Genomic DNA, 57,671 nt, shown 5'->3' with positions numbered 1-57,671 from the left:
CTTTCAATGATAGTACTGATGCCGCATTTTTTTGCTGCATATAAAATAGCAGGGTGGATCGGCTCTTCACCTTTCACTGGGGTGGCGAGCACCACTGTTTTTGCGCCGCTTAGTTGCGCGCATACACCTTGCATTAATACGGAAGAGGGCAAAGGTGCGCTGCCGCCCGGTACGTAAATTCCGACAGCATCGATGGCTTGATACTTTAGTTCACATACAACGCCAGGCTGTGTTTCAAGTTGTTTAGGTTCTGGTAACTGCAACTCGTGAAATGCACGTACGTTGTTGTATGCTTGATCAATGGCACTTTTAAGTTCATTACTGAGTTGAAACTCACTCTGTGTGATTTCATCTTCAGGCACTCGTAATCTGTTAGATTGGCGGTTATCAAATTGCTTAGCCATTTCCAACAGTGCTTGATCGCCTTTTTGACGAACGCTGTTAATGATGTTTTCGACTGCAGCTTGCACCCCCGCACCTGCACTAACGGCAGGGCGAGTGAGTATTGCTTGCTGTGCTTGTTGGTCAAGTTGATCCCAAACTAGCATAACTTACTCCATCATTTTTTCGATTGGCATGACAAGGATAGAGTTCGCACCTAACGCTTTTAACTCTTCCATGGTTTCCCAGAACAATGTTTCGCTGCTTACCATGTGTAGGGCAACATAATCTTCACTGCCTGCAAGTGATAACAGCGTTGGTTGGCCAGTGCCAGGTAGCAGTTCGCACACTTCTTCTAGTTTTGCTTTTGGTGCGTGCAGCATGATGTACTTGCTTTCTTTGGCTTGGCGAACGCCTTTTAAACGGGGTAGTAATTTGTTGATCAATGACAGTTTACTGTCATCATTTAGGTTGGCATTTTGGATTAAGCATGCGTTTGACTCTAAGATGGTATCACCCTGCATTAAACCGTTTGCTTCCAACGTTGCGCCTGTTGAAACTAAGTCGCAAATTGCATCAGCAAGACCGGCGCGCGGCGCAACTTCTACTGAACCTGTTAACATAACCACGCTGGCGTCGATGTTTTCTTTGGCAAGATATTGCTTAAGAATTTCAGGGTAGGTGGTGGCAATGCGTTTGCCGTTAAACCAATCTTTCGACTGCTCGCCTAACTCTTGTGGCCAAGCAAGCGCCAGCCTGCAATAACCGAAGTCAAGCTTTGACAGTTTTTTAACCGCGCTGGATTGGCCTGCGCGTTCTCGCTCGGCTTGTGTTTCGACCAGTACGTTTTCACCAACAATACCTAAATCACATACGCCGTCCATCACTAAGCCCGGAATATCGTCATCTCGAACACGAAGTACATCGATGGGCATATTTGTTGAGTGCGCGATTAGACGTTGTTCACGTAAGTTCAACTTAACGCCTAGTTGTTTTAACAAGGATTGGCAGTCTTTTGACAATCTGCCTGATTTTTGGATTGCGATACGTAAGCGATTAGATGTATTCATAATTTATTTCCTAATATTCAAAAACGAAAAACCCCGAGGGAACCTCAGGGCGAAATAAATTTAAATACGTTGAATGATTCGCCGGAGGTTCCTTTTAGGAATAACCCACCAGCGAAATACCTGACAGGCTATCCCGATGTATGATGGTGATGATGTACTGCTGTCAGATTTAAAAACATGTTCTTACCTAATTGTAAAATTTTCTGTAATTCGATTAACTTTTTATAGATAATCATGAAATTGCCAAAGCATGCAAGTACTTTTTGAAAATAAATAAAGAATACAATATAGCTGCCGATAATAAGTATGTAGGTCAGTGGTTTATTTCTTGGGAGGATAAGCTTATGGATGTTTTTAAACCTTACATGGCGCCTATCGTTCGATTAAAAGTTGCGCACAATGGGCCGTTTAAAATTGTTGGTGTGCTCGATAACAAAGCGGAAAAGATCAAAGGTAAATCTCAAACTAATAGTGTAGACAGTGAATTAAAACATCAGCGGGAGCTGCCTCCAGATGAGGACGATGAAAATAGTCACAGCTCAGATGATGAAAAACATCTGGATACTTGGGCTTAGTTTAGCCATGAAGGCTGGGTAAAACGTATTTAATTTAATAGAAAAATAACGGCAGAGTTTGTTGGGCACCTTGCTCTCGCTTTGATTTAAAATTAGAATTGCCTGAGTTATTAAGTCAGGTAATATTTTTCTTTGTCCATAGAACAGTACTTCTCAGCGACCGGCCCACTTGCTAATCATTTTAGTGGATACCAACCAAGACAACCTCAAATTGAAATGGCTGTTGCGATTGACGATATAGTCAAAAACGGTGGCCAATGCGTGGTAGAGGCTGGTACCGGTACTGGTAAAACATTCGCGTACCTTGTTCCTGCACTAATAAATACCAAAAAAATTGTCATTTCAACTGGATCTAAGGCCCTTCAAGAGCAGCTCTATCACAGAGATTTACCTAATCTCTTAAAGGCGCTGGGCAAAGGGCGAAAAACAGCACTGCTCAAAGGTCGAGCTAACTATTTGTGTACTTATCGCCTAAATCAGCATGTTGCTCATGTCCCAACAGACGACCCAGACGTCATGCATCAACTTGCAATGGTTGCCAAGTTTGCAACAGAAACGCAAAGTGGTGATCTTGCAGATTGCGTTGGTATAGAGGAAGATGCCAAAGTCTTACCTTATGTCAGTTCCACCGCAGATAACTGTTTAGGGAAAGAGTGCCCAGACTTTGCTGAGTGTTATATACGTAAAGCGCGCCTAAAAGCCATGGAAGCCGATTTGGTGGTGATAAACCATCATTTATTCTTTGCTGATATGGCGGTTAAGGATTCTGGCTTTGCTGAATTAATGCCAACCGCAGATACCTATGTTTTTGATGAAGCGCATCAGGTTAATGAGATTGCGAGCGATTACTTTGGTGAGTCAATCAGTACTAAGCAACTCAATGATTTAGTGAATGACATTCGTGTTATTTATCTGAGTGATATGCCAGATATGCTGCAATTGGGTAAAACGCTCAATAAGTTAACCACTAGTATTGCCGATCTAAGACTGGTGTTTGGCGGTGATGGTGCGCGCGGAGATTGGCGAGAAGCGCTGCAAGACAAAGTGATCTGCGAGGCGCTGCATCGGGTAATTGGTAATTTAGACTTTTTGTATAAAGTACTCAAACTGTGCCTTGATCGTAGTGACAAAATCGAACATCCCTTTGAACGCGTATTGGCCTTCAAAGGGCAAATGGAACGAGCGTTTGATGTTACTCAAACGGGTTATAGTTACTGGTTTGAAACCACGCGTCGATTTGTAACCATTCACATCACACCACTGGATGTATCAAACCGTTTTCAGGAATTAGTTAAAAAAACAGAGGCTGGTTTTGTCTTTACCTCAGCGACGCTGTCGGTTGATAACAAACTTGACCACTTTAATGCAAGTCTTGGTTTAAAACCGGATTTTCACAAAATCGTAGACAGTCCTTTTGATTATCAAAAGCAAGCATTATTGTGTTTACCTCGGTATTTACCTGAGACCAAAGATGAACTTATGCCGCACTCCTTGGTTAAAATAGCAAAGTCGGTTATTAACGCAGCCGAGGGTCGCACATTTTTACTTTTTACCAGTTATCGAGTGATGCATCTGGTTTATGAGGGGATCAGCACGGCGACTGAGTACCCCGTTTTTATGCAAGGGCAGTCGTCAAAGCGCATTATACTTGAGCAATTTATTCGCCATGGTAACGCTGTTTTGCTTGGCACTGCATCGTTTTGGGAAGGGGTAGATGTTAGGGGGGACGCTTTAAGCTGTGTTGTTATCGACAAACTGCCTTTCACATCGCCAGACGATCCACTATTACAAGCTAAAATGAAAGACGCAGAGCTCAGTGGCAAAGAGCCTTTTGAGGATATTCAATTACCACAGGCTGTCATTGCACTAAAGCAAGGAGTAGGGCGCTTGATCCGAGATAGATCTGATAAAGGCGTGCTTATTATTTGCGATAATCGCTTAGTTACGAGAAAATACGGCGAAACGTTTATTAAAAGTCTTCCACCGATGACGCGTACGCGAGATTTGGAGAAGGCATTGAATTTTTTAGAGAACATCGATAAACATGAAACATAATTTGCTAGCAATAGATGCTTCTACAGAAGCCTTGAGTCTTGCCCTTCACTTTAAAGGTAAAACGTTTACTCATTTTGAAGTGTGTCCACAGCAACACAGTCAGAAAATTCTACCGCTTGTAGATGCGTTATTATCTGAAGCAAATTGCACACTTAAAGATTTAGATGGTATTGCATATGGTCGCGGACCAGGCAGTTTTACTGGCGTTCGAATTGGCGTGGCTGTCGCTCAAGGTCTAGCGTATTCGGCAGGTTTGAAATTACATGGTGTATCAACTTTGCAAGCCATGGCGCAAGAAGCATTACAAACACAGGGCTGTGACGAAGTTATCAGTGCCATAGATGCACGTATGGGTGAAATTTACCTTGGTCATTTTGGTAAAGATGAGCAGGGTAATGCCATTGCAAAACAAGAAGAGATTGTCGTTAAGCCTGATGCTCTGCATGATAGCTTCAATGGTGTGAACGGTGTAGGTACTGGTTGGCAAACTTATGCAGATGATGCACAACGTCTGAATGTATCTGTGATAGATTCAATATCTTTACCCAATGCGCTATATATGTTGGCAATTGGCGATATTGCTTTTAGCAATGGTGATACGGTTATGGCCCAAGATGCTCAGCCGCATTATGTCAGGGATACGGTAACTTGGAAGAAGTTGCCAGGTCGTGAATAAGGCACTATCCTTAAATTAGGCACAAATATTGGGCGCGATACATGCGGATTAATCAAGTAGTTCAAAATCAGGACACTTATCAGTTTAACTCCAAGGTGGTTAAAGCTCAGGAGAATGCGCGCCCGAATGACAACGTCAGCCCAGTCAGTGACATTAAGTTCAGTCCTCAAGGTGTCAAGTTGGCGGAGCAGTTTCAGCAAGACAAACGCTCGGTCATCTATGATCAACCTTCCTTCAATTCCAGCAAAGCAGTTCAGTCATATTCGGCCGTGCAAAATGAAACTAGACGCTCAGAAATACAAGCGCTCATAGGTGTTGATTTATACGCTTGATCAGGTTGAATTATTTTCAGTAAAAAATTGCAATAACCGATTGTAATCTAAATTTATTGGGGTAATGTAAAAAGAAAAACAGAGTTGTGACAAGAACGTTGCTTAATAAATTTAACCAATATGCATTTAAAATTTCCTCTAACACAGTGATACTTTCGCTGCGAGAGGGCTATATTGCGTTAATTCCATTTTTCATCGTGGCGTCGTTAATCACACTCATCAATCAGTGGCTCAATATATCCATGAAAGGGGTTGAGCATCAATTTTTAGAAGACTTTAACGTTTTGGTTTGGGGGATATTTCCAGTACTGACTTTAATGTCTTTTAGTTATTACCTGTCAAAAAATCTGAAAGTGCACTCTATTGCCAGCCCCATATTAGTATTTACTTGTTTTACGGCAACGACAGGGTACATCACCATATCTGATGGTGATTTGGCCATTAATCATCGTATGGGCGCTTTATACTCTTTGCTTATGCCCGTTGTGTGTTGCTATTTTCTGTCTTATTTAGAACGCTTAAGAGTGTTCCGTTTGGTCGGCGTAAGCTCGATTAGTTTGTTTTTACGCAAACATTTAAATTTAATTTTACCTTACCTGATTGTTACTAGTGTTGTGCTGCTTCTATTTCCTTACATCGATATGGCGGCTGACGCCACCGTAGAACTTTTGAGGTCTCTTAATCCTCATTGGAACGTATTTGAAAAGCTATCAATGCAGCTGATCATTTCTCATTTGCTTTGGTTTATAGGTGTTCATGGTGATAACACTTATCAATTGCTCGTATCAAGTGAGCTAACTGGCTATTATGTTTTGCCTGATTTAATTAGTTATAACTTTTTTACTGGGTTCGTGATTTTAGGCGGAACAGGGTGTTTGTGGGGGTTGATTGTAGCTGCGATGTTCTTGAAAAAAGGTCAACATGAAAAACGTATTGCAGCTATCTCTTCTCCTTTGGCATTGTTTAACATCAGTGAGGTGATGATTTACGCACTTCCTATCGTATTTAACCCTTATATTCTTTTACCGTTTTTACTTTGTCCACTAGTTAACGCATCTATTGCTTATTTTGCGTTTTATAGTGGTTTTGTATCGGTCGAGTATGCCGACGAAATTCCCTGGTTTACCCCAATCTTTATAAACGGTTGGTTACTTACAGAGAGTATGAAAGGCATAGTACTACAGGTGGGCTTGGTACTGATTAATGCGCTGATTTATTTCCCTTTTTTAAAGGCAAATAGAGACAATAACTTATCGGGCAAAGCACTGGATGTACTGATGAAGCGCTACACTGCTGGGCGTTTAATTGAAGAGGGAGCTGAAGGCTCATTTAGTGAAACGCAAAGAAAAGAGCAAATCAGTGCGCATAGCTTAAAAGAAGTAACAGAGGCCCTGAATCAAGGTGCATTGACGTTATTCTATCAACCTAAAATTAATCCATATAATAAGCATGTTGTTGGTTTTGAAGCGCTACTAAGGCTGACAAACAAAGATGGCACTGTCTCTGGCCCGTGGTTTTTAGAAACACTCGATCAGCATAACTTGTTGCACATCATCGATAACTACGTTATCGACCAATTAGAGATAGACTTAGAACAGTTCGCCAAGCACGGCCTAAAACCGAAAATTAGCTTTAACATCTCACCACAAAACCTGCTCACCGGTGGGTATCGACGAATTATAAAGGCATTTGCTAAGTTTCCAGGGCAGGTTGAAGTTGAGTTACTAGAGTCCAGTTATATTGAAGACTTTAATAAAACAGTCACCATTGTAGATGCACTCAAAAAGAATAAAATTGCTTGCGCAATGGATGACTTTGGGACGGGTTATTCTTGCCTGTCCGTGTTATCCAAGTTAAATATTGAAACCATCAAGTTAGACCGTAGTTTGTTGCCAGAACAATTGAATAGTAAATCGATTTCGTTATATACCAATTTATCTGAGATGATCTCAAAATTAGGTTTTAAGCTGGTGGCTGAAGGCGTTGAAACTACCGATGAAGAAAAGGTCGTAAAACAGTCTCATATTGAGTGCGTGCAAGGCTTTTTATACTTTAAAGCTATGCCAGTGGAAGAGGCTATTTATTTGTATATGACCAAAGGTGATTCCGTCGGCACTGACAATACAACAAAAGATAAAGGCGAGCCAGTTGAGGAGTAACTTATAACGCTCATTTATGCTTTAAACTATAGTTAAGTTACTGTTATAGATAATAGTGAAGCAGTGTGTACACAAGTCAATAACATGATCAATATGTTAAATACGCAAAGAGTAAAGTCGCAACAATCAACAAGTGCATATGATGGCGATGTAAAGTGGAAGCCAATTAAATCCATTTGGTTCCTAACTCATTTGGCTCTGGCTTTATTTATTGCGCCTTTTGTTATCTCTTTTTCTTCGTTATTTATATTCTTTGTTCTTACAGTAATTACATTATGCTTTGGCCATTCTCTTGGTATGCACCGGTTGCTTATTCACCGTGCATACGAGTGCCCTAAATGGATGGAGTATTTATTTGTATATTTAGGCGTGTTAGTTGGCATGGCGGGTCCCATAGGTATGATGATCCAACACGACCTAAGAGATTGGGCCCAAAGACAAAATAAATGCCATGACTATTTATTGCATGGGTCAAATCTTGTCAAAGATGGTTGGTGGCAACTTAATTGCGATCTTGTCCTAAATAACCCTCCTAAATTAGAAATCGAAGATTTTGTTTCTCAAGATAAATTTTATCAATTCATTGAGAAAACTTGGATGTTTCAGCAATTAACTTTAGCTATCCCTTTATACATGATAGGTGGTTTTTCATGGCTAATATGGGGTGTTTCCGTACGAGTAGTCATCTCTGTTGGAGGGCATTGGTTAATCGGGTATTTTGCGCATAACCAAGGAGAGAAAACATGGGTAGTTGAAGGAGCGGCTGTACAAGGGCACAACATCAGAATCGCAGGGTTCTTGTCTATGGGAGAAGCTTGGCATAACAATCACCATGCTTACCCGGGATCTGCTATGTTAGGGCTTTATAAAGATGAGCCTGATCCTGGCTGGTGGGTGTTAAACGCGTTACATAACCTTGGCATCGTTAAAAATATTAAGTTGCCCAAACAACTTCCAGTTCGCAATGAATTGGTTAATGTATCGCAAAATATGGACAGCCGGATTGAACGGACTCCAGAAGATTGCAAAGTTGCACCGTTTTTCCGAAAAGACACTTAAGCAACTTGGTCGCTAGGTGAACGAATAGGGCCACAGAATACTGCTTTCCTCGAAGCACAGAATGTACATCAAATACACTGTCAAATCGCTGTGTGGTTTGAAGACTCGTCTGATATTAAATTTCAATGGATGTGCTAACTGGTATCATGATATGAATGTTTTTGATGTTCTGTGCTAGAGCTTTTATTCCATTTTACATGTTCAATTTACTAGTCTTGAAACTTTGTAATATTACATAAAGTTAATTGTTATATAACTTAATTTTAACGACAATGGGTGGACCTTGTACTGTAGTCCTTTTGGACGAGGTATTGAAACTCGCGAAAGGGTATGAGGCTAGACGACCCCTAAAATTGATTACATATATTGTGGTCAAGTTTAACTAGCGATAAAAAAATATAGAACATTCTAAAGGAGAGTTTCATGATTAAATTAGCTTCAATATCACTAGCAATTGCTTCATTGATGTCACTGAGTGCACAGGCTGCCTCTATCACGACGGTTGAAGTAGAGGCTGCACAAAAAGGCTGGGGTGAAGGGATCGTAAAAATAGGGCAAGCGGAAGACCCAAAAAAAGCAGCGATTAAGCATTTGGAGCAATTTTATGCGTTTAATGATGGTCAGGTATTGTTTAAGCCGACTTTGGCATCAGTTGATCAATTTAGAGGTACTCAAAAAGAAGCTTTATCCTATTTTGTAGGCCAAGATTTAGCTGAAGATAAAGGGTTTGCTTTAGCTCCTTACGTTAAGGTTCGCTGGGAAAATGAAGGGATCATCACAGATGGTAACTCAGCTATGTCGATGGGTAATTACTACTTTACGAAGAAAAACGGTGAAGAAATCAAAGTAGAGTATTCATTTGGTTACATCAAAGACAAAGAAGGTAATGTCAAAATTAACCTCCACCACTCTTCATTACCATTTAAGCTGTAACTGCCCTTAAATGACGTTGTCCAATACCTGCGCTACGCAGGTATTGTGTTAAGCCTGTTGCCACACGCCCTTCACACTTATACTGATTGCCTTGTTATCATCTTCATTTCATAAAATGGTTATATTTGAGTCAGTACACAGATGACCTCGAGGAATGCAATAAGTTACTAAACTTCGCGTGATTATCTGTCATAAATTGAAAGAGTTTATAGTTTTTACCTTCTAATTTTAGCCGGGCGTTTGGCATAAAGTAACGTTAAAAATCACACTGAAAGAAAGTTTTATGCGACTAATTATATTTGCTTTGTTTTATTTTTCGTTTCTATTGCAAGCGTCGGAAGGAGTGGCAAATCAGCCTGTATCTAAAGTAGTCACTACTGAGCACCATGAATGGGGGTATCTCAACCCGTTAAGAGGAAAGTTGAGCCCTGGAGCGGTTAACTTATGGGGAGATAGAACAAAAAATAGCGCCACGGGTATGCTAGTACGCTTCAAGAAAGGGTTTGAATCGCCGCCACATATACACAATATCACCTATCGAGGAGTGGTGATTGATGGCCTCTTGCACAATGATGACCCAAGTGCTGAAAAAATGTGGATGCCTAGAGGGTCGTTTTGGACACAACCTGCAGGGGAATCCCATATAACAGCTGCAAACGGCAGTACTAATCTGATTTATCTTGAAATTGATTCAGGTCCATACTTGGTAAAACCAATGGAGCAAGCATTTGATAATGGCGAAAGACCGCTGAACCTGCATAAAAACAATATGGTATGGCTTGACCAAAAAACGTTGAAGTATCTGAACGCACCAAATGTGAAAGCAATACAGTTGTGGGGTGATGACAACGCAGTGATAGGTCAAATGATAAAGCTGCCTGGGCAATTTAGCGGTGTGATTGCGAGCAAATCAAGTGAATTTCGAGCCGTACTTATTTCTGGTAAAGTGAGCTATCGTTCTAGTGAGCAAAGCGGTATTAAATTAGATCCAGGTAGTTATTTTGAATCCACAGCTGAATTTGACCATCTCGTCAAGAACCTGGGTAATGAAGACGTCATTTTGTATATTCGCACGGACGAGCAATTTGAGATCAGATAACTTGATGTGCGTCATGTTATTGTCATCCTAGTATCAGGTACTTGTCGCTATGGGGTCAGCCTATTGTCAGGTAATAAGGGGCTGATTTTAATCAACAGTATGAATTACATGGCAACTTTAGGTATCTGGACTTTGTATAGTGGGCTTTGCTTTGTTAAAGCTGAATATCTTTTATGATTATGTGTCACAAAAGAAATTACTCAATGGCACTGACAACAAATAATGTGAGTGTGCTGATAATCTGGTATTTTTATGCAAACAGGGCAAATATTGCTTTATCGGAGTTGTGGTTTTGATTTGCCAAATACTGAGTCTAACTCAGATCTGACAAATCAATTTCTTATCTACTTAGTTATTATTTGTTTTTTACTTCAAACAATAAGATTTGGCTTAGCTGTTTGCCATGAATATTGAAGTTATTATCAGACACCATGAGCAGGCTTGGGTTTCCATTAGAAAGCTGAGGACCAAATGTCATGCCTTCTAAATTATCGATATGTTTTGAGCCCAATTGATTTTTGATTGACTCCATATTTAATACCAAGGTTTTTTTTGCGGCTTGATAATGGCCTGTTTTTAAAGATGCTAGCTGCGATGTGTCGGTTGCATCTTTGGTATCGATGAGGAAAATACTGACGCTATTTCCGCCATCTGGAATGCCTGCTGTGTAAGAGCGTTCCATAGTCAGGAATTGATGCTCATCGATTTGTAAAATTTCGACAAGCCCTGTTGTGCGAAATGCATCAGCTTTTGCTTCAAGTCGATTAACCATAGGCTCTAAGTAGTAAGCAAACTGCTTTTGCATTTGCTTTGAAGCAAAATCAAAATAAGAAATACGGAGCATACTGCCATGTTTGATCGTTGCTTTTTTACCATCTTGTTTAAGCGGACCTTCCATAGATACCCATATCCCTTTTCCAGAAGGTGCAATTGTTAGCCCTTCAAATACGGCATTATGTCTAGGACCAGATGACTTATTGATATCAAACATGCTTGGTAGTTCAAACTGAGTCAATCCAGCGTCGGTTTGCACAAACACAGCTGGTGCTTTGTTGTATTTTATACTGCCCTCACTACTCCACGCGATACCGCCATTATTGGGTAGTGCTCTCAGGCTTTCAGGATCTGCAACAACGGATGGGTTATTTTTATCAATGAGTTTGACAGACTTTTCAACCTTTACACTTTTAAACTTGTTGTCACTGATTTGAATACTTGCAGTAAAGTACCTTGGTTTGTCAGCATCATCCGCTATCATCAAATACTTACCATTGGCATATTCAATACTAGATAAGCCACCCACAGTGTCGCCATCGACCTTTAAGTCCGCAGGTACAATGAACTCATCTAAGTAAGAAAGCTCAATCGTGTTTGAGTAAGTAAAAAAGGGGGCTAACAAGGCCAAGAATAAATAATTGCGCATAATGTTTTATCAACAAATGAAATAGAACCGAGGAATATACGCGGGTAACGTTAAGTTTGCATCACAAAACGAATAAAAAATTAGTTAATTTAAACTTTTTATGGTGAGTTAGGTGTATTTTCGTGGATTGTGTGCAAAGCGTTGATGGTTTGCAAATGCACCCATTACATGCTGCTGAGTAAACACGGGTTAATTCTGGACATCAGGTTTTATTAAAAATGTTTTGTGGAAAGATTTCAGCCCTTTGGCGGAAAATGAAATGGCGCGACTATCTAAGTCTCTTTGAGCCCATTGCTTTTCGAATATGAAATCCAATATCCACTTTCCTAAACTGCCAGCTAAGTGGTTTCTTCTTTCACTCCAATCTAGGCAGGATTTACATATAGGTCGATTCGCTTTTTCAAGGGCTTTTACATCAACGCCTAAGCTAGTAAAGTGCTTTTTACCCTTTTCAGTGAGTACAGACTGCTCCCCCATATCTTGAAGCATGCCCTCAGATACTAATGCGTCATAAAGCTTAACGCCTAACTCACCAGCTAAGTGGTCGTAACATACTCTTGCAAATTGCAGCCTTGGATCACTTGGGCCTGTGGCTGTTTGTGGTTTGGATAGGGAGGTGATAACCAATAGCTGCTCAAGCATCACAGCAATGTGTTGCCCTTTTAATTGAAAATACTTATGGCGCCCTTGCTTTCGAACTTGCAATAGCTCGCCGTCGACTAATTTACCCAAGTGACTACTGGCTGTTTGCGCAGTGATCTCTGCTTCAATTGATAGTTCGGTTGCAGTCAAAGCTTTTCCACCCATTAGGGCCATTAACATTTTTGAGCGAGCAGGATCTGCAATTAACCCAGCGACAAGAGAGATATTTGGTTCCATAACTTCTTAATAGTTCGATGTGCATCGAAGCATAACATTTTCAAAGCGTTAGACTGCCTTAAAACAATAAAGGAAGCAAATCTAATGTATATGACCTGTTTTATAGAATACGAAATCGACCCAAGTAAATTAGCGCAGTTTAATCAATACTCGAAAAATTGGAGTGAGATTATTCCTAGGTTAGGGGGCGAGTTGATTGGCTACTTTATGCCTTATGAAGGGGACAATAAGCGAGCTTATGGTCTAATTGCATTTGCCAGTCTTGCTGAATACGAGGCATACCGCCAGAGATTAAGGGCTGATGAACAAGCTCAAGCAAACTTTGAATTTGCGCTGCGAGAAAGTTTTATTTTACACGAAAGGCGCTACTTTCTCAGTGGGGTTGAGAGCACTTTAAAGCAAATTGGAGCCATGTAAGATGATTGCAGTTATATTTGAAGTCAATCTCAAACCAGAAGGAAAAGAGGCCTATTTTGATATTGCGGCTGAGCTTAAAAACTTGCTTGTTAAGCAAGCAGGTTTTATTTCAATTGAGCGCTTTGTCAATGTTTCTGACTCGGACCGCTATTTATCTTTATCATTTTGGGATAATAAAGAGGCGGTTTTAGGCTGGCGAGACCAATTTGAACACAAATGTGCTCAAGATATAGGCAAATCTGAGCTGTTTTTGGATTTTAGATTACGTGTTGCTAATGTCATCAGAGATTATGATATGAATAATATGAAGGCTTCAAATGCGGTCTAAAATGCAGAACACGGCGTGCAATTTGGCACTGATTAAGTATTTAACGGAGTATTTTTATACCGGCTCAGAATTATTGAATCGCAGTAATGTGTCAGAGTCTGAGTTCACTCAGCTACAAACGCGTTCTATCATGCCAAAAGCGTCTTACAAACTTGATATGTCACTGACGTGTCATTCTTATTTTGGCAGCCATGATAGCCAACAGCTTGTATATTTTTATCCCAAAGCATACACAGACTGGCTAAAAAAGTGCGTTAGATATGATACACAGCAAGAAGCATTAACTGAATTTTCTCGGTTGTTCTATCAAGCAAAAGACACATTATCAGAAGATATATTTTGGTTGGATGACAATAAAATCATGACAGCATTTGATGAATTTATTGCGCAGCAGTGGCCGCACTTTTTAGCAGGCACCTATGGTGTGTGTACGAAAAGGGGATTACCGTTTGATATTTTAAGTAAAGAGCTGGCGGTGACAACCATCCGTTTTTTACTGGATAAAACATCTTTATCTGTAACAGAACAAGCACATTTGTCGCGAGCAGTAAGTTGTTTAAAAAAGGTGGGGAGCCAATTTGCGCCGCACGAGCGTGCTTTGTCTCAACAGCATCAATTGTTAGCGCGGTTAGAAAGTTTATCTCGTTAGGTTCATGAATAAAACATAGAGCCACACAAAGTGGCTCTATGTTTTTCGTTAAAAAGACTGAGTTAAGACTTTATCTAATTAAATGCCATTTGGTTTGTCTACCTGCCAAATACCAAACTTGTTTACCATCAAACACTGCGTCTTGTTCTAGTTTGACTTGGATCCATTGGTTATCCCATTCTGGCAATTGCACTTTAATGTTGCCTTCAATTGCGTAAACTGTATTTGGATATAGTTTCCAGTCACCTTGAATTGGTGTCGGGCCTTGGTTATCCCACATGCCTATTGTTGGGCCCGGAGCGTGGCCTACAAAACCGAGAGGGTGCGTGTAAGTACTACTGATAATATTCGCAGCTTGGCTATCTTTGATGGTCTCGGCCAAAATTTGATTGCCTGTTAGCCCCATTTTAAAGTTATCTGTGAGAATATCTTGCCAGCGATTGCCTACCGACATCGCATTTTTCAGTCCATTTGGTACATCTGTTTCATTGAGTTTTAAAACGTAGCCCATCTCTTGCGTGTCAGTACATTGGTTTAAGTAGCATATGCCAACATCAGTATGAATAATGTCTCCGGGTAAAATCACGCGATTGTATTTGCCCATAAACACTTCATCTTTGGAAGGGTTATCACCACGGCGCTGAATATTCACATAAGGTTGGAACCAAGGTCGTAACTGCAACTCCTCAAAACGCTCACGAAGATACCACTCAACATCTGTTGTTGTGGTGACACCTGGGGTGATCACTTTATTTGAGAATGCTTCTGCTATGACGCGTCTTGCAATGGTAACAGCCTGTGGGTAGACGTTAAGCTCTTTTTCACTTCGTGTTTCTAGCCACCTAATTACTAGGTTTTCTGCACTGACCAAGCGTTTTTCATATTTTCTAGGTAAGTACTTTTTCAGTTGATTATGCAGGCCAACACTCAAACCATCAGCGAGTGCCCAATCTTCGCTGATGTTTATACCAATACGTTTTGGGTCTTTCTCTGCAATCACTTCTGCTAAACGCTGCCATTGCTCTTCTTTACTGCCGCCTTGCCAGACTGTAGGGTATAGATCCCCAATTGGATAGCGGCTAACACTGAATCGTTCAACGCTGCCATCTGGCTTTTTAAAGAACACCAGTAATGTTGTGCGCCTTGCAGCAAAAGTAGGTTGTGGCACGAGTGTATAAAACAGTTTATCCTCTCCATACTCACGATTAATGACGAGCCACATGTCTAAATCGGCTTCATCCATGAGCTTTGGTAGTAGATTGTCTAGCCTGTCTGTGACCATTTTATTAATAGGCTCTACGCGTTCTTTAAAGCTTAATACATCTGGTAGTGCTTTAATTTCGCGCCCTTGAGAAAAATCTTGTGCTGCTAGAGATGTGCTCAGGCTTAATAGGGCCCCACATAATCCAAAAATCTTGTACATAATGATCCCACTGTTTATTTACTTGTTATAGAACTTAAAGGTCTGCATTGAGCTAGCTTTTCTAAAAGCTCGAGTATTTATTGTTAGTAAGGGCTTAAAATAGTATGGCAATGCGTATTTAACAGCAACCGAAATGCTATGAATGACACATAAGTACATCTGGCATAGTCAAGGGTGAAATACCGGAGCGAATAACATACGTGAGTTTGATTGTAATACGTGGTCATTGTTCGAAAAATTAAAATAGGTTGGCTTATGTGTAGTTTTGTATTTTCTAATCATTGAGAAGGGGGTTTTGATATACCAATAGCATAGTAATAAAATATTGATTTAATTTTTTATGTTTTATTTTTGCTGATAGCTTTTTATTGATTTCGAATACAGTAAAGTTGAGCCGACTCAATCAGTGAGTCGGCCCAATATTTATTTAACGTAGTACAGTAAAGTGTTTTGTTCCGCACCACTGTATACGCCGCTGTTATATGGCCAGAGGTCAAACTTAACATTATGCTGATATAACGAAGCGCCATTGCGCGTGTAACCATCACCGCGGCTTGTTGGCTTTGTGCTTAAGCTGATAAATGAGTAATCAAGACCTGATAGGCTACATCCAGTTCCTTCGTGTTGCCATAGTACAGCTGTATCGTAGGGGACTTTGGGCTGGCTTAAATCGGTATTTTGTTGCAAAGAAACACAGTTAGCGTTGGTTAATTTGGCTTTACTGATCTGTGAAACCTGACTGTATTCATCTACAAACATCATACCTGAAGTCATTTGCTTTTGAATCGCTTGCCATTGTGCTGCTGGTAACACGCCATTGGTTGTTTCTGTTACCGGAGAAGTCACAACCAGTTCATTTAGTCCATCCGCATGGTTTGCTACGAGTGTCCAGCCTCCCCCATTAAGTGTCATTTCACAATGAGCATAGAATGCAGGCTCACCGCCATTACCATCAGGGTCTATTTGATAAATCCCTGTAGTTGCATTTGGTGTTTGCTGTTTTATTGAAGCACATGTGGTGCCTTCGATCGGTGTTGGGTCTTCAGGTTCTATGACAGTATCATGTGTTACAAAGCCGCCGTAGTATTCTAACTCACCAATTACGCGGTAGGAGCTGCCATGCGTAGAGTGAATTTTTAGTCTGACGTACTTCCCGATAGCAGGCTCTATTAAAGTTACAAGCTGGTTGAGACCCGTTGGGATTGTAAGAGTCTCGTGGTCGCTAAAGTGTACATTATCTTGCGAAACTTGCAGGGTAACTTCTTTTGGACCCATAGTTTTAGCGGTTTCATAAAGCATAACTCTAAAAGAAGTGATGTACGCATTACGCTCAAATGCGACTTGTAGCCAGTGTTCTTGATTAACTGTAGAGAGCCATACCCCACGCCTGATACGCTTTTGAGAGTCAATGTTTACTTTTACACCGTTGTTAAAGCCATCAAATGCGCCTGCAGGACTGTCTTTTGAATAAGAGTTACTTGCGGTGTAAGAGGCTTCAGTTAGCCCATTGCTGCCAAGCAACGCAATGTTACCATATTGCCCAGTGGCTTCTCCTGGATCTATAGCAAATTGACTTCCAGTATCTAGACGAAGGGCCATTGTATCTTTGCCATAGTGTGTAATGTCCTGAGCAAATAGCTTATTCTTAACGGTTAGGATATTTATAATCTCAAGTAAATGGTCGGTTTCGGTGTCACGTGACTGCTCCTCTTGTACGAGCAGCTTTCCATTGACGGTTTGAAATCCTTCTTGGTTAATGGCTTGGTGCGTCAACTCATAAGCTTCATTATTGTGCGTGATCCCTGCATTGGTAGGGCTATAAACGGCAAGGTAGCCAATCGACTCTTCAGCATGATTATTTCCCGCCTCTTGCTCATTGAGTGCAACACCGAAGGTTAGCGCTGATGTGCTTGAAACACGCAATGAATAGGCATCTGCGTCATTTTGTGTTTGACCACTGAGTAAAATATGCGGCGTATGGGCAAAGCTTTCGTTAAAAAATTGATGCGTGGAACCGCTTGTCATGGTGAACTCACCAACTTCCCAAAAACTGCCATCTTGAAGCTGGTGACGCCCTTTTTCCGCAACCAAAAAGGCCACACGTTCTTCACCATGCAGGCCATCTAAATACGGCCACTCTTTAAATTGAACATCGAAACTTGAATCGGTCACATTTGAAATTGATACAACACCCGCTTGTGGATCGTTAAGAGTGGGGATAGAAGCAAATACAACCGGATCATTAAATCCATTGATAGGTACAGTGATTTTTTGGTCCGATATTTTGATATCTTCGATGAGAGTAAAGGGTTGAGCGTAAGCAGCAGTGGCAAAAGCCAAAGAACAAATACCAAGAAGTTTAAACATAGCCGTCCTTATTAATTATCTTGAGAGGTTGTTTATTTTTTCTGTGCGAATAGTATCGAATAAATACGTTTTTATAAATAGAGATTGATAACTTAATGCATTGTTTTATATAAATAATTTCATATAGTGTAAATAGTGCTCTCTTACGTTAGTAAATGGGTCAATGAAATCAAATAGTGAGCCCATGAATTATGATGACATATGGGCTCATAAAGTACTTAAGATATATTGAGTTATTCAATTAAATAGGTGGATTTTTGGCCTTCTATTGACTTAAAGCTACCGGTTTTTCCTATCATATCCTGATTGTATTCACAGTTTATGATGGAAAAATTACTCGATGCGATGCCATCTTTAAACCTGCCCTCATGACGGATAACCAATGTACTTTCTTCGTTACTTTCGTGTTTAAATATTTCTAAACCATTAAACGCAGCGTTGCCTTCTTTATCATAGTAAAGCAGGTAGTGCACAGTGCTGGTGCCGACAAGGTCGCCTTTATATGTCTGTTGTACAATGGCATGAGTTATTTTTGTTTCGTTATCCAGTAAATCGACATCTGACTCTTGCCAATCGATTACTTGAAATATACCTGCAAGTTTCATTGCTAGTTTCCCTCATAGTTATTTTTTTGCAGGTTAGCATCTAAATGTGCATCTGGTATTGTATAAACGCGACACTTAAATTATTAGGACAGTTTTGCAAGAAAATCATAAAGAGATTACTGGTGTGCTGCATCAGAAGGCCAGTGAGAAGCACTATAAGTTGCGTCGATATGAGCCAGAGATTGAACTGAGCTGCTTGATTGAGCAATTTTGGTTTGTAGATTGGCAAATTTCAGATCACAAATCGCATACTCAAAAGAATTTACCCGATCCGAATTTTCATTTGGTGATAGAAGCGCAGCAAGTACAATTGATAGGCCCTGTCAGTAAAGTGTTTTCCTATAGAATGTCCGAACAAGGGCGTGTGATTGGGGTAAAGTTTACAGTTGCTTCACTTATGCATTTGTTAGAAAAGCCGCCTAGTTATTATGTTGATAAAGCGTTACCGGTGAGCAATATTTTTGGAGCAGAGGCGGAGCACTTACTCTTACCTTTATACACTTGTCAGAGTGATGAAGTGCTTGTTGACTTACTGAGTTCATTCTTAAAAAGCTACAATGTGCCAATGAGCTTGCATCAGCGTCAAGCTTTAAAGTTGTGTAGCCTGATAAAAAACGATCCGAGTATCTATACCGTCGAGGCGCTTGCCGCTAAAAGCAATTGGTCAAAAAGAACTATTCAGAGAATTTTTAACAAATATGTGGGGTTGACACCTAAATGGCTTATTCGAAAGTTCCGTTTACATCAAGTCCTCAGGCAACTCGAGCATGGTAACTTGGATATGTTGGATATTGTTAATTTGCTTGAATATACAGATCAAGCACATCTAATACGTGATTTTAAAGAGGTGATAGGGATTACACCCGGTCAGTATCTCAAATAAACTCTTTTTTAGAAACCCGTGCATACGCAAAAGAACACGTTTAATTGCCAGAGCATTGATGATAAACATATAATAACCAATCTTTGTGGTGTTAGATTTGCTTTTAGACATGGAAATTTAAGCTGTATATACTTAATCCTTAAATCAAGGGCATATTAAAGTTTTGAGTATTGTATAATTAAAGTTTATGGAGTTATGCAAAAATTGATGACGAGAAAGCAAAGAGATTTTAAAATTAAGTGTTTAAGTGCTTTAAAAAAAGGAGTAATTACTGCATTTATTTTGTTTATTGTCACTGCGTTTGTGTATCAAGCTCAAGTTAACGCAGATTTTGTGATTGAGTCACAAACTTATGACTGTAGTTTAGGGTACTGTGAGGTAACAATTGTCGCTGCAGCAAGTATTGATAAGCGTATACCAATAAATGTTAGAGTGATAGGCGTGCAAACTAAGTGGATTGGTGATGCTCAAGTCAATAAGCAGCTATTTACAGAAATGTTTTCTGAAGAATTATCAGGTAAATCCAGTCAAACAATCCGGCTTCGTTTTAAAATTCCATCATTGAACCAACCAGATTACTTACTTATCTCCTTGAAGCAGCCCCCAAGCTGAGGTGGCGTTACTCAATCTTTATTAGATAAAACTCTTAGTATATATATCCTAGAAAATAATAAGCATATCGATTTCTCTTTGCTCATTTTTTTACCCTAATCCAGTCCGATGGGCATTCAAAGCATAAGAGTGTGTTTCGTCTCTATTAAATGTTAAGAGCAAATTATATTTAGTAACATGTGGAAAAATGCAATTCTGGAACTAGTTAATGATAAGAAAATTAAAATCTGCCAGCTCATCGAGCTTGTTATTGCTTTCAATGACATTAGGTGTATGGCATTCAAATGCGATAGCCCAAAGCGAGCAAAAAACAGGCCTGATACCAGAGGACTATTTTGACTTTGTCTATATGCATAACCCGCAAATCTCTCCCAACAATGATGTGATTTTATTTGTTAAACAGACAGTCAATGATGATGCAAGCGGAAGAAACAACCAAATCTATAAAATTGATAAGCAAGGTGGGGTTTCTGAGTTTACGCAGGGTAAACGAGATAGGTCGCCTAAATGGTCTGCTGATGGCAGTCAAGTTGCGTTTATTCGTTCGGTAGATGGGCAATCTCAAGTCTTTGTGATGCCAGCAAATGGGGGGGAAGCAAAAGCGGTCACATCATTAGAGCAAAGCTTGTCTGATTTTGAGTGGTTTCCATCGGGAGACAAGCTACTTTTATCTCTCAATGTGGCTAACAATGACTCTGATAATAATCAAAACTTGAAGGATTCTAAAAAACGCGCAGAACCGGATACGGTTATCGTCAAACATGCTAAATACTTATCGAATGGAAGTGGATATTTAAGTGATAAGCGCACTCATTTGTTTGAATTTGATCTTAAAACAAAAGTTTTGACACAGCTTACGTCTGGTGCAGATTGGAATGCAAACAGCCCGGTTATTTCAAACAATGGCTCGTCTATTTATTTTCATGCCAATAAAACTGGTCAAGAGTATGAAGGTAATGACAACAGTGATATTTATCACTTAGAAATGAGTTCAAAACGGGTAACAGCTGTCACTCAGCACCCTCATGCTCAATTTAGTGCGAGCCTGGGGACCGACAATAAAGCACTTGCTTACCTGCATATGGAAGACTCATATGAGCAAGTAGACTTAATGTTGCTGACACATGACGCAAAGAAGCCAGTTAATTTAACCAAAAACTTTGATAGGAATGCTAAACCAGCAATTTGGTCAGCAGACAATAAGCATCTTTATTTTGCGACAAACGATCACGGTGCTAATCGTTTGTTTGCAGTGTCTGTTGATAGTGGTGAAGTAACAAGGTTATTGGACAAGAATCAAAAAATTGGCAATCTTGCTGTATCAAGTGATGGTCAGTTTCTTGTATTTACAGCTGAAAGTAGCACAGAGCTTCCAGAACTCTATCGTCTAGATCTTCGAAGTAAACAAGTAAGTAAATTAACGTCGTTCAATGATAAATTAAGTAATGAGAAAGCGTTATCACCGGCTGAAGAAGTATGGTTTGTGAATGAAAAAGGTATGAAAGTACAGGGTTTTGTTCATAAGCCACTGAACTTTGATAAACGCAAATCATACCCCGTCATTCTAAATATTAAAGGCGGTCCTGGCGGTATGTGGGGGCACCAGTGGTTTTTCGAAAACCAAATGTATGCTGCTCAGGGCTATGCAGTAGTGTATGTAAACTATCGTGGAAGTAGTGGTTATGGTATTGCTCACAGTCAAGCTGTACGCAAAGATTACGGTGGTGCTGATTATCGAGACAATATGCAGTTTCTTGACAATGTATTGGCTAAAAATCCTTGGATGAATAAAGATAAGTTATATGTCACAGGAGGCAGCCATGGTGGCTTTTTAACTAATTGGATAACCACTAAAACAGATAGATTTAAAGCGGCTGTGACTCAACGAAGTGTGAGCTCATGGATATCAGAAGCGGGTACTCAGGAATATACGCCGAATCAAATGACCATAGAGTTCGGTGGTCACTTATGGAATAACTTTGATGCTTATTGGGATAGGTCTCCTTTGAAGTATGCGGATAACGTCAAGACACCCACGCTTATCATTCATAGTGATGCGGATATGATTACGCCAATAGGGCAGGCACAAGAATGGTTTTATGCGCTTAAAGTCAATGAAGTACCTGTTGAAATGGTAATATTTAAAGGGGAGACGCATTCATTATCTCGTTCAGGTAAACCAACTAACCTGGTCGCACGCATCGAGCACATTTTACAGTGGTTTGAACGTTATTCCGATTAATAGGGATCAAGTTTATTGAGTATGAAACAAGGGCGGTATAATCGCCCTTTTTTAATAGTGCCATTTATCTATTTTTACTAATAATGTCCTTTTTTGCTCCTAGCCACCTTAGCAGGTTTGTTAAGCGCACTGCTAATTTTCATCTTTTCTGGTATGATAATCTTCGAATTTTAATTCAGTGGAGTAGGTGTTTTTTTCACTTGCGACTGTTTTCTGTGCGGTTTTTTAAACGTTTATATGTATGAAATTCAACTAAATAGCTTTGTACGGCGTATTGAGCAAGCCCATTCTTTAAAAGCCATCATCAAGTCTTCAGGCGCACATTTAAGCCGAATAGGGCGTTCAAGAAATTGGCGTATCCGAGGTAGTCGGTCTCAATTCGAGTTTATAATTGAGCACGCACAGCAGCACGAAGAGTCTAGCTGGCGGTGGGTAATTGAGAACTTGATTAACACATTTCCAAAGCCTGATTTAGCTGAGTTAGTAAACATGGTACGCAATAACCCAGCCATCACACATCAGCAGCTAATAGCTGAAACCGAGTGTACCTTGGTTGAAGCAAGAAAAGCGTTTGATATTGCTTGGGAAGATTAAGAGTTAATGTTCAATTTCACAAGTTTATATTTTATTTTGAATAATTCGCGGCGATGCGATTCAAATGCCACTTTTAGCTTGCATCGATGTGAAAATGGAAGGTAGAAGTTCTATCTAAATCTTATACTTTATCAAAGGCTTCTATTAAGCCGAGTTAGGAGTGGTTTAGTGGAAGTCAAAGAGTAGACAAAGGACCCACACTTCATTCGCACTGATACACTTACACTCTAATTCTTTACTAAAGCTTATCAGATTGCTTCACTTATAGTCGTAGTATAGCTAAAGCATCTGATGCTTTAGCTATACTACTGTTTATCTGCATTCACTATAATTATAATATTTTATACATTGATTAAAATCGGCTTATTATTCACTTTAATTGGTCATTTAATATGTTAATTTTTCTGCTTGTTTCGCTTTTATTTATCACTTTACAAGATTTATTATTTAATGAATTATTTAATTTTTAACTTTTAAGTTTTTGTATTTTATAGGTAAAATTAACTTCTCTAATTATGTGGTTTCCGCTGAGTCAAATTATGTGTTCGCATACATTTTTGATTTATTAATCTTATAATATATACTAAATGTGTTTTTAAAAGTTGACCAATTACATGGAGTTGTCAATTGATTATGATGGAACAAATTAACGTAATAAAAAGGTTTTTCCTAACAATAGTGATGTTAGGTTTGGTTGCTTGTGGCGGTTCGGACAATCACAATGATTCCAGTGGGGATGAAGGCAGAGATGCGCCGACCACAAACTTACCACCTACTGTCAGTATTGAAGCGGCATCTGAGGTTTATTCACAACAACCTATTACCTTAAATGGGATAGCAATTGACACAGATGGCAGTATTGAAAGCTACCATTGGAGTGTTGATAATAGCCTACCGCTCACACTCAGTGGTGAAGAGACTCCTAACCTAACTATAGTGAGCGAGCCTCTTGATGCTGATATTACTTTCAATGTTAGCTTAAAAGTAACAGATAACTTAGGCAAAGAAGCCATCGCAACTAAACAGCTTATAATCAAAGCGGATCCTTTCCGTATTGCGATTGCAGGTGTTAGTCATGCTAATGAGCAATCTACTTTTACGCTCTCCGTTACCGGTATCAGCAATATTGACGAAATCACATCTATTGCTTGGAGTACTGACTCTTCACTGGCTCTCGAGTTAGTAGGGACGAATAATACATCTTTAGTAGTGAAAACACCTGATATAGACAGAGATGAAACGCTTCATTTTACTGCTAAGGTTGATTACAAAGGTCAAATATATTCTGTAACTCATGCAGTGATTGTCAAAGCGTTACAGGCTCAAGTGCCTAGTATCGCAATTAATGGTGTTACGACGGCGCAAGAACAAACAACATTTACATTGTCAGTTGCTGATTATAATAATTTACACAATGTTTCTGGAGTCAAATGGGCACATGATTCTGACGTTGGCTTGGTGCTCAATGGCGTGACTGACAGTGAACTCAATGTATCAGTACCAGATATAATCAATGGCGACAGCGTTACTTTCACTGTGAACATAGAATTTAATGACGGCACCATAGTGAGCGCCGATCATGAAATAACGTTGCTAGCAAAAGCGAACTTGTCTCCTATTGTATCTATTCTGGGTAATGAGCAGGCCGTAGAGGGGACAACGATAGTACTTCGGGCCGATGCTAAAGACTTGGATGGACAAATTGCTTCTTACACATGGTCACATAATGCTGACTTTGAGGTTGTTTTAGCTGGAGAAACATCAGCGCAATTGGTCGTTGATATTGGTAATGTTGCTGCTGTTCAAACTGTAAACTTCGCTGTATCGGTTATAGATAATCAAGGCGCAGCTTCCCGAGCCAGTATAGATATAACCGTCTTACCAATACCCAATATATTACCAACCGCAGAAATTGTAGGCCCTGCAAAGTTTTTGGAGCAATCTTCAGTGACCTTAACTGCCCAAGCTTCTGATGTTGATGGCACAATTGAGGCTTTTATATGGTCATACGATTCAGATGTAGTATTGGTTACTTCTGGTGCCGATGAATCATACACGCTTGAATCGCTCGACATTACACAAAACCACCAAGTGACAGTTTTCTTAACGGTTAAAGATAATGATGGTGGTAGTTACACTACGCAGCGGGTTATTGAGCTGGAAGCGCTGGAGAACACAATACCTAATGTTCAAGTGCAAGCTCCCCGCAAAGCAATCGAAAAACTACAATTTTCATTGAAAGGTCTTGCTACGGATGACGACGGAGAAATTATCACCCATTTATGGACGCATAACTCACCAATTGAATTAACAATCGAAGGGCAGAATACGGATAGTATTTCTGTATTGAGTCCTGATCTGGCAGAACCTTTAGACGTAGTGTTTACTTATACCGTGACTGATAATCAAGGTGCACAAGCAAATGCTTCCGCAATGGTTACAATTGAGAATATTGAACAAGAGTTACTGATTGCTGGTAAAGTTACAGATGGACCCATAGCGAATGCAAATGTGTCTATGCAGATTGGCGAGAATTGGTATCGTACTACGGCTGACGAAAATGGAGATTATATTTTGTCTGTTGGCTTAATCGATATGATGGAAACTCAGCTAGTAAAGCTCTATGCAAATGGTGTTGGTTCGCAAAGCTCAGTTTCTCTAGTATCTCAGTTGGGCTCGATAGGTTCTTTAGTTAATGCCGCTGGTGACGATAAATTGCTAACCTCCGATGAGCTGTTCGATATTAACATTACGAACATGACGACTGCTGAATATGCAGTGCTCGCACAGGTGAGTCCGACTTATACAAATGATCAAGAGCTATTAGAGGCTAGAAGTCAGATCTCATTTCAAAGCCAGCTGATGCTCTCGACGTTATTAAAAGCAGTGATAGATTATGGTTTCGAGTTGCCCGATGGGTTTAGTTCTACTCTAGACCTTGCGCTTACCCCTGATGTGGTTGAAGAACAGGTAGCCCTTTTACAACAAAACCAGCCAGAATTATTTGAGCAGATCACCCAAGAGGTCCTTAATGACAGTGATGTAGTTCATAATGATGATTTTGTTGATGATGGAGAATATATCGTATTTGATAGCCACAATCTTGATGAATTAGGCTTTAGGTTAGTATTTGCACCTGGAAGAAAGGTTGGCGCGATTGTTAATGACTTATCTAGGAGCTCATTTGATTACACCAAAGAAGGAAATAAAATCAGAATTGAGCTGGAAAAAGGCTTTTACGTGAAAAGTAACAAGCTCAAATACGAATCTGGTTTTTTTGTTTCTGGTCTCACTATGACGACCCATGAATATAATGGATGGTCATATAACGCACTAATAGAATTTGATTTGATCACGGGCTTGGAGGAAATGCCATCAGGTAAGTACACCACGGCTGTGCAAATGCAATCAGGTAAAAACTTAATTGAGCTAACAGAAGAGGATATTTTAGGTACGTGGTCTTTTACGTTTAATACTGGTTTACCTTATGTGACGAAGTACAAATTTACGCCAGGCTTTAGTCTGGTACCGCTTAAGGGGGATGAGGCAATTGGCAATAGCTATTGGAGTTATTATCAAGGGCATATTGGTTTACATAGTGATCAATACGTGTTGCGAATTCTAAATAAGTTCAACTTTGGATATAGAGTAGCAGTATATTCAAAGCGCGGTGTTTATTATAAAGATGGCTTTATGATCAAGCATCAAGATATTGACTTCAGTGATATTAATTACCAGACGAAGTGGGAAAGGGAACACAGTAAATACCACAACTATGAGCTTAAAGTAGATGAAAATAGCTTTGATTTTAGCTGGTTTGCTGGTGCACGAGTCATAAACGAGGAAGGTACTCTAAGACGATTCGATTATATACTTAATGGTGAGTCAGTCCATTATTGTAATACAGAGTTAACTGGTTGCAGAATTAATAAACGCTATGATATTGAATTAGTATCACAAATTGATGATGTTATCGCTGTTTCAATTACTACAGGAAGTGAAAACTTTTTTGGAAAGACTGACAACCACATTCATTTTTATAAGTTGAAAAATGAGTCTTTGACCATTGATAGATTTGATGAATCTTTTTTTGAGCAAAACCAACTGACAGAGATTTTCAATATTCAATCTGCGTTATACTCGGATAATGATGGTACTGTTACTAAGTTACATAGTGAACTTTCATGTCCACCAAGGCAGGACCCTGACTATAACTGCTCCAATACACTTTCCTTTTTGGGAGAGAAATATCAAGCATCGATTGAGAATGATGTCATTAAATTAACCCATGATGTTACAGGGGGGATAACTTATTTAGGTATTTCTGGCAACTCAAATAATGGTCTTGTGCTTTGTCATTTTGAGGAAAATAGTTCTTGTGATGAAGGAACAAAATTAGATTTCAAATTTGAAAAGCCTCGACTTGATATTAATATCAAGACGTTGGGGGATGGTAAAGTCACCACGTCAACAGATACCTTCTATTATGGCGAAAGCTTTAATGTTCATATTGAAGAGTTAGCCGAAGGCTCATTTAATGGCATATCAGGGTGTGATGGATGGCTGAGTGATCATGTTACAGATGAAATACTTTATGTTGTTACCAAGCCGACGGAAAGCTGCGACATCACAGTGAACTTTACACCAGATGCTCCGCCGTTTTTTGAACACAAAGTATTCTCTTTAATTGAAATTTCGTCTAACGAACTGATGAACAGTTGGCAGTTTGAATTTGAGACTGATCACGATGGGATATTTTATGGCTTAGATGCCAATACAACATTCTCAAAACATAGCTTGTCTCCGACAGAGTATGAATTTCAGTTAGCTAGCCGAGTAAAAGTTCGTGTCCACGGAGATGTAATTTATACAGATAGGTTGAAACTTGACTCGGATCCTAATGAAAAGACACTTTGCTTTTACGGTGCGAACACACAAAACAATGTGTCAACGGAAGCTGAGTTTTGTACGTCCTTTGAATTTGCTTCTGACATAGAAGTATTACCCGTAACAGCACAAGAGCTAGTTGGTAATTGGTATTTAAATCAAGATGTATCCGATAGAGGTTACAAATTATCATTGTCGATAGATGGCTCGGGTTCACTTTTAACGTATTTAGACAATGATTATCTGTCTACTGTGCAGATTGAATGGTGGATAAACGAAGATAATGAGTTAGTTCTAAGAGATGATGCTCAGAAACTTGCATATTGGCAACTAATTAAGTCGGGGCACGGTGTATTTACTTTTGTATCTGATATGACAGATCTTGGTGATGATGCAGTTATACCATGGGTTAAACAAGGAGTATGGTCCTTCATAAATATCGAGGATAAAACCTTCAGTCTGGCTGAATTAACCGGGGCATGGCATAGTGAAACTCGTCCCAACGATAACAACTTCTTACTCTATGCATATACTGCACAGATCAGCAATGTACGAAATGGTCAAACAAATGGTGCTGCATATGCCGAGCTCAATGGCAGTCGATTGCGTATTTCGGCTACTTATAATAAAGAGCTAAATGATTACGACCACAGATGCACGATTAATGATTCTGATTGTGAAACTGTGCTGATTGCAAGTTATGACATCATTGCATTTGATGGCACAAGGGCATTTTTACGTAAATACGGTGTCGATGAAGAAGCGGATAGATTATTCGTTTATAAACTTGAAACAGGACCGCTTTCTGAAGGGCTTAAGACTCATTATCTAAATAATACTAAATATTACCAAAACAGTAATGGAAACATTATTACTTGGCGTTTTTCAGTTACAGAATCAGGTCAATACTTTGTCCAGATAGATACAAATGAACCTCGATTGATATCGTCAGTCGGCTCGACTTTTCAATTTACTTATGGCGATGAAATATTTGAATATCGACTAGTTGAAGCAGACTATCAGGGAATTAGATTGTGTCGCTTATCGTCAGGTAGTTGTGCACAAAGTGATTACGTACGTCTTATGTACCATTTACCTGCTACAAAAGTGAAAGTGAGCGTAGAGGAACCCTATAGATTGAGTGTCACACACAATGCTGAATCTGGTTTTATTGAGTATGGGGATAAATTGTCTATTACTATACATAGACGGGAGACCGATACATATTATGCAAGTTCATTTTCTGGTTGTGGAATAGTTAAACCTAGTCAGGTGTTGTGGGATAAAGTAATATTTGAGTCAGGCCCGATAACGAAAGCGTGTACATTTACAATTTCGGCTAGCCCTAAGCCTGCATCTAATGCCGACCGATTGGGGATCACTGACCCGGCTTTAAAAACTTGTATTGATAAAGGCGGTCGCAGTGAATACATCGAGTATGAAACTATTTTTGGCTGTATTTTTGAAAATGTTGAAACAAGCTTAGATGGAATTCAAAAGTTGGTGTCAATGGAGCAGTTTTTCCTAACGTCGTACGATTATTATGAGCTTAAGATAAATCAGGCTGCCGCTGATAATCTTGCAGCGTTAGAAAATCTCAATTATCTTCAAATAGAGCTAAAAGGGACAAGTGCTGATGATGAACCCATTGATATTGACCTATCAAGACTGAATCGTTTAGAAAACTTAACCTTGAATGAGTTGCCACCAGGCTCTGTTAAATTACCTAAAACAGAAACCCTTAAAAAGGTAGACTTAAAATCCTCAAATATTACTGAAATAGACTTATCTGGGTTAACCGGTCTTAAGAAACTTGTAATCTGGAATTCAGATATTACTAGCTTAGACTTAACTGACAATAAGTCCTTGGAGTATATTGAAGCAAGTTCTTCTGAAGTGAGCTCAATCACTGGTGTTACGCCTGAGCATCGTATAAAAACGGTGTTTCTAAACAATACACCGCTTAAGTTGTTTTCGTTAGCTAATTTCACCCACCTTGAGAAAATTTACTTGGGTGATACCCAGCTTCAGCAGTTAGATATTACAGGTGCTAATGCATTGAAAGAGTTAGATATTAAAAACTCGCCTCTAACCTCATTACGTGTAGATGAGCCATCAGCGGTTTCTGTGCTGAATATCAGTGGAACACAGCTATTAGAATTGAACACTGAATTTTTGCCAGCTTTGCAATACCTAAATGCTGAAAACAACATGTTTTTGAGCTTGGATCTTTCATTTCAAAGTGAATTCAGATCCTTAAAGGCCAATACTGGCAGTATTCGAAGTATTATTTTGCCTGACTCTGAACCTAATGCTTATTCCGGTTTAAAGATTGAGCTGGAAGACAATGCCCTTGAACGGTTAACAATTCCAACAGGGCTGACTAAATCTACTTTTAATTTAGACGGTAATAAGCTGTCTACTTTACAGGTTTTAGACAGCCCAGAAAGTTTGAGTGTTGCGAATAATCAATTAAGACTAGTCTCTATTAATAGCAGTAACAGAGATGCTGAGATAAATTTAATAAACAATCAAATTGAAGAAATTGCTTTGTCTGGTACGTTTAACAGTATCGATTTATCCAACAACTCGTTGACATACTTTGAAATTAACAATTCGACTGATATCGGTTATCTTAACTTAGCAAACAATTCTATTGATAATTTCGAAAAGCTAGGGCAGATATCGATGAGTCTTGATTTATCAAATAATGCGTTAGAAGCCTTAGAATTTCCAGACTTCAATTATGTGTATTTTTCATTGAAGGTTAATGATAACCCGTTAAAGGAGCTGTCTTTGTTAGGTGGTGGGTATTATGATATTGATGTGTCAAATACTGGGTTAGAAACTCTGGATCTCTCTAAAGTTTCAGGGTTAAAAAAATTGAATATTTCAAATACACAAATTGCTGATTTCGATATTCCAAATACGCTAACAGAGTTTTTTGCTGACAGTGTACCCATGACAAGCTTTTATTTAACCGAAGGTCTGAGTCTATCCAGAATGTATTTCCGTAATAATACGCTCAATGACATAACTGGATTAGATAATGGTGGTTATTTAGGCTACATTCACGTCAAGAACACACAAGTAGATGAATTATTGAGGTTGAAACTTGGTGTAAGATATTATCCTAGATTAATAGATAATTAATTCATTAGAACCCATATAGGTTCTTAGCCTTAATATTAAATTATAAATGAGCTTTAATACTTTTATTGAAGCTCATTTATTGTGTTAAGGGCATGCAAAAACCTTTCTTTTACTACCAGCTTAAGCGAGACGCAAAATCTTGGAGAATGTATTAAAGGAAGAAAACTTTGGTTGTCAGATAGACCGTTCTGTGTAGATTACAGAGCCTTAACCGAACAGAGGAAAGTTATCAATTTAAGTGAATTTCAATACGCAGTATCAGAAAAAGGTGTTTGGAAAATCCACTATTAAAACTGTGGAAACAACAGTTTCTTGTGCTCTTACTGTCTACGGTTAGTGTAAGAAAACACTGTTAAAAACTAAAGAGCACACAAAAATATATTAATACTTACTAGCGAAAGCGCATTCCTTAGCTTTCTTTAGATTGCTTCTCTTTCAGTTTTCTGTCCTGATCGAAATGCCACTTAACGGCAAAAAAGCCTGCTATACCCAATGCAATCACTTTAACCCCCATAAAAATATAAGGAAAAAAGTCAGACCAATGTTCCATCACTATACTCCACGTTATCTATTAATAAGAAGAGCGATGTTCCAAATTATTTGATATAAAAAACAATGTGTTACTTACTATATGCATCTACTTACACCGAAAGTAACAGATAATTTTTCACCGTATTTAAGGCTTTGATAATTTCAAGACCATTTAGCTTAACTATTGAAAGCAAACATAGTCCTAATCACCGCTCACTCGCGAATACAATATATTGATCTAAGATAAGTTTGTCAAACTAAATTAGAAAGTGCAGAACATTTAGAAAATATTGAAACTTTGATTATTTACTCGTCTCACCTTGTCGAATAGTCAACTTTGCTGGGCTTTTCGTGTTCGTGAAAGTGTGGATTTAGTGTTAAAAAAAGGATTTTTTATCTCTTGGTGAATAAAAAATTAGCATTAGTAACCTGTATGCGATTGTCCGTTGTATATAGTGCTATCCAAACTGATAATTTTTCTTTGCGACGGCTCTGACATCTGATAGCGTAAGTGCCTATGTATCAATGTGCATTTGTTAGGTATTTCATGCAGCCAAAAAGCACTACTCATGATTGTAAAATTGCTCAATTAGGCCACCCTATTTTGAAGACACGAGCACAAGAGGTCGAAAGTATCCTCTCTCCAGATTGCCAAACATTAATTAAAGAAATGATGGCGACAGTGGAACAAGCTGGTGGTGTGGGTATTGCTGCACCACAGATATATCAAAGCTTACGAATTTTCATCATGTGTTCAAAGCCCAATGCTCGATATCCAAATGCACCTCTAATGGCACCGACTGCAATTATTAACCCAGAAATTACTGGTTTCAGTGCAGAATTAGAAAAAGACTGGGAGGGATGTTTGAGTGTGCCAAGTATGCGAGGATTCGTGCCCAGGCATAGAGAAATTACGGTTAGGTACACTGATCAGCTTGGTACATTGAAAACAGCAGTATATGAAGGTTTTATCGCACGGATTTTCCAGCATGAGCTGGATCATCTGAATGGTTTGACGTTTGTCGACAGGCTAGATTCTAATCAAGATTTGGTAAGTGAAAGTTATTGGTATCAGCACTATGCAACAAAGCTGTAACTGAAAAGCAGAGCACAACAAGAACGCATTAGCCATTTTGTAATTTTTGTTAGTGCTCTACAAAGAGATCTTATCGATTATTGGGGCTGGTAATTTACAACATATCCCATCATTCTGGTAAATCCATAAGAGCCAGCCAATGCCTCATCAGACACTCTAGGCAGTTTACAATTGATGTACGCTGTGACATCTGAACCAAAGCTATGATACGTAGATTGATAGGACTGTAAATTGGCATCATATTCATCTGAAGGCCTCATTGTCAGCCGAGATGTGAGTTCGAAAACCCCACCGGTTGTGGACAGTTTTACACTAGGGTTTGCCATTCCTCTAATTTCAAGGGTACAAGATGCATCTGAAAACTGATGTTTACTTGCAAGATTAAAATACGCATGCACTGAATCAAGAGTTCGACTCTGATCTAAGTTGATTGGACAATATACGTGTATGTCTCTATTGGTGGTGTTTTCAATGCTAGAATTTGAGAAGTGTCGATATTTAAGCGTTTCTTGACCTGCGTTTACATATCTTTGACTACATTCTGTTGCGTTGTATGAAATAGACTGTGCTGAAGCACTCACACTAAATCCGCCACTTAATCCAATGAGTAGAGCGATTGAAGTTTTCATAATTTCCCTTTTATATACTTATTGATTTATTTAAAAGCATAATAACACTAAGCTATTTCCTTTAGCTTGCCAAATACTATTGTAGCATTTATTACACTTTATAAGGCTTAATCATAATTAACCTGTATCAGGCTTCCTGTATCAAATGCGAGCTAGTACCTCAGTTTGTTATATTGAATATACGCTTTCACTGTCTTTATCAGTTACGCTGATTTATTTTTTTAAGGTGCTAAGGCTTAATCGTCTTTGGATGGTAAATTAAAATTTATTCCTAGAGAGAAAATTAATCTGACACATAAGCAAATAGATGAACTAGGTTAATTGTAATCATGATTAGCTGTTTAACAACATCAGCATTATCTCAAGCTTCGGGCATATCTGCCACGTATTTGCCGAGAAAGGTCTGTGACACAATGTGGTTATAGTACTGTAATGACGTAGGTGAACTCGGGAAAAATTTACAGGCGTATTTCAACACCCTTAATCATTTGAGGGCATTGAGTAGTGAAAGCGCATTTATAATGCGCTTTTTTGAATTACTTAGGTGTGTTATTTGGCACTGGTGGCCGCTAACTCAGCCGGTTTTACAGAAGAAATGTTTGTCACTCTTAACTTCTCAGCGTCAATACCGACGTAAGTATCAGTGTCATTACCAGGTACACACAATAGCGTGGTTTGTGGGCCTGTATCTAGGGTTGGTTGAGGGTATGTAACGCGCTTGATGGTATTGGTCGTTTTAGGTAATAAAGCTAAGCTCATACATCCAGCTAACATTGGGAACTTCTTACCATTTTGCATATCCCAGCGCTCCATTGTAGCGATATGGTTGCCCAGGTTGTTTGAGTTTTGAGTGGTTTGCAAGCTCCCGTACCCGTACATCATTGCTTCAAAAGATGTGCGGCCATAAATCTGTACAGAGCCATCATAAGGCTTGTTATCTACCATGTAGAAATGTACGTTGCTGGATGGAATTAAAACATTAGCAGGAGAGTAGAGGTTTACGTTCATCCAACCTGCGATCATTTGGCTCATCTTTCCAGCAAAAAGGCCATTCCACTTGTATCTTACTAGATGATTTCCGTTGTTGACTCCCTCTAATACACAGCTATTTTCGCTGTAGTTAATACGGCATTTTTTTGTGGTGCCGTATTCATAGGCCATTTCAATATCGAAAGAATAGGCTTTTTGGCCTGGTGCTGATGTTGGATTAGAGGGTTCACCAGCATCGTTTGTCGCTGCAAGTTGAAAGGTAACTGTTTGTGCTTGGGCTGTCATCACACTGCCTAGAAGCGCTGCAGCAATTGATAATTTACGTAAATTCATCGTATTTCCTTGTTAGTTTTACAGTAATTTATGAGTGTTAATCGTCCTTGCAAGTGCAAGTGAATTATTTAGGTTGAATTGCACTTACAAACGACTACAAGATACATAGTAGACGCTCTAATAATTCTAAAATAAAGAAAAGTTACAAGTGTTACAAATATGTTTTCTTTTAACTTCAATCAGTGTTTAATGATATTCATTAAGCTCAAAGATCTTAGTAAAGCAGTGCTATGCTAGGTTAATTATTGGTATCGAGAACACTTAATTTATGGGAAGTGAATCACTATTTTAAGAATGCGATCTGTTACTCTGAATTATGTCTACATCAAATTTTCATTTATAAACAACTGTTTATATTTGGCTTTGTTTTTTGTTTGTGATTTATTAACGTTCAGTAAAGTTTTTTTAATTATTTTTGATGGTAAATTATTATTCTAAATGGAATTTATTATGTCATCATGGGTGTGAAAATATAAGGATGAAAAATATGAATAAAATAACGGCTATATTATTGGCGAGTATAACCTGTGGTGCGTCTGCAAGTGCGCAGTGGGAGTTATTTTCAGATACAAACTTAAATGGGGTGCTTGAGTCCTCTAACGCGCATGTCCAAAAGTTAGAAATGACGATTTTGGCCAACAAATTCAGTGCGACAGATCTGGTAGCAGCTGAGTCTACGCTTATTCAAGGTGAGTTCGAACACCCAAATACATTTGAATTGGGATCTGGCACTGTTCAACGTGTCCAATTTACTATCTCTAAAGATGGTAGACGTTTTTATTATCTTGGACAGGGTAGCTCGCAAGAAGGTTACCAAGGTACTTGGTATGGCCCAAATAACGACTCGGGCGACTTTACATTGGGACCAAAAGTAAACGTTGTTAAGGCTCCGGTAAGTTGTGCACAAATTCTCAGTGAAAATCCAGAGGCTGCCTCAGGCGTTTATTCAATTGATCCTGATGGTGAAGGGGTACATGATAGCTTTGACGCCTATTGTGACATGGATACCGATGAAGGCGGGTGGACGTTAATAGGTACGTACGCGAGAACTGAGCCAGGTGGGAAAGAGCGTATTAGTGAATACAATCCTTTGCCTGGTGTAACGGCAATAGACCCAGCGACGGGATTATATCAAGGTTCACTCAGTGCATTTAGAGATATCAGAGAGCAAGTTGCATGTGATTTTGCTGGTTGTAAAAGTACTGCGTATCAATCTTCTTTAAACGAAGCTGAGCTAGATATGATCCGTTATACATGGGGCTATAAAGATCAACAAGAAAAGCAAGCAACAACGCCGTTACCTGATTGTCGTACAAGATATGTAGCAAATGGCACGACGTACACAAACTGTTTGATTAATCCTGATCGCAATAACATGAATGTGATTGGCTGGCAGCGTGATGTGCATACGAGCCACCACGCATGTTGGTTAGGACATGGTTTATATTTGCCTACCGCTCAAGGTAGCGCACGTTGTAGCTATAATGCGCATGCAAATGGTACCCGATGGGGACTGCTATGGGTTAGATAATACAGCTCATATTCTCAATGCGCAGTATCAGAATAAAATATACTACTGCGCATTTTAACTAACGCTAAGCAATTGCCTTATCCTGATTATTATCACTTTGTTGCTCTTTATACAGAAAAAAGCTGAGTGAGAGGAGCGTCAATATAGAGCCAACAATGCCCGTAAAATAGCTCAATTCCCGTAAAAAAATATTCCAGTCAATTGTATGGTGATTTACGCTCTGATAAACCATAACGCCCACCGTGCCTAAATAACCAAATGAGTCTGCCAGATAGGTTAAAAAACCAACATTGGCAGGGCGATTAAATGTTGCTATAAGCCGCTCGAATAATGAGGTGGTGAAAGGCACATAGGCTAAATATAAGCCGATGCCATTAAAGATCATCCAAATGATTGGGTCGATCTTATTGTGCTCGTAGGCCAGCGAGCTTATCAGTGTGATAACAAAACCTAGGCATATCAATATATGGTTAATTATCATTGCGGTATGATTATTTTTTACTAGCTTCAGAAGCGCAATGATGACTAAAACAACCAGTGCGATTGGCAGCTCTGTGAGCGTGAACAAAGCTGGTGCGCCACTTAGTCCTGTTGCTTGCCAAACATCAGCAGCAAAGCTATCACGCAAATCACGTAAAATCGTTAGCAGTATATAGCCAAAAATGAGCATGGTGATACCTAAACCTAATAATTTGAGTAGTTCTTTACGACTAGTCTTATTCATTGGCACGCGTTTGCAGCGCTGATCAATATCATCCTGATTAGGCGGCGGCAGTTGATCTAGCATCCAAACTGAAACACATAAAAAAGGTAAAAATAAAGAGGCTGTAACAAACGGCATCCAAATTTCACTCACGTGGTAATCTATCAACAAAATACTGGCTACTGTTTTTACTATGCCTGAAGCAAGTATAAAGCTAGTGCAAAGGCCTGCGGCGAGTATTTCGGTTACTCGGCGACCTTCTAGGTAACTGAATACGATTCCCCAGACCATACCCAATGGCAGGCCATTAAATAGCATAAATGCTGCACTCCACGGCGCTGGACAAACAGCAAACCCAAAAAGGGCAAACCAAGCAAACAGAACCAAAGCGAGAGTGGCTTTGGCACGGCCATGACTTTGAAGTTCCGAGATAACTTTAATTCCGATGAATTTTGAGAGTGCATAACCTAAAATTTGTGCCGTTAAATAGAGCGTTTTTAAAGATAGACCTAACCAAGCTGTGTCCTGATATAGACCGACCGCTATCGGCTTTCGAAACCCGTACATAAATGCATAAGTGCTGCATGCTGCAACAATGGCGTATAAGCAGAAAAAGAAAGTATTGGCATTCAGTTGATTTTGGATCTGTTTGCCCAATTTGTAATACATTTGACACTCATATTGGAACGCTTAACTTTGGTACGGACCAAAGTTAAGCTTATCTGAATTTATGTAAAGTTTAATTGGGCGATATTTCAAATTTTTTACAACGCTATTATTGCTAAAAGTGTAACTTGGCTTTGTTCTCGATCATCAAAGCGTCATGACGCCAATATTCTCGGTCAAACTCGAAGGCGGTGCCATCCAAATCTCTTACGATTCGAGTTACTTTGAGCCCTAAAGCACCGTCATAGGTATTTAAGTACTGCGCAATGGGGTTAAACAAACAGCATGACTCTACGGAAATATCGTACAATACATTGTGATGGTGATACGTGTTCTTCAGCAGCACACTAATGGATAAAGATAAATCATGTTTATCAATATTAGGTAAGTGCTTATTACTAAAATTGAGTTCCTCTACCACAACTGCGCGACCATCTACTGAGCGTACACGCAATATGCTTGTCAAGCTTGTTCGTCCATCTAATGCGAGTGCGCTGGCTATTTCTTTACATGGTTTTTGCTTCTTTTGTTCTACTAACTTTGTGCTTGGTTGAAAGCCCTGAGCTGTTGTGTATTGTAAAAAAGAAGTATGCTGCATAGGGTCATACTTTAGTTTACGAGGGCAAACATACCATCCACTTCGGTTCTTTCTGTAGATTAATCCCATATTTTCAAGTTGGCCGAGTGCTTGCCTTAATGTAGAACGAGCAACATCATATTTTGCACATAACTCTCGCTCTGACGGCAAACTGCCAGTCAATTTTTGTTCAACAATTTGTTGGCTAATAGCCTGTCTTACTTGGGCGTAGGCAAAACTGGTGTCGCTCATAGATGACTTATTCTTTGCTGTGTGTTGATGACTTAATTGTTATCACATTACAACATACTTAACAAAATAGAAACTCATCTTAATAAATTTTGGTCCATACCAATTGTTTTTAAACTTACATATTTCTGTAAAGTCCCTGTAATGATACAGAACTAAGATTTGCCCCGTTCGTAATTTTGGTATGTACCAATCACTTTCGGGAATTATAATGAAAACTTTATACTCTACAGGCTCTACAAAAATATCCATGCTGGCAATGGCGGTTGCAGCCGCTTTATCGGCACCGACTTTTGCAGAAGATGACCAAGCAAAAGCGGACCAGCAAATCGAAGAGATTATGGTTGTTGGTAAAAGTGTTTCTTACGCGAATAACGCAACTTCTGAAGAAATGTTTAAGCAACAGTCATCCATGACCAGTGCGATGGCGATGATCGACAATTTACCTGGTGTGCTTATCAACGAGGGTGATACATTTGGTTCTGACGATTGGTCAACAACAGTGTCAATTCGGGGTTTCCAATTAAGCCTAGATGAGCAACAAGTTGGTATTACTATTGATGGTATCTCAAACGGTAATTCAAACTATGGTGGAGGTGCTAAGGCAAACCGTTATATCGATACTGAAAACCTAATGGCGGTTGAAGTGTCTCAAGGTACGGCAGATATCGGTTCTCGTTCTAACGAAGCACTTGGTGGTACGTTAAACTTTACGACAATAGACCCAAGTACAGAGCAGGGGATTGTTGCAAGTGTGTCATTGGCAAACTTCGATGCTCAAAAATACTATATGCGCATTGAAACTGGCGAAGTCATGGATGATACCTTTGGTTGGTTGAGTTATTCAAATTCAAGCAATAGCGACTGGATCACTGGCACAGCAGAAAATACACGTGACCACTTTGCTGCTAAGTTTGTAAAAGGTATGGACAGTGACTTGGAGATCACTGCGTATCTTTCTTATGACGACGTCCATGAAGATAACTATCAGCGTGTTTCTTTGGAAAGCTTCAAACAAAATCCAGAATCAGATGGTTTAACTGGTGAGTGGACAGGTGTTCCTTATATTGATCAGGTGTATCGTCGTGGTTGGTCAACACTGCGTGAAAACTTATTTGGTTACATCGAAGTGGATACTATGTTTGGCGAAGTAGAAGTCACCGCAAATGCGTATTTTCATAAAAACCAAGGTCGTGGTGACTGGGTACCACCTTATATTGTAGATGTGAATCATGATGGCGCTAATGGCCATTCTGAGCTCGTGTCTGGTACAACGTATCAAGGCGGAAGCTCTCTAGGTAAGATTTATTTTGTTGATGCAGATGGTAAATCACTTCAACCATTGAATGGCTGTGAAAGCTCAATTACTTTCCCTTATGGTGGTGCTGACGCTGAATATGATCCAAATTGTTATGAAGCGAGCGCACGCCCAGTGGGTTCATACCGTAACAGCCACTATGAAAAAGAGCGTTTTGGCATCAATGCAGATCTTACTTGGGAGACCAAGATTGGCGACTACAACAACATCTTGCGTGGGGGGATCTGGTATGAAGATTACGAGCGCTCAGAGTACCGTGATTGGCACAAAATCATAGACTCAAAAAGCAGCTTTGACTTTGACCACAACCCATATTGGATACAGTACGATCGTACATACCCAGTAGAAACAACCATGTTATACCTTGAAGACTCAATTGAGATGGATACGGTAACATTACGTGCAGGCGTGAAAAAGTACTTAGTTGATTTAGATAGCCACGACAAATTCACAAATACCAATAAGTCAGTTAATTCTGATTCAGATACATTGCTATCTGCGGGTGCTGTTTGGTATACGCCAGTTGAAGGCTTAGAAGTATTTGCCGGTTACGCTGAAAACTTTGCGGCAATTAAAGACCAAGTACTAGAAGCTGATGCATCAGCCCTTGGTAACATCGAACCAGAAACGGCTGAAAACATGGACTTTGGTATCCGCTATGATAATAGCGATTTCGATGCCAGCATCACCCTGTATAGCATTGACTTTCAGAACCGTTTGACATTTGTCGCACCTGAATCTGCATCTGGTAACGATTATCTGGTTGGTACCAGCGGCCAGTACATCAATACAGGTGGTATCGAATCATCAGGTGTTGAAGCGTCACTAACATATTATCCAACGCAATCTCTGTCTGTGTATATGTCATATACCAGTAATGACTCAGAGTACACAGATGGCACTGTAGATATCAAAGCCGGTAACACTGTATTTGGTTCTGTAGAAGACATGGCGGTATTGTCACTTGATTGGCAATCAGATATTTATTCAGCAGGTCTATCTACTAAGTGGATTGGTGAGCGTTGGATGGATGCAGATAATACTCAACGTATTGATGCTTATGCGGTAAGCGATTTGTATGTTGCTGTAGATTTAGAAGAAGTTGGCGCGCTAAAAGGTGCCTCAATCCGCTTAACAGTGAACAACCTATTTGATGAAAGTTATATTGGTAGTGTTGCAGGCGGTTGGGGCGGTTGGATTGGTGCACCACGCACTGCCGCTATTAATTTCCAAACACGTTTTTAACCTTATTGGTGACGGATGATAAAACACATTCGTCATCTCTTTTGCCCATTACTGCGGTAAGAAAGGACATTGATAGTTGTTGATAGGTGCTGGAGTTGTGTTTACCGCGTAAGCATGGATATTACTGCACAACCTGTTCTAAAACACTATGCCGCACAAGAGCTAAGTACTTTCCTTCCCCCTGGCTACTTAGCTCTTTTTAAGCAATGAAAAACACATTTTAGAAATCAACTTAATACAAGTAACTACCTACTCAGCGTGGGAGCTTTTTTGCTTAAAGCTAAATCTGACTTGCGTCTGTACGATTTATTCTAATGACGTGTATCACTGCTAGGTAGTGCTAATTTGAGGTCATTAACTCATGAATTTCAAACGCTCACTATTATTTACTCTATTTGTCTTGGGTTGTTTAGCGGCCAATGCTCAAGCGACGGGATCCATTGATAAAATTTTATTTGGTTCTTGCAGTCACCAAGATAAAGATATTCCGATTTTTGATGCCATTAACACAGAGCAATCGGACCTGTTCGTGTTCCTTGGCGATAATGTATATGGCGACACTGAAAATATGACTGAATTAGCCGCCAAGTATCAAAAGCTGGGAAATAAAGAGGGGTTTAGAACACTGCGCTCAACTACACCGACCATCGCTATTTGGGACGATCATGATTACGGAGAGAATGACGCAGGCAAAGAGTACCCATTCAAAGAGCAGTCTCGTCAGATCATGCTGGATTTTTGGCAAGAGCCGGAAAATAGTCCAAGGTGGACTCGACCGTCCGGCATTTATACTGCTTATATGTTTGGCGAGCAGCATCAAAGTGTGCAAGTGATCCTGCCTGATTTACGTTGGAATAGACCTGAACTTAATTCAATTGGTCATTTAAGCTACTGGGTTGGCAGTTTTTTTAACAATAAAGGACCTTATAGACCTGTTGATCACAAGGTCTCCATGTTAGGTGAAGCACAGTGGAAGTGGCTTGAGAAAGAACTTTTAAAGCCAGCAAAGGTTAAGATAATCGCTTCAAGCTTACAGCTCATTCCAGATTTCACAGGGTGGGAAAGCTGGGCAAATTTTCCAGCTGATCGGCAACGATTATTCGACTTTATTAAAAAGCATAAAATTGGCGGTGTCATAATGATCAGTGGTGACACGCATTGGGGAGAGTTATCTAGATACGATACTGAGCATGGTTATCCGCTTTGGGAGATCACGAGCTCAGGTTTGACACAAAAGTGGAAAGACGTGAGTCCTAATCGCCACCGAGTTGGCGCGTACACAGCGCAAGTTAATTATGGATTTATAGAAATTAATTGGCAGCAAGCTGACCCACATATTCAATTTGGGCTAAAAGATATTCAAGGCGATATCACGCACCTGCAAAGCATGCCGCTTTCTTCGCTGCAATTTAAATAGCTGGTGAATGGGAACCTAAAAGATGTCAGGATTTAAAAAATTATTAACGTTGTTTGTTGTTTTGCCTTTGAGCCTTTGTGGATGCAAACTGATTGAAAACAACGGGTACGATGAAACGATAACATTGCCACAAATCAAAAACGTTATCTTATTGATCGGGGATGGCATGGGCCCACAGCAAGTCGGTTTGCTGGAAGAATATGCGACTCGCGCTCCGCAGTCAGTTTATCAAGGTCAAAGAAGCGCTATCGCTAAACTTGCCAATCTAGGCGTGACAGGGTTATCTCTGCATGGTCCAGCTGATAAATTGGTGGTCGATTCTGCGTGTTCGGCAACCCAATTGGCGACAGGCGTGGCATCGGGGAGTGAGATGATAGGGCTAAATCGTGCGGGAGACAAAGTGCCGACTATTTTGCAACAAGCAAAAGCACTCGGTAAATCGACGGGGTTAGTTTCTGATACACGATTGACGCATGCAACACCAGCGGCTTTTGCGTCACATCAAATTCACCGCTCTTTAGAAAATGCCATCGCAGAGCAAATGGTACTAAGTGATTCAGTCGACGTCCTGTTATCTGGCGGACTACGTCATTTTATACCCAAAGCTTATATGTTGCCGGTGAAACCCACCGCTTTTGAGGCCAAGCTGGCAGCCAGTGACTTATCATTAAAGTCAAAACGACGAGATAGTAAAAACATTTTGCAACAAGCCGAAAACCAGGGTTATGAATTAGTGTTTAATCAAAGCCAACTTAAAGAGGCACAAAGCGACCGTCTATTGGGCTTGTTTGCTAATAGTGCGATGGTAGATGGCATTGAAGCGACTCATAAGCGCTATTTAGGGCAGCCTAGTTTACGTGACATGACGGAAGTGGCCATCAATAAGCTGTCAAAAAATCCACAAGGGTTCTTTTTAATGGTAGAAGGCGGCCAAATTGATTGGGCCGGTCATAACAATGATGCAGGTACCTTATTACATGAGATGCTAAAGTTCGATAGTGCTGTTGAAGCGGTTTTGCATTGGGCTAAAGACAGAGATGACACCGTCGTGATTGTAACCGCTGACCATGAAACGGGTGGATTTGGCTTTAGTTATAGTGGAGTGAACTTACCGCAAGCTGAGCAGCTCAATAATTTAAATCGCGATGTATATAAGCCAAACTATAATTTTGGGGAACTAGCGTTATTAGATAAGCTTTATTTGCAAAAGCGAAGCTATGCTGCGATGTGGAAAACTGCTAAGGCAGGTAAAGTTCACCCTGATGCAGAACTGTTAGTGCAAACGGTCAACCAAAACAGTGAATTCAAAATAGATAACACAGATGCTAAAGCTATTTTAGCGGAGCAGAAAAATGCGTTTTTCAAACGAGGGCATAAAAGCTTAGGCGTTAAAACTGCTGGTAAGATAAATGATTTTTCCCCTTTTTATGTTTATCTCAATGAGCGTCCATTAAATCTGATCGGTAGAGCGCTTTCTGCTAAACAAAATATTGTGTGGTCGACCGGAACGCACACGCATACACCGGTAGGTGTTTTCGTTTTAGGCCCGTCTCATGCCATTGAGCCGTTCAGTGGGCTTCATACTCATGTTGAGCTTGGCAAGAAAATGCAGCAATTTTTCACTGGGCAATAAATAAGGTCAGACTTTTTTTTGGATAATCATTTAACGAAAGAGAGATTAATTGGCCCCAATAAATGTTGGGGCTATGAAAGTTTAGCTGACAGTATTCATCTCGTGTGATTCATTGCGAGCGGGCAGGTTTCCTGATCTGTAATGCGCTTTAATCATTGAGGGAAACCTTTAGCAAAAATCTATTTTTCTTTTGTAGGACAAAATTTAACTTTTGAAGTTAAAATACCCACACATGAGCTGAGCAAATTAAAAAGGAAGTAAATTGAGTATACATGAACACAGTGAATTCTGGTCAAAGACATTTGAAGGTGAAGATTTCTCTACAGACGAATTCATATCCAAAGAGTTTGAAGGCTGTACTTTTATAGGCTGCAACTTGTCAGAAACGAGTTTTCGCAGCTGTAAATTTATTGATTGTGAGTTTATTAAGTGCAATTTAAGCCTTGTTAAGATGCACTATAGCCAGTTTTCCGACGTGATCTTTCGTGATTCTAAAGCAATTGGCATTGATTGGACTAAAGCGGCTTGGCCGAGATTAATGCTCAGCGCGCCAATTCAGTTTTACGATTGCATGTTAAACGACAGTTCTTTCTATGGCTTACAGTTACAAGGCTTTGTCATAGAGCGCTGTGTCGTGCGAGGCGTAGATTTCAGAGATGGAGATTTTGCAAGAGCAAGCTTTAAAGACAGTGAGTTTGCCGGATCGATGTTTTCTAGCACTAATTTGTCTGCCGCAGACTTTTCAAATGCCACTGGCTTCGATATCGATATATTTAGCAATACAATCAATAAAGCTAAATTTGACCGTTTTGAAGCGACTCGGTTGCTCAATTGTCTAGAAGTTGAACTGGTATAATTTTTTTTGGTCAACGGCCAAATCAAGGCCTCATCAATTAGCGCCACAGTGGAGTAAGGCCAGTTTGGAACATGCGGGCCGACCAGGTTGAGGTCACTTTTATTTTTTATGAAAAGGTATAACTGCGGTAAAAAAATACCGCAGTTTTTTGGAATGGTGGTATTAAGGCTATCGCACTTTAAACTGACCAATAGAGCTCGATAAAGCGTGCGCCTGCTCAGCGAGTTTATTCGCTTCAACAGAAGCTAATTGGGTATCATCATACGTAGATTTACTACTTTCCTCTATTTTTACAACCTCTAGTGCCATTTCTCTCGAAACGACAGACTGTTCTTCTGTCGCTGTTGCAATAGATTGAACCATGTCCGCAATACTCGTTGCGCTGTCTACAATTGCATATAGTGAGTTGCCTGCTTGTTGCGCTGAATGCATACACCCTGACACTTTATCCACACTACTTTGCATGGCATTCACAGCGTGTGTTGTCTTTTGCTGGATTGTTTGCACTGTCTCAACAATTTGATTCGTTGCCTGCGATGTGCGCTCAGCGAGTGTTCGTACTTCATCTGCAACGACAGAGAACCCTCGGCCTTGCTCACCAGCTCGCGCTGCTTCAATAGCTGCATTGAGTGCAAGTAGGTTGGTTTGTTCAGCAATACTACTGATAACACCCATAACTTCTTCAATTTGTGCACCCAGTTCACCTAGGTTGATAACTTGTTCAGAGGTTTTTTGCACCGCCTGTGAGGCATCATCAATTTCCGAAATAGTCTGATCGACAACTTTTCCGCCTCGTAATGCAAGTTCTTTTGCCTGACTGGCTTGTGTATTGGCATCTTGGCTTTGCCTTGCGACATCTGCGATACTGGTACTCATTTCTTCTATCGCTGTAGCAATTAATGTTGACTGCTCTGAGCTCGCTTGACTGCGTGTTGAAATACTGTCGTTTGAACGCGCAATTTCTTCAGATGCCACATTCACCAAGCCAGCTAGCTGTCCTATTTGTGAGATTAAGTTGTTTAAAGAACTTGTCATATCGTTAGACGCGTGTGCTAACTCATCAATTTCGTCTTTTCCTTTAGGCTCAAGTTTAGGCGTAGAAATGTCTCCATCAGCGGTGCGCTTGGATACGGTCAAGAGCGTGTTAAGCCTTTGATTAATTGAGTTGCTTAGTTTGTACGCAATCAACATACTTAGCAGTGCTGCAATGAATGTAGCGATAACAATGACGTTGCCCATAAATGACATACCTTCGGATAGGGTGGTTAACGCGCTTAAGCTATCGCTCTTTTCTTCGTCAGTAGAGCGATTTAAGATGGTTTTAAGTTCTTTAAAGTGGGTGCCCCTAAGCTGTCTAACTATCTGTTGTGCCTGTTCTGAAGCGCTTGGATCATATTGTTCAAAGACAGATTGGGCATCTTTGTATATAGCTTTAAACAACTGTTCAACTTCTGCCAAATCACGGATTTCTTGGTTTCTTTTCTCAAGCGGTCGTAATGCGTTTAAGTGGTTTTTAAACTGAATGGATGCCTGTTCAAACGAAGCCTTTTCATCCAGCTCTCCTGTAACGTATTCAGTCAAAGATGCGATCATCATTGCCTGAGTATTAAAGAGATCAAAGTAGAGTTTTACCCCAGGTAAATCATCAGCCAAAGTTTCTTGAAGATCACCAGATCTCATTGCGTCATCAAACTCTTCTTGTTTCAGTCGGTTGAGCAGTCTTGATAATTGAGCCGCCTGTTGATTTTCTAACTGGTCGACCATCGAAAATGCTGATTTTTGCATTGACGGTTTAAATACATTGAATACATGCGTGTTTACTTGGCTTTTAATAGCTTGAGATAAATCCGCAATTTTTTGCATTTTGTCTCTATCACTGATTGTCGCAGACTCAAGAGGTTTTAGGTCAGACAGTACTACATGAAATCGTTCATGTGCTTTGTGAAATTCGTGTTTACTACTTTCTTCACCTGCAAGATAGCTCAACAAGTTAGTCTCGATTTCCGCCAGTGTTGTATTTAACTGCATGTAGTAAATAACACCGGGCACATCATCTGTTTCTATTTCGGTTTGGGTATCAGTGAGAGTTTGAGATGTAGTCCATATAATGACACTGCTGATGAACATTAAACTTACGACAGAAGCAAATGATAGGTATAGTTTTTGGTAAAGCTTCAAATTGGAACCATCTAATTGGTGTATTTAGTGCAATTATAGACTTAATAATCAAGTATTTCATTACGATAAATGATTATATAAATTATTTCATCTAGTGGTTTTCTTAAATTTCAGTTTAAAATTTTGATTAAAATTGGAACGATTTTTTTCGTCATGATTGAGTGTATTTTATACGTATTCTTTGGAACGGTTTATTTTAAAATATCGAGGAATACTGCAATTAAGCTGCCTAAAAAATCACGAGTAAATGGATGTTGGGTTAATTTGATGTTGATTTCAGATTAAATTTTGATCTATCTTAGAGTTGCATATTAAAAAAGGAAAATTGTTATGATGCGAATTATTAAATTATCTTGTGTGTCTAGTGCCATATTATTATCTTGTTTTGCTAATGCTCAGAATGTGAGTGCTACTTTGCATTTTGCCCAGCAAATTCATAGTACTGATGGTGACGTACATGTTGAGCTGGAATTAACTAACCATGAAAACAAACCTGTTAATTTACTAAAGTGGGCGACTGCTGAAGAAGGGATTTCAGGAGATTTATTTACTGTTAAACGTGACGGAAAAGAGGTTAGTTACTTAGGTGCGCTTTATAAACGTAGAGCGCCTAATGAAAAAGATTATATTGAGATTTTACCAGGCGAGAGTATTAGCTATAAAGTGGAGCTGTCAGCATTGTATGATTTTTCTGCACCTGGCCAATATGAGATAAGCTACAATGCGGAGTCCGTGCATTTGTATCGAAATACTGATTTGCAGATTGCCACTAGCAAATCGATCCCACGCAAAGTAAATGAACTTAAATCTAATACTGCAGTAACTTGGTTAGATGGTGAAGTACAAGTATTTGAAAACGACCAATTGCACACCAATTCTGTGTTCGCAGCTACAAGTTATGCATCTTGCAGTAACAGCCAAAAGTCTACGATAAATTCTGCGTGGAGCAGTGCAAAAACGATGTCGGCAAATGCGACGAGCTACCTGACAGGCAGAAGCACAAGTCAACTAGAGAGTTCGGCGCGCTACACAACTTGGTTTGGTGATCCAACCGTAAGAGTCGGCTTTTTGTGGTTAACCAAAGCGCACGAGCGTGTTGAGGAGAACTTTACCGCGACCACCGATGCGATTAAAAATAAGCCTTTGTCATTTGACTGCAGTTGCACTAGCTCAGGTACCTATGCATACGTTTACCCTTCGCAGCCATATAAAATCTATTTTTGCGGCGCGTTTTGGGGTGCACCACGCACTGGCACAGACTCTCAAGCTGGTACCATTATTCATGAAGTCAGTCACTTTAACGCCGTTGCGGGCACTGATGACCATGCCTATGGACACAGCGGTGCAAAGCAGTTAGCATCATCAGATGTTAAAAAAGCAATCGAAAATGCTGACAGTTACGAATATTTTGCTGAAAATACCCCTTATCAAAATTAATCGTAATTGGTATCAACGGAGTAGGGTGCGCACCGTCGTGCCCTAGAATATATGAAAAAACAATGGATGTGCTTGATAGCGTCACTCTTTATAGCAGGGTGCAAGGATAAGACCCCAAATACAGATATAGATAGCAAGTTTGAGTGTGCTATCGCTTATGCGAGTACCTCCTTTCCAGATATGAATTACCCTGTTGAGTTTAGGTTTACTAACTTATCTGATAGCTCAGCGCGGGTATTAATATGGCATACGCCATTTGAGGGGTGGTGGAGTAAGTTTCTACTCGTTGAGCAAAATGGTAAGCGGCTCGATTATTTGGGGCCGATGGCCAAACGTTCTGCTGCAGATGAAGATGATTACGTTACCTTTTTACCTAAAGAAACAAAAGCAACGACGATAGATTTAGCACAGGTGTATGAGATTGATGTTGAGGCGCCGCTTAAAATCACTTATCAAAATAATTTAGTGCACCCAGATAAGCTAGAGGCATATTGCTCAGTAAACATAATGTCAAGGTGAGGCCATATAATAGTGATTAATACGTGCCTTATTGACGGTGGCTTTATAGTCTGTGCATAGTTTAAAGAATGTGTAAATTACAACCTAAGTGTACTTAAATTGAGCATTTAAAGTTATAGTCATTTTGTTTTGGTACCCAATATTGCTAATTCTGACATACAATGGCGCAGTTTTTTTATCAAGTGCTTATTATGTCTTTTAGAACGACCAAACCAATTCATCAGTTTATCAAAATAACAAATCTTGTACGCACTCTAGTGATGTGTGTTTTTTTTCTGCTATTGAATGGGTGCAGCAATACCCTCGATTTATTTCATGTCTATGTTGACCTTGATAATATTCGTCAATCAATAGAGCGCTCAGGAAACCCGGTAAATAATGAGATTCGCCTCCAAAACGCGGTTAAGTTATGTACCAAAGAGGAAGACAAAGCCTGTTTATCTGCAGCACATCAATATTATGGCCATCTATATCGTTCTCAAAGAGTCATCGCAGAGCAAGACTATTACTTAAAAAATGGCTTTTTAGAACCAAATGTCACTTATGAAAATAAATTCCATTACTCAGCCAAGCATTTTGAAAAAGCAATCAACTTTCTGGATAGCACAAAAGATTATGAAACCATTGCACTTCTTTATATTCAATTATCTTTAAGTTATTACTTAATTGCAGACGCTGCTAAAGAATGTGATGCACTGGATAAAAGCTTGGTATTTCACTTAAAAGCTTATCCGAATGATGATATATCAGTAGAAAAAGTGCCTTTGAGTTTTGAGCGACTGAGCGATTATATAGCACATCAAAAGCAAAGAGCAGGGTGTGAAAAATTAATTACCCAAGACTAAAGACTGCGTCGTTACTATCAAAGTTGGTACTATTGAGTGCCAATTATTGAATGGCTAACAGGGTCTTTCTGTAAGGGTAAATACAGCCCTTTCCAATGGCGCCAAATAACTTTGATGCTCAGTAGATAAAATCAAGGTATCAAATTATGCGTTTTGCTGCAGTGTCAGTAGGACCAAGGATAGTAGAGAAGTAATGAGTATAAAAACAACTTTATCAATAGTCGCGGTGGCTACAATATTAAGTGGTTGTGAAGCAACATATGACCAGGCTAAAGCTGATAAGGATATTTTCAACGCAGCTCGTCTGTTAAAAAAGGGCGTTACCCCAGGTCGAATTGATTATAATCTTAATCGGGTGATTGAGTATTGCAATCAAATTCAAAATAACGAATGTTTGGTTGTTGCCCATAAATACTATGGACACTTTTATGTATCGCCGTTGCTTACCAAGCATAAAAAGTTTTTTAGCCTCTGGGGCTTTCATGACCCCGGCGGAACTTATGAAAATAGATATCAACATGCGACTGAACACATTTTGAAAGCATTATCTTATAACGGATCTGAGGTCAATTATGACTTACAGACTCAGTTGTATATGAGTCTATCGACAGCATATTACGCTTTAGGTGAAAAGGACAAAGAGTGTGAAGCGTTGGCAAATGCATTACTTGCAAGAACCAAATTATACCCTGAAGGGAATGAGCCTATCGAGCATTTACCTTTTAATGTCAATCGAATGAGTGAATTTATAAAGCATGAACAAAAACGTGTTGGATGTGCTAAAGTTTTGCCTGTGAAATAATCACAGTCCGTTAATTTGACATCGTTTTTTATGGTCAAAAGAAAAAGGCCAACATGTGTTGGCCTTTGAATTACTAAATAGTCACGCTATTAGAAAGAGTAGCGGATACCAATTTTAGCCTGCCACGCAGATGCACCTTTGGTGATCTGAGAGTAGTTACGAACGTCTGAACCTTGGTAACGTGGATCGATAACCAGTTTACCGTCCTCTAAACCACCAAAATCATAAAGTTTTTGGTCGCTGTATCCAAGTCTCTTCTCAACACCCCAGTCACTGTTAAGCAGGTTCGCGAAGTTCTCAATCATGAAGTAAACTTCACCTTTGTGCTCTTTATAAATACCAGGGATTTCTTGTGTGAAGCTTACATCCATTGTAGTAACCCAAGGTTGAGTACCTGTGTTACGGTCAAGTAATTGGCCACGCTCAGAAATACCAGCTCTGTTAAGAAGTGCTTCTAACTCATTCCACGATAACTTAGATTCATTCCAATCTACGTTTGTGTCATCAGGACCTGTTGGAATATAAGCAAGGTAAGCTGAAGTTCTATCTAGACCGCGCGTATCACCAAAGTCACCATCATTGTATGAGCCCATTGTGTAGCTAAATGGACGGCCTGAGCGGCGCTCGAAGAACATGTTGAACTTCGATGCATAACCTTCGAAGAACTCAGTTTGGTAACGTAAGTTTAGCTTTAAGCTGTGTTCAACTTCATAGTGACCACGGCCAACTAAGTCTACGTTACGGCTGTGTGTAGTTGCATGCTTGTAGTTACCTTCAGCTTGTGAAGCGCTACCAGGTGCAATGTCTTCCACGTCTTGATGAGTATAACTTACTGATACATAGAGACCGTTCTCAAATTCTTTAGCAATTGCTGTTGAGAAGATGATTGAACGTGCATCAAGATCTGAGTTTGTCATCATGATGTCGTGGTTATCTTTACGTGCTGGGTCATCTGCATAAATGCTTTCATAGATAACACGGCCAGTGTCTGAACGAACAACTTCACCGTTTTCCATCATTGGGCGAATAGCCGTATTGTGCCAAACAGCTTCGTCTTGCTTGTTTTGGTATGCAAGTTCAGCAGACCATTTGAAGCCATCACCTAACAGCGCTGAATCGAATTCATATTCGAAACCAATCTGAGCACGGATGCTTGAAGGTAGTTTGAAGTTTGGATCTGTATAAGCGGTGTTACCTGCGCCTTGAGTCAGCGTTGTTTGAATACCCTCTGGCACTCGTGTGATATCAACTTGCTCTACATTAGCAAAGTAGGCATTGATGTCATCTTGATTTGCAACAACCTGCGTAATGCCATCTTTTTGGAATGGGTTGTTAAACCAAACGTTAGGGATACCACCTTGGAAGCGACCAATACCACCGTTAATGGTGAGTGCATCCGTTGCGTAGAACTTAAAGCCAATACGCGGAAGGATGATGTCTGCACCGTCTAAGTTTTCTTGGTTAGTGTAGCCATAGGTCTGAAGGAAGTTTTCGTTCAGGTTTGGCTCATCACCTGATGATAGACGTTCATATCGAACACCTGCTGTGATTTCTAAATCATCTGTTAGATAGAACTTATCTTCAACATAAAGTGCAAGTTGCTCGCGTGTTGCATCATACGCTAAATCATTTACATCGTTTGAATATGCATTCATGTATGAGAACTGATAGTCATCCCATCTGTTTTGGTAAAGCTTCTTGCTTTCAAAATCATCAAGACTTCCGAACTTCCAAGTACCTTTTGAGTTTTGACCAAATAGGTTGTAAAGACGCTTGCTTTCAAGTTGAGCACCAAAGTTGATCTCGTGATCGCCCATTAAGTATGTCGCATCGAATGTGAAAGCGTACGTTTCAGTCTCAGATACGTTGATGTGACGAATATCATCACGACCAAACTGGATAGACTCACCACGGTCGCTATTATTTAGATAAACTTCAATTTGACCTAGATCAGAATTTGTAAGGCTGTTGTTTGAAACATCTTTATAAGCAAAGCCAATTTCTGTTGAGAAGTCATCAGACCAATCTGAATATAGTTTTGTCGCGAAGTTGTTGAACTTCGTTACATATTGATAGCGGCTTGAAGCCATAGTGATGGTGTTACCACCCGTTGCATAACCTTTGTCACTTTCTTCGTCTTGCCACTGGTAAGTAAAGTCTGCACGGTGCAGATCACTGATGTTCCAGCTAAGTTTAACAAGTAGGCTGTCACTTGTATTCTCTGGATCACCACCAAGCTCGTCTTGAAGACCGTAAGTGTCGTTTAAGATGCTATTGAATCTATTGTAATCTTGCTCAGAAATATCAAATTCATGTGAAGTACCTGAACCATCAAAACCATAGTCCATTTCTCGCTCTTGTTTCCAAGAGGTGTAGTTCACGAAGAAAAATAGCTCGTCTTTGATGATTGCACCACCAGTGTTAAAGCCCATTCTTGCTTCTGTTTCAATCGGATCTGTGCTTGAAACTTCGAAAGTTTTGTGACCATCTTCGTCTAGAATGTTAGAGCCTGCATAGTGAATGATCTCACCGCTTTCGTCTTTAACATGCTCTTTATATTTAGCTTCTGAGATGTTATCAACTTTACCAGCTAGGCTAGGTGTACTTGTCTCGTAAAAACCAGAGAACGTAAACTCGTTAGAACCTGACTTAGTTACGGCGTTGATAGTACCACCACCGAAGTTGCCTTTTTTCGCTGAGAAAGGAGAGCTATCAACAGAAATTTGCTCAATTGCATCTAGTGCAACTGGTGGCTGAGCTGTTGGGTAACCACCAAAGTTCAAACCGAAGTCATCGTTTTGACCGATGCCATCAACCGTCAAGCCGTTTGTTCTAGGGTTATTACCAGCAATGGTTAATTCGCCGTTACCATTGATGCTCGCAAGTGGGTTAAGACGTGCAACGTCTTTGATATCGTTGTTAAAGCTAGGTACGTTATTAATGGTGTCTTCACCAAATACACTGCTTGAACCACCCGCTTGTTGTACTAGTTTATAACCGCTTACCTGAATCTTTTCGATTGTTTGTAGTGGCTCTAGCTGTGTTGCGATGCGATGCGTATCACCTAGTTTCAGTGAGATACCGTTTAGTTCTGCATCTGAATAGGTGTCAGAGTCAATAACTACTCGGTAAGGACCACCAACTCGAAGACCTTTTGCGATAAACGCACCTGAGTCATTGGTTGTGAATGTGTTAACTGTGCCTGTTGGCTCGTGAATCACCGTAACTTTAACGTTAGCGGCAGCGTCACCATTTGGAGTCGTAATCTTACCACGCATTGCAGATGACGTGTCAGCAGCGAATGCACTGGTTGACACACCAATAGCAAGTGCTAAGGCGCCGGCCACTTTCGATAAGCGAACGTTTTTCATTGTGTTGTTTCCCGTGTGTTTAGGTTGTTACAATTTTAAATTTACTAAACTAACTAACTGATTTTTATCTTTTAGTTAGTCAAATACTGCTTTCCTATCTTTGTTTTCAGACCAAAAAAAAGCGAGCTTCCGCAAGGAGGCTAACTTGGGTTTGGTGAGTTGAAGTTCAAGAGATAGGGTTACTGCTTATAGTTATACTTATACCCAAAAGTTGATTGACCTAGATGAACAGAGATCAGAAGAGAAAGCTGAACTACCAGTGAGCGCTTAAAACACGCATTGACGAAATTTGTAATTTTATTTTGTAACAACATTACGTACTGACTTACCACTTTCTAGTCTATCCGATCTTCTATTACAGGCTCACACACTGTTATTTAATAAAAATATTGAATTTACCGGACATTCATCCTGTGTATTCAACAACGTGTGCTTTAAAGTTCGCTCCCCTCGCTTAAGTCAGTAGTTTGAAAGTTACATACAAACTCCGCTAGAACAATATAGAGTAGAACTAATCACCCTTTGGTTTTGTGCAATTATGGGCGCGTATTATAACGCAGGCTTGATTAAGTTATCAAAGCAATTCTTCTATAAAAGAATAAAAAATACACAGGTTTTGTATATATATTTTAGTTGTTAAATACATGATTTTATGATTGGCTGTGGTTATGTACAGTATTTTGAGCGCTATGTAAGCATGACTGTTGGGAAGTAGTAAATTTGTCTTATATGTTTGTAAGTTATCATAATTATGTTTATTTTTGATATTGATCTTTGATTTTACACCTTTGAATATCCCAGGAATGACCAGCACACTATTTCTTTTACACCTTAAAATAACTTATCTTCATAGTTGTGAATAGTTGAAATTTGTTTGTTAACTTTTTTGTTTTTATTTATTGAATTTTTGAAGCAGATAAAATCACTTAGGTGTATTTTTAATTAAGGTTTTATAAACAAGCGGGGGATTTCCCCGCTTATTAACGTTTATAACGCTTATTTGTATGCGTAATTCAAAGTGACACCACTGTAGTTGCTATATCCGAACAAGCTGATATGCCAAGTGCCTGACGTTGGATTTGTAAAAGTACATTGTTCTTCGTTGCCATCTTTCCAAGGTCGGCAGGTGTAGTTATTGGCATCTGGTTGAGCATTATATCTAACGTATAGATCTGCATCACCAGTACCACCAGTAATGTTTAAGCTCATCTCTTTTACGCCTTGTGGGATATTCCAAGTATAATGCGTCCATCCGTTTTGCGTGCCTTGTAAGTTAGGTAATGAGCCATTTACTGGTGTAACATCTCCCGGATTACCTGGATCTCCACCGCCTTGACATCCATTAGCTGTTAAGTAGTCAGACGCACTTTTTGCTTGAGCAATACCATGGCCGTAGTAAATGTCATAACCTGCTGCACCTTTATCCTTGGCCGTTGCGTTAATAGCTGCACGTATTTCTTGGTTTGTACATTGTGTATGATGGCTCCAGACCAATGCTGCGACCCCAGCAACGTGCGGTGATGCCATCGAAGTACCACTTAAACTTCTATAGGTATTAGTTGGGTATGTTGAATTAACGTTTGAACCAGGACCTGATATTTCGACTTGGTCGTTATACTGTGAAAACGAAGAGCGAGATTCGTTCGATGTGACTGAAGCAACAGAAATTACAGAGTCATAAGAAGCTGGGTATGATTTAGAGCCATTACCATCATTACCGGCCGCCGCAACTAACATCATGCCGCCATTAACAAAGTTTTGCATGGCTGTATTTTCACTGCTCGAATAGTTACCGCCACCCAAACTCATATTCACAACATCAGAACCCGCATCTTTACATTGTTGAATTGCATTTATCAGGTTTGATGCATAAGTCCATTGACCGTTGTCGTCGAAAATCTTAACAATATGTAGGTCGACACCAGGGTATACACCAATGACACCTTGGTTATTGTTTTCAGCTGCAATGGTACCTGCCACATGTGTGCCATGGCCATTTCCGTCATTGTTCCAGCGGCCAACTGCGTTATTATTAGCAATACCAGTTACATTACCATAAGGTAAATCTGGATGGCCTAAGTTGTAACCTGTGTCGATAACACACACTTTTCTCGCTGACGTGTTAGTTTGAGACAACAAGTTACCTTGTACCATGTTTATGCCGTAAGGCGTACTTTGCGCATAAGGTGTGATGGCGTCGCGAGATGTAGTTTTTGCTAGGTAGCGTTTAGGATCGATTTCTATTGATTCGATAGATGACATATTACGCAGAGTCTTAAGGCTGAAATCGTCTAGCTCAGCTACCATGACTCGCTCTTCATTAATCGAAAAGAGCGGTTCAGCACCAGCAGTAAACAAATAATTTAGGGCTATGAAGTCGTTAAATGTTCTTTTCTCACCGAGTTTTTCTTTCTTAAACTTAACAATGTATCGGTTACTTTGAACTGTTTTAGTCTGTAACTTTTGATCTGACTCATAGCCTTCTAAAACGGGTTCACTTGCTATTGTTGGAAAACTAACAGCGGTTGCCATTAGGGTTGTGATTGCTGAAAGTTTAAATCGCTTGATACTCATGTTTTGCTCCTTCGTTGTTTAAGAGTTTGTTAGCTGACAAACACCAGAACTTATTCAGCCTTCTGCATTGAATCTTTTGACTCGAAAGCAGCAGGGTGTGTCTGCAATAAGTGGTATACATATCAGTAACAGTTTGTGTTCTTTTAAATAACATAATACTTGGAACGGTCTAATGGCAATATTATTCACGCATTTAAATGATAAACCTACGCTTGGTGTGGTTGTTTTTTGATCAGAAATTGTTGTTATATATGAATATATATTACAACTTGAAAAATATTAATATTGAACTTTTAGCATGATTTGTAGGTACAAACATCGCGTAGAGTGTAAAATTTGAAATGAGGTTGTGTTCTATCTGCGCTTATTCAATGTAAAAATTGAAAGGTACGACTACTATTCTATGACATTTTGGCAAAAACAGGGTCAGATAACTAGCTTAACGTCAAGACACAAGCTTGCCCGCTTAGAATTAAGTGAACAGTCGTTTGGGGGTTTTATCCCAAATAATATGCTTCATTTGATTCTTGGTGGTATTTTTGCATTTTTTATTGATAGAGGTATCACATACCGATGAAAACTCGTTTATTTCTCTTGTTTATACTGTTGATTGGATGGACCTTTAGTGTACATGCAACTATATCGCAATCGAACAAGGCGCTTAATGTTGATCGCTTATGGCAGTTACAGCGACTAGGTTCCCCTGTTGTTTCATCCGATGGCAATTTTATCGTTGCACCTGTGACTAAGTTTGATGTTGCAAAAGATAAAGGCGATACGCAATTATGGTTGTTTGATGCGCAAGGAAAACCTGCTAGAGCGTTAACATCTGCAAAGCTAAGGGCAAGTGAGCCTGTATTCTCGCCTGATTCAAGTCAATTGGCTTTTATCAGTAAGCGTGCCGATGATCAAACGGGTCAAATTTATATTTTGCCCCTAACTAAGCCTGGGGAAGCGAAAAAGTTGACGAATGTGCCAACCGGTGTCAAAGGCATTAAGTGGGTCGGTCAGCATCTTTATTTTATTAGTTCAGTGTGGCCAAAAAAAACATGGGTCGAAATGGAAGGCCTATTAAAAAAGCAGAAAGAGACGAAAGTGTCTGCGCGCCAATGGAACGCGCTGCCTTACTCTTCTTTTGACCATTTCATTAATGAAGACAGGCAAGCGCATGTTTTTCGTATCCCAGCTGGTGGCGGTCAAGTTGAACCTATCACTGAGCCTATGGGTAGACAGTTGGTTCGATCAAGTCAATCGGGGTTAAGTTATGACATTGACCCAAATGAGCAAAACATTGCGTTTAATTCAAATGGCTGGGAAAACCAAGTTCACACAAAGACGGATATCTTTATTGGTAAAATTGGTAGTAAACA

Annotated in this window: 42 protein-coding genes (2 of these 42 cut by a window edge); 27 read left to right on the top strand and 15 right to left on the bottom strand. The window is 39.7% G+C overall.

What is annotated here, in order from left to right:
• Positions 1–548, bottom strand: partial view of a histidinol dehydrogenase gene (hisD, locus tag N473_RS19510; RefSeq protein ID WP_063369364.1) — the 5' end (the start) only. 748 nt of this gene lie to the left of the window's left edge; the window shows 548 of its 1,296 coding nt (coding positions 1–548); it begins with the start codon at positions 546–548; the stop codon falls past the left edge of the window.
• Between the two features lie 3 nt (positions 549–551).
• Positions 552–1,451, bottom strand: a complete 900-nt coding sequence (hisG, locus tag N473_RS19505) for an ATP phosphoribosyltransferase (protein WP_063369363.1) — start codon at positions 1,449–1,451, stop codon at positions 552–554.
• A gap of 344 nt (positions 1,452–1,795) precedes the next feature.
• On the opposite strand from hisG, the gene N473_RS19500 reads away from it, so the two are divergent.
• The 8 genes from N473_RS19500 to N473_RS19465 all read left to right on the top strand — a co-directional run bounded on the left by N473_RS19500 (position 1,796) and on the right by N473_RS19465 (position 10,339).
• A complete protein-coding gene (locus N473_RS19500) occupies positions 1,796–2,026 on the top strand; it encodes a hypothetical protein (protein ID WP_039610380.1) in 231 nt (76 codons plus the stop codon).
• Positions 2,027–2,158: 132 nt separating this feature from the next.
• Positions 2,159–4,081: an ATP-dependent DNA helicase gene (locus N473_RS19495; protein ID WP_063369362.1), complete on the top strand. Its 1,923-nt coding sequence runs from the start codon at positions 2,159–2,161 to the stop codon at positions 4,079–4,081.
• Complete coding sequence (gene tsaB / locus N473_RS19490; protein ID WP_063369361.1) at positions 4,071–4,757, top strand: tRNA (adenosine(37)-N6)-threonylcarbamoyltransferase complex dimerization subunit type 1 TsaB; 687 nt, start codon at positions 4,071–4,073, stop codon at positions 4,755–4,757. The genes N473_RS19495 and tsaB overlap by 11 nt, the downstream gene beginning before the upstream one ends.
• Before the next feature lie 41 nt (positions 4,758–4,798).
• Positions 4,799–5,089, top strand: a complete 291-nt coding sequence (locus N473_RS19485) for a hypothetical protein (RefSeq protein ID WP_063369360.1) — start codon at positions 4,799–4,801, stop codon at positions 5,087–5,089.
• An 86-nt stretch (positions 5,090–5,175) separates the two neighbouring features.
• Positions 5,176–7,248, top strand: coding sequence for an EAL domain-containing protein (locus tag N473_RS19480; protein ID WP_231099601.1), 2,073 nt, complete (start codon positions 5,176–5,178; stop codon positions 7,246–7,248).
• Between the two features lie 84 nt (positions 7,249–7,332).
• Positions 7,333–8,307, top strand: a complete 975-nt coding sequence (locus N473_RS19475) for an acyl-CoA desaturase (protein ID WP_231099600.1) — start codon at positions 7,333–7,335, stop codon at positions 8,305–8,307.
• A 423-nt stretch (positions 8,308–8,730) separates the two neighbouring features.
• Positions 8,731–9,240, top strand: a complete 510-nt coding sequence (locus N473_RS19470) for a phosphoribosyl-AMP cyclohydrolase (protein WP_196766436.1) — start codon at positions 8,731–8,733, stop codon at positions 9,238–9,240.
• Positions 9,241–9,523: 283 nt separating this feature from the next.
• Positions 9,524–10,339 carry a DUF4437 domain-containing protein gene (locus tag N473_RS19465; protein WP_063369359.1) on the top strand — a complete coding sequence of 272 codons (816 nt, stop codon included), beginning with the start codon at positions 9,524–9,526 and terminating at the stop codon, positions 10,337–10,339.
• A gap of 355 nt (positions 10,340–10,694) precedes the next feature.
• Here the strand turns inward: N473_RS19465 and N473_RS19460 are convergent, their stop codons facing one another.
• The gene (locus N473_RS19460) at positions 10,695–11,762 is read right to left on the bottom strand and encodes an esterase-like activity of phytase family protein (protein WP_063369358.1); all 1,068 of its coding nucleotides are present in this window, start codon (positions 11,760–11,762) and stop codon (positions 10,695–10,697) included.
• Between the two features lie 189 nt (positions 11,763–11,951).
• Positions 11,952–12,641, bottom strand: coding sequence for an ArsR/SmtB family transcription factor (locus N473_RS19455; protein ID WP_063369357.1), 690 nt, complete (start codon positions 12,639–12,641; stop codon positions 11,952–11,954).
• Between the two features lie 84 nt (positions 12,642–12,725).
• Here N473_RS19455 and N473_RS19450 point away from each other — a divergent pair, with 84 nt between their 5' ends.
• Genes N473_RS19450 through N473_RS19440 form a run of 3 tightly spaced genes read left to right on the top strand, consistent with a single transcriptional unit; the run spans position 12,726 to position 14,035 of the window.
• Complete coding sequence (locus tag N473_RS19450) at positions 12,726–13,058, top strand: NIPSNAP family protein (RefSeq protein WP_063369356.1); 333 nt, start codon at positions 12,726–12,728, stop codon at positions 13,056–13,058.
• A 1-nt stretch (position 13,059) separates the two neighbouring features.
• Positions 13,060–13,386: an antibiotic biosynthesis monooxygenase family protein gene (locus N473_RS19445; protein WP_063369355.1), complete on the top strand. Its 327-nt coding sequence runs from the start codon at positions 13,060–13,062 to the stop codon at positions 13,384–13,386.
• Positions 13,376–14,035 carry a DUF6058 family natural product biosynthesis protein gene (locus N473_RS19440; protein WP_196766435.1) on the top strand — a complete coding sequence of 220 codons (660 nt, stop codon included), beginning with the start codon at positions 13,376–13,378 and terminating at the stop codon, positions 14,033–14,035. Before N473_RS19445 ends, N473_RS19440 begins: the two co-directional genes overlap by 11 nt.
• Before the next feature lie 70 nt (positions 14,036–14,105).
• Here N473_RS19440 and N473_RS19435 read toward each other — a convergent pair whose 3' ends face one another.
• The 3 genes from N473_RS19435 to N473_RS19425 all read right to left on the bottom strand — a co-directional run bounded on the left by N473_RS19435 (position 14,106) and on the right by N473_RS19425 (position 18,430).
• The gene (locus N473_RS19435; protein ID WP_063369353.1) at positions 14,106–15,458 is read right to left on the bottom strand and encodes a M24 family metallopeptidase; all 1,353 of its coding nucleotides are present in this window, start codon (positions 15,456–15,458) and stop codon (positions 14,106–14,108) included.
• 423 nt (positions 15,459–15,881) lie between these two features.
• Positions 15,882–17,825 carry a discoidin domain-containing protein gene (locus N473_RS19430; protein WP_063369352.1) on the bottom strand — a complete coding sequence of 648 codons (1,944 nt, stop codon included), beginning with the start codon at positions 17,823–17,825 and terminating at the stop codon, positions 15,882–15,884.
• Between the two features lie 233 nt (positions 17,826–18,058).
• On the bottom strand, positions 18,059–18,430 hold the full coding sequence (locus tag N473_RS19425) for a DUF3224 domain-containing protein (RefSeq protein WP_063369351.1): 372 nt from the start codon (positions 18,428–18,430) through the stop codon (positions 18,059–18,061).
• Positions 18,431–18,524: 94 nt separating this feature from the next.
• Here N473_RS19425 and N473_RS19420 point away from each other — a divergent pair, with 94 nt between their 5' ends.
• The 5 genes from N473_RS19420 (at position 18,525) to N473_RS19400 (ending at position 30,801) form a co-directional block, all read left to right on the top strand.
• Positions 18,525–19,313 (top strand): helix-turn-helix transcriptional regulator, encoded by a 789-nt coding sequence (locus N473_RS19420; RefSeq protein WP_063369350.1) that lies wholly within the window; start codon positions 18,525–18,527, stop codon positions 19,311–19,313.
• A 195-nt stretch (positions 19,314–19,508) separates the two neighbouring features.
• Positions 19,509–19,925, top strand: a complete 417-nt coding sequence (locus N473_RS19415; protein WP_063369349.1) for a hypothetical protein — start codon at positions 19,509–19,511, stop codon at positions 19,923–19,925.
• A 208-nt stretch (positions 19,926–20,133) separates the two neighbouring features.
• The gene (locus N473_RS19410) at positions 20,134–22,167 is read left to right on the top strand and encodes an alpha/beta hydrolase family protein (protein ID WP_081221286.1); all 2,034 of its coding nucleotides are present in this window, start codon (positions 20,134–20,136) and stop codon (positions 22,165–22,167) included.
• 237 nt (positions 22,168–22,404) lie between these two features.
• Positions 22,405–22,761, top strand: coding sequence for a ribosome recycling factor family protein (locus N473_RS19405; RefSeq protein WP_063369348.1), 357 nt, complete (start codon positions 22,405–22,407; stop codon positions 22,759–22,761).
• Positions 22,762–23,394: 633 nt separating this feature from the next.
• Positions 23,395–30,801, top strand: coding sequence for a PKD domain-containing protein (locus tag N473_RS19400; RefSeq protein WP_063369347.1), 7,407 nt, complete (start codon positions 23,395–23,397; stop codon positions 30,799–30,801).
• A gap of 409 nt (positions 30,802–31,210) precedes the next feature.
• Here the strand turns inward: N473_RS19400 and N473_RS26545 are convergent, their stop codons facing one another.
• Positions 31,211–31,351: a hypothetical protein gene (locus N473_RS26545; RefSeq protein WP_196766434.1), complete on the bottom strand. Its 141-nt coding sequence runs from the start codon at positions 31,349–31,351 to the stop codon at positions 31,211–31,213.
• A 528-nt stretch (positions 31,352–31,879) separates the two neighbouring features.
• Between N473_RS26545 and def the strand changes: the two genes are divergently transcribed.
• Positions 31,880–32,428, top strand: a complete 549-nt coding sequence (gene def / locus N473_RS19395) for a peptide deformylase (RefSeq protein WP_063369346.1) — start codon at positions 31,880–31,882, stop codon at positions 32,426–32,428.
• Between the two features lie 77 nt (positions 32,429–32,505).
• Here the strand turns inward: def and N473_RS19390 are convergent, their stop codons facing one another.
• Both N473_RS19390 and N473_RS19385 read right to left on the bottom strand, forming a co-directional pair.
• Positions 32,506–33,057, bottom strand: coding sequence for a hypothetical protein (locus tag N473_RS19390; RefSeq protein ID WP_063369345.1), 552 nt, complete (start codon positions 33,055–33,057; stop codon positions 32,506–32,508).
• A 549-nt stretch (positions 33,058–33,606) separates the two neighbouring features.
• Positions 33,607–34,380: a hypothetical protein gene (locus tag N473_RS19385; RefSeq protein ID WP_063369344.1), complete on the bottom strand. Its 774-nt coding sequence runs from the start codon at positions 34,378–34,380 to the stop codon at positions 33,607–33,609.
• 487 nt (positions 34,381–34,867) lie between these two features.
• Between N473_RS19385 and N473_RS19380 the strand changes: the two genes are divergently transcribed.
• Complete coding sequence (locus N473_RS19380) at positions 34,868–35,911, top strand: fibrinogen-like YCDxxxxGGGW domain-containing protein (RefSeq protein ID WP_063369343.1); 1,044 nt, start codon at positions 34,868–34,870, stop codon at positions 35,909–35,911.
• A gap of 64 nt (positions 35,912–35,975) precedes the next feature.
• Here N473_RS19380 and N473_RS19375 read toward each other — a convergent pair whose 3' ends face one another.
• Both N473_RS19375 and N473_RS19370 read right to left on the bottom strand, forming a co-directional pair.
• Positions 35,976–37,283 carry a DUF5690 family protein gene (locus N473_RS19375; protein WP_063369342.1) on the bottom strand — a complete coding sequence of 436 codons (1,308 nt, stop codon included), beginning with the start codon at positions 37,281–37,283 and terminating at the stop codon, positions 35,976–35,978.
• Between the two features lie 112 nt (positions 37,284–37,395).
• Complete coding sequence (locus tag N473_RS19370) at positions 37,396–38,109, bottom strand: UTRA domain-containing protein (protein ID WP_063369341.1); 714 nt, start codon at positions 38,107–38,109, stop codon at positions 37,396–37,398.
• 208 nt (positions 38,110–38,317) lie between these two features.
• Between N473_RS19370 and N473_RS19365 the strand changes: the two genes are divergently transcribed.
• The 4 genes from N473_RS19365 to N473_RS19350 all read left to right on the top strand — a co-directional run bounded on the left by N473_RS19365 (position 38,318) and on the right by N473_RS19350 (position 44,575).
• A complete protein-coding gene (locus N473_RS19365) occupies positions 38,318–40,669 on the top strand; it encodes a TonB-dependent receptor domain-containing protein (RefSeq protein WP_063369340.1) in 2,352 nt (783 codons plus the stop codon).
• Positions 40,670–41,030: 361 nt separating this feature from the next.
• Entirely contained in the window at positions 41,031–42,086 is a 1,056-nt protein-coding gene (locus N473_RS19360; RefSeq protein WP_063369339.1) for an alkaline phosphatase D family protein, read from the top strand.
• 22 nt (positions 42,087–42,108) lie between these two features.
• Complete coding sequence (locus N473_RS19355; protein WP_063369338.1) at positions 42,109–43,719, top strand: alkaline phosphatase; 1,611 nt, start codon at positions 42,109–42,111, stop codon at positions 43,717–43,719.
• A gap of 262 nt (positions 43,720–43,981) precedes the next feature.
• Entirely contained in the window at positions 43,982–44,575 is a 594-nt protein-coding gene (locus tag N473_RS19350) for a pentapeptide repeat-containing protein (RefSeq protein WP_063369337.1), read from the top strand.
• A gap of 168 nt (positions 44,576–44,743) precedes the next feature.
• On the opposite strand, the gene N473_RS19345 is transcribed toward N473_RS19350, so the two are convergent.
• On the bottom strand, positions 44,744–46,702 hold the full coding sequence (locus N473_RS19345; RefSeq protein WP_155735669.1) for a methyl-accepting chemotaxis protein: 1,959 nt from the start codon (positions 46,700–46,702) through the stop codon (positions 44,744–44,746).
• A gap of 381 nt (positions 46,703–47,083) precedes the next feature.
• Here N473_RS19345 and N473_RS19340 point away from each other — a divergent pair, with 381 nt between their 5' ends.
• The 4 genes from N473_RS19340 to N473_RS19325 all read left to right on the top strand — a co-directional run bounded on the left by N473_RS19340 (position 47,084) and on the right by N473_RS19325 (position 50,356).
• Positions 47,084–48,190 carry a M35 family metallo-endopeptidase gene (locus N473_RS19340; protein ID WP_063369335.1) on the top strand — a complete coding sequence of 369 codons (1,107 nt, stop codon included), beginning with the start codon at positions 47,084–47,086 and terminating at the stop codon, positions 48,188–48,190.
• A gap of 51 nt (positions 48,191–48,241) precedes the next feature.
• Positions 48,242–48,709, top strand: a complete 468-nt coding sequence (locus tag N473_RS19335) for a hypothetical protein (protein ID WP_063369334.1) — start codon at positions 48,242–48,244, stop codon at positions 48,707–48,709.
• A 191-nt stretch (positions 48,710–48,900) separates the two neighbouring features.
• Positions 48,901–49,554, top strand: a complete 654-nt coding sequence (locus N473_RS19330; RefSeq protein ID WP_155735668.1) for a hypothetical protein — start codon at positions 48,901–48,903, stop codon at positions 49,552–49,554.
• 193 nt (positions 49,555–49,747) lie between these two features.
• A complete protein-coding gene (locus N473_RS19325; RefSeq protein WP_063369332.1) occupies positions 49,748–50,356 on the top strand; it encodes a hypothetical protein in 609 nt (202 codons plus the stop codon).
• Positions 50,357–50,445: 89 nt separating this feature from the next.
• Here N473_RS19325 and N473_RS19320 read toward each other — a convergent pair whose 3' ends face one another.
• Complete coding sequence (locus N473_RS19320) at positions 50,446–53,727, bottom strand: TonB-dependent receptor (RefSeq protein WP_063369331.1); 3,282 nt, start codon at positions 53,725–53,727, stop codon at positions 50,446–50,448.
• 996 nt (positions 53,728–54,723) lie between these two features.
• Positions 54,724–56,301, bottom strand: a complete 1,578-nt coding sequence (locus N473_RS19310; RefSeq protein ID WP_063369329.1) for a S8 family serine peptidase — start codon at positions 56,299–56,301, stop codon at positions 54,724–54,726.
• A gap of 573 nt (positions 56,302–56,874) precedes the next feature.
• Here N473_RS19310 and N473_RS19305 point away from each other — a divergent pair.
• Positions 56,875–57,671 carry the start of an alpha/beta hydrolase family protein gene (locus N473_RS19305; protein WP_063369328.1) on the top strand. The gene runs 1,243 nt beyond the window's last position, so only the first 797 of its 2,040 coding nucleotides appear in the window; its start codon is at positions 56,875–56,877; its stop codon lies beyond the right edge, outside the window.

This window comes from Pseudoalteromonas luteoviolacea CPMOR-1 (assembly GCF_001625685.1).
Classification (GTDB): Bacteria; Pseudomonadota; Gammaproteobacteria; order Enterobacterales; family Alteromonadaceae; genus Pseudoalteromonas; species Pseudoalteromonas luteoviolacea_K.
Note: the sequence above shows the minus strand (reverse complement) of the source record. Positions and strands in the feature narration are given on the sequence as shown.

Excerpts from the sequence above, each read along its gene's own strand:
- hisG (WP_063369363.1), bottom strand. The coding sequence starts at position 1,451 with ATGAATACATCTAATCGCTTACGTATCGCAATCCAAAAATCAGGCAGA.
- N473_RS19500 (WP_039610380.1), top strand. The coding sequence starts at position 1,796 with ATGGATGTTTTTAAACCTTACATGGCGCCTATCGTTCGATTAAAAGTT.
- tsaB (WP_063369361.1), top strand. The coding sequence starts at position 4,071 with ATGAAACATAATTTGCTAGCAATAGATGCTTCTACAGAAGCCTTGAGT.
- N473_RS19485 (WP_063369360.1), top strand. The coding sequence starts at position 4,799 with ATGCGGATTAATCAAGTAGTTCAAAATCAGGACACTTATCAGTTTAAC.
- N473_RS19475 (WP_231099600.1), top strand. The coding sequence starts at position 7,333 with ATGATCAATATGTTAAATACGCAAAGAGTAAAGTCGCAACAATCAACA.
- N473_RS19470 (WP_196766436.1), top strand. The coding sequence starts at position 8,731 with ATGATTAAATTAGCTTCAATATCACTAGCAATTGCTTCATTGATGTCA.
- N473_RS19465 (WP_063369359.1), top strand. The coding sequence starts at position 9,524 with ATGCGACTAATTATATTTGCTTTGTTTTATTTTTCGTTTCTATTGCAA.
- N473_RS19460 (WP_063369358.1), bottom strand. The coding sequence starts at position 11,762 with ATGCGCAATTATTTATTCTTGGCCTTGTTAGCCCCCTTTTTTACTTAC.
- N473_RS19455 (WP_063369357.1), bottom strand. The coding sequence starts at position 12,641 with ATGGAACCAAATATCTCTCTTGTCGCTGGGTTAATTGCAGATCCTGCT.
- N473_RS19450 (WP_063369356.1), top strand. The coding sequence starts at position 12,726 with ATGTATATGACCTGTTTTATAGAATACGAAATCGACCCAAGTAAATTA.
- N473_RS19445 (WP_063369355.1), top strand. The coding sequence starts at position 13,060 with ATGATTGCAGTTATATTTGAAGTCAATCTCAAACCAGAAGGAAAAGAG.
- N473_RS19440 (WP_196766435.1), top strand. The coding sequence starts at position 13,376 with ATGCGGTCTAAAATGCAGAACACGGCGTGCAATTTGGCACTGATTAAG.
- N473_RS19435 (WP_063369353.1), bottom strand. The coding sequence starts at position 15,458 with ATGTACAAGATTTTTGGATTATGTGGGGCCCTATTAAGCCTGAGCACA.
- N473_RS19430 (WP_063369352.1), bottom strand. The coding sequence starts at position 17,825 with ATGTTTAAACTTCTTGGTATTTGTTCTTTGGCTTTTGCCACTGCTGCT.
- N473_RS19425 (WP_063369351.1), bottom strand. The coding sequence starts at position 18,430 with ATGAAACTTGCAGGTATATTTCAAGTAATCGATTGGCAAGAGTCAGAT.
- N473_RS19415 (WP_063369349.1), top strand. The coding sequence starts at position 19,509 with ATGCAAAAATTGATGACGAGAAAGCAAAGAGATTTTAAAATTAAGTGT.
- N473_RS19410 (WP_081221286.1), top strand. The coding sequence starts at position 20,134 with ATGATAAGAAAATTAAAATCTGCCAGCTCATCGAGCTTGTTATTGCTT.
- N473_RS19405 (WP_063369348.1), top strand. The coding sequence starts at position 22,405 with ATGTATGAAATTCAACTAAATAGCTTTGTACGGCGTATTGAGCAAGCC.
- N473_RS19400 (WP_063369347.1), top strand. The coding sequence starts at position 23,395 with ATGATGGAACAAATTAACGTAATAAAAAGGTTTTTCCTAACAATAGTG.
- N473_RS26545 (WP_196766434.1), bottom strand. The coding sequence starts at position 31,351 with ATGGAACATTGGTCTGACTTTTTTCCTTATATTTTTATGGGGGTTAAA.
- def (WP_063369346.1), top strand. The coding sequence starts at position 31,880 with ATGCAGCCAAAAAGCACTACTCATGATTGTAAAATTGCTCAATTAGGC.
- N473_RS19390 (WP_063369345.1), bottom strand. The coding sequence starts at position 33,057 with ATGAAAACTTCAATCGCTCTACTCATTGGATTAAGTGGCGGATTTAGT.
- N473_RS19385 (WP_063369344.1), bottom strand. The coding sequence starts at position 34,380 with ATGAATTTACGTAAATTATCAATTGCTGCAGCGCTTCTAGGCAGTGTG.
- N473_RS19380 (WP_063369343.1), top strand. The coding sequence starts at position 34,868 with ATGAATAAAATAACGGCTATATTATTGGCGAGTATAACCTGTGGTGCG.
- N473_RS19375 (WP_063369342.1), bottom strand. The coding sequence starts at position 37,283 with ATGTATTACAAATTGGGCAAACAGATCCAAAATCAACTGAATGCCAAT.
- N473_RS19370 (WP_063369341.1), bottom strand. The coding sequence starts at position 38,109 with ATGAGCGACACCAGTTTTGCCTACGCCCAAGTAAGACAGGCTATTAGC.
- N473_RS19365 (WP_063369340.1), top strand. The coding sequence starts at position 38,318 with ATGAAAACTTTATACTCTACAGGCTCTACAAAAATATCCATGCTGGCA.
- N473_RS19360 (WP_063369339.1), top strand. The coding sequence starts at position 41,031 with ATGAATTTCAAACGCTCACTATTATTTACTCTATTTGTCTTGGGTTGT.
- N473_RS19355 (WP_063369338.1), top strand. The coding sequence starts at position 42,109 with ATGTCAGGATTTAAAAAATTATTAACGTTGTTTGTTGTTTTGCCTTTG.
- N473_RS19345 (WP_155735669.1), bottom strand. The coding sequence starts at position 46,702 with ATGTTCATCAGCAGTGTCATTATATGGACTACATCTCAAACTCTCACT.
- N473_RS19340 (WP_063369335.1), top strand. The coding sequence starts at position 47,084 with ATGATGCGAATTATTAAATTATCTTGTGTGTCTAGTGCCATATTATTA.
- N473_RS19335 (WP_063369334.1), top strand. The coding sequence starts at position 48,242 with ATGAAAAAACAATGGATGTGCTTGATAGCGTCACTCTTTATAGCAGGG.
- N473_RS19330 (WP_155735668.1), top strand. The coding sequence starts at position 48,901 with ATGTCTTTTAGAACGACCAAACCAATTCATCAGTTTATCAAAATAACA.
- N473_RS19325 (WP_063369332.1), top strand. The coding sequence starts at position 49,748 with ATGAGTATAAAAACAACTTTATCAATAGTCGCGGTGGCTACAATATTA.
- N473_RS19320 (WP_063369331.1), bottom strand. The coding sequence starts at position 53,727 with ATGAAAAACGTTCGCTTATCGAAAGTGGCCGGCGCCTTAGCACTTGCT.
- N473_RS19310 (WP_063369329.1), bottom strand. The coding sequence starts at position 56,301 with ATGAGTATCAAGCGATTTAAACTTTCAGCAATCACAACCCTAATGGCA.